Annotated in this window: 40 protein-coding genes and 4 pseudogenes (1 of these 44 cut by a window edge); 32 read left to right on the forward strand and 12 right to left on the reverse strand. The window is 60.1% G+C overall.

The features are described 5' to 3' along the window. On the forward strand, positions 1–170 hold the 3' end of the coding sequence (locus A6B35_RS30610; protein WP_006205514.1) for a 2-hydroxyacid dehydrogenase. Its footprint begins 757 nt before the window's first position; 170 of the gene's 927 nt are visible here — the last part of the coding sequence; its start codon lies beyond the left edge, outside the window; its stop codon occupies positions 168–170. A 16-nt stretch (positions 171–186) separates the two neighbouring features. On the opposite strand, the gene A6B35_RS35835 is transcribed toward A6B35_RS30610, so the two are convergent. Together A6B35_RS35835 and A6B35_RS30620 are read right to left on the reverse strand one after the other, a co-directional pair. Further along, positions 187–705, reverse strand: a complete 519-nt coding sequence (locus tag A6B35_RS35835; protein ID WP_006205513.1) for a helix-turn-helix domain-containing protein — start codon at positions 703–705, stop codon at positions 187–189. Between the two features lie 352 nt (positions 706–1,057). Further along, positions 1,058–1,735, reverse strand: coding sequence for a GntR family transcriptional regulator (locus A6B35_RS30620; protein ID WP_006205512.1), 678 nt, complete (start codon positions 1,733–1,735; stop codon positions 1,058–1,060). Positions 1,736–1,876: 141 nt separating this feature from the next. On the opposite strand from A6B35_RS30620, the gene A6B35_RS30625 reads away from it, so the two are divergent. The 8 genes from A6B35_RS30625 (at position 1,877) to A6B35_RS30660 (ending at position 10,689) form a co-directional block, all read left to right on the forward strand. Further along, entirely contained in the window at positions 1,877–2,464 is a 588-nt protein-coding gene (locus A6B35_RS30625) for an amino acid synthesis family protein (RefSeq protein ID WP_006205511.1), read from the forward strand. Beyond that, positions 2,457–4,244, forward strand: coding sequence for an alpha/beta fold hydrolase (locus A6B35_RS37260; RefSeq protein ID WP_006205510.1), 1,788 nt, complete (start codon positions 2,457–2,459; stop codon positions 4,242–4,244). The genes A6B35_RS30625 and A6B35_RS37260 overlap by 8 nt, the downstream gene beginning before the upstream one ends. A gap of 5 nt (positions 4,245–4,249) precedes the next feature. Beyond that, complete coding sequence (locus A6B35_RS30635; protein ID WP_006205509.1) at positions 4,250–5,308, forward strand: LLM class flavin-dependent oxidoreductase; 1,059 nt, start codon at positions 4,250–4,252, stop codon at positions 5,306–5,308. Beyond that, positions 5,305–6,783: an aldehyde dehydrogenase gene (locus A6B35_RS30640; protein WP_006205508.1), complete on the forward strand. Its 1,479-nt coding sequence runs from the start codon at positions 5,305–5,307 to the stop codon at positions 6,781–6,783. Before A6B35_RS30635 ends, A6B35_RS30640 begins: the two co-directional genes overlap by 4 nt. Before the next feature lie 82 nt (positions 6,784–6,865). Beyond that, complete coding sequence (locus A6B35_RS30645; protein WP_006205507.1) at positions 6,866–7,885, forward strand: ABC transporter substrate-binding protein; 1,020 nt, start codon at positions 6,866–6,868, stop codon at positions 7,883–7,885. A gap of 68 nt (positions 7,886–7,953) precedes the next feature. After that, positions 7,954–8,814: an ABC transporter permease gene (locus A6B35_RS30650; RefSeq protein WP_006205506.1), complete on the forward strand. Its 861-nt coding sequence runs from the start codon at positions 7,954–7,956 to the stop codon at positions 8,812–8,814. A 1-nt stretch (position 8,815) separates the two neighbouring features. Further along, positions 8,816–9,616, forward strand: coding sequence for an ABC transporter permease (locus A6B35_RS30655; protein ID WP_006205505.1), 801 nt, complete (start codon positions 8,816–8,818; stop codon positions 9,614–9,616). Then, positions 9,613–10,689, forward strand: a complete 1,077-nt coding sequence (locus A6B35_RS30660) for an ABC transporter ATP-binding protein (protein WP_006205504.1) — start codon at positions 9,613–9,615, stop codon at positions 10,687–10,689. Before A6B35_RS30655 ends, A6B35_RS30660 begins: the two co-directional genes overlap by 4 nt. A 122-nt stretch (positions 10,690–10,811) precedes the next feature. Here the strand turns inward: A6B35_RS30660 and A6B35_RS30665 are convergent, their stop codons facing one another. Together A6B35_RS30665 and A6B35_RS30670 are read right to left on the reverse strand one after the other, a co-directional pair. After that, the gene (locus A6B35_RS30665; protein WP_006205503.1) at positions 10,812–14,276 is read right to left on the reverse strand and encodes an AAA family ATPase; all 3,465 of its coding nucleotides are present in this window, start codon (positions 14,274–14,276) and stop codon (positions 10,812–10,814) included. Then, positions 14,273–15,532 carry a metallophosphoesterase family protein gene (locus A6B35_RS30670; protein WP_006205502.1) on the reverse strand — a complete coding sequence of 420 codons (1,260 nt, stop codon included), beginning with the start codon at positions 15,530–15,532 and terminating at the stop codon, positions 14,273–14,275. The genes A6B35_RS30665 and A6B35_RS30670 overlap by 4 nt, the downstream gene beginning before the upstream one ends. A 362-nt stretch (positions 15,533–15,894) precedes the next feature. On the opposite strand from A6B35_RS30670, the gene A6B35_RS30675 reads away from it, so the two are divergent. Together A6B35_RS30675 and A6B35_RS30680 are read left to right on the forward strand one after the other, a co-directional pair. Further along, positions 15,895–21,876, forward strand: coding sequence for a DUF3320 domain-containing protein (locus A6B35_RS30675; RefSeq protein ID WP_040583792.1), 5,982 nt, complete (start codon positions 15,895–15,897; stop codon positions 21,874–21,876). A gap of 30 nt (positions 21,877–21,906) precedes the next feature. Beyond that, positions 21,907–24,552, forward strand: coding sequence for an AAA family ATPase (locus tag A6B35_RS30680; protein WP_006205499.1), 2,646 nt, complete (start codon positions 21,907–21,909; stop codon positions 24,550–24,552). Positions 24,553–25,388: 836 nt separating this feature from the next. Here A6B35_RS30680 and A6B35_RS30685 read toward each other — a convergent pair. Then, positions 25,389–26,810 carry an aminotransferase-like domain-containing protein gene (locus A6B35_RS30685; protein ID WP_202799465.1) on the reverse strand — a complete coding sequence of 474 codons (1,422 nt, stop codon included), beginning with the start codon at positions 26,808–26,810 and terminating at the stop codon, positions 25,389–25,391. Here A6B35_RS30685 and A6B35_RS30690 point away from each other — a divergent pair. The 6 genes from A6B35_RS30690 (at position 26,800) to A6B35_RS30715 (ending at position 33,475) form a co-directional block, all read left to right on the forward strand. Continuing rightward, complete coding sequence (locus A6B35_RS30690) at positions 26,800–28,080, forward strand: MFS transporter (RefSeq protein ID WP_100084839.1); 1,281 nt, start codon at positions 26,800–26,802, stop codon at positions 28,078–28,080. The two genes, A6B35_RS30685 and A6B35_RS30690, sit on opposite strands and share 11 nt — an antisense overlap. A gap of 81 nt (positions 28,081–28,161) precedes the next feature. Next, complete coding sequence (locus A6B35_RS30695; protein WP_006205496.1) at positions 28,162–29,541, forward strand: lysine N(6)-hydroxylase/L-ornithine N(5)-oxygenase family protein; 1,380 nt, start codon at positions 28,162–28,164, stop codon at positions 29,539–29,541. 63 nt (positions 29,542–29,604) lie between these two features. After that, a complete protein-coding gene (locus A6B35_RS30700) occupies positions 29,605–30,384 on the forward strand; it encodes a phytanoyl-CoA dioxygenase family protein (RefSeq protein ID WP_006205495.1) in 780 nt (259 codons plus the stop codon). Between the two features lie 29 nt (positions 30,385–30,413). After that, positions 30,414–30,737: a cupin domain-containing protein gene (locus A6B35_RS30705; protein ID WP_244426059.1), complete on the forward strand. Its 324-nt coding sequence runs from the start codon at positions 30,414–30,416 to the stop codon at positions 30,735–30,737. 1 nt (position 30,738) lies between these two features. Next, positions 30,739–32,328 carry a class I tRNA ligase family protein gene (locus A6B35_RS30710; RefSeq protein ID WP_081482265.1) on the forward strand — a complete coding sequence of 530 codons (1,590 nt, stop codon included), beginning with the start codon at positions 30,739–30,741 and terminating at the stop codon, positions 32,326–32,328. Between the two features lie 19 nt (positions 32,329–32,347). Beyond that, positions 32,348–33,475, forward strand: coding sequence for an aminotransferase-like domain-containing protein (locus A6B35_RS30715; protein WP_006205489.1), 1,128 nt, complete (start codon positions 32,348–32,350; stop codon positions 33,473–33,475). Positions 33,476–33,740: 265 nt separating this feature from the next. On the opposite strand, the gene A6B35_RS35840 is transcribed toward A6B35_RS30715, so the two are convergent. Then, positions 33,741–33,917, reverse strand: a complete 177-nt coding sequence (locus A6B35_RS35840) for a hypothetical protein (RefSeq protein WP_006205487.1) — start codon at positions 33,915–33,917, stop codon at positions 33,741–33,743. Between the two features lie 216 nt (positions 33,918–34,133). On the opposite strand from A6B35_RS35840, the gene A6B35_RS35845 reads away from it, so the two are divergent. The 4 genes from A6B35_RS35845 (at position 34,134) to A6B35_RS30725 (ending at position 37,908) form a co-directional block, all read left to right on the forward strand. Then, on the forward strand, positions 34,134–34,295 hold the full coding sequence (locus A6B35_RS35845) for a hypothetical protein (protein WP_156788635.1): 162 nt from the start codon (positions 34,134–34,136) through the stop codon (positions 34,293–34,295). A 38-nt stretch (positions 34,296–34,333) separates the two neighbouring features. Continuing rightward, positions 34,334–34,501: a hypothetical protein gene (locus A6B35_RS35850; RefSeq protein ID WP_156788636.1), complete on the forward strand. Its 168-nt coding sequence runs from the start codon at positions 34,334–34,336 to the stop codon at positions 34,499–34,501. 118 nt (positions 34,502–34,619) lie between these two features. Beyond that, positions 34,620–35,705 carry an HlyD family secretion protein gene (locus A6B35_RS30720; RefSeq protein WP_006205486.1) on the forward strand — a complete coding sequence of 362 codons (1,086 nt, stop codon included), beginning with the start codon at positions 34,620–34,622 and terminating at the stop codon, positions 35,703–35,705. A 31-nt stretch (positions 35,706–35,736) separates the two neighbouring features. Further along, positions 35,737–37,908, forward strand: coding sequence for a peptidase domain-containing ABC transporter (locus A6B35_RS30725; RefSeq protein WP_006205484.1), 2,172 nt, complete (start codon positions 35,737–35,739; stop codon positions 37,906–37,908). Positions 37,909–38,209: 301 nt separating this feature from the next. Here A6B35_RS30725 and A6B35_RS30735 read toward each other — a convergent pair whose 3' ends face one another. Together A6B35_RS30735 and A6B35_RS36845 are read right to left on the reverse strand one after the other, a co-directional pair. Then, positions 38,210–39,640, reverse strand: a complete 1,431-nt coding sequence (locus tag A6B35_RS30735) for a gluzincin family metallopeptidase (protein WP_156788637.1) — start codon at positions 39,638–39,640, stop codon at positions 38,210–38,212. A gap of 199 nt (positions 39,641–39,839) precedes the next feature. Then, a pseudogene (locus A6B35_RS36845) lies at positions 39,840–40,058 on the reverse strand (ATP-binding cassette domain-containing protein); the annotation flags it as partial. Between the two features lie 42 nt (positions 40,059–40,100). On the opposite strand from A6B35_RS36845, the gene A6B35_RS35855 reads away from it, so the two are divergent. Both A6B35_RS35855 and A6B35_RS35860 read left to right on the forward strand, forming a co-directional pair. Beyond that, entirely contained in the window at positions 40,101–40,274 is a 174-nt protein-coding gene (locus A6B35_RS35855) for a hypothetical protein (protein ID WP_006205481.1), read from the forward strand. Positions 40,275–40,338: 64 nt separating this feature from the next. After that, positions 40,339–40,494 carry a hypothetical protein gene (locus A6B35_RS35860; protein ID WP_006205480.1) on the forward strand — a complete coding sequence of 52 codons (156 nt, stop codon included), beginning with the start codon at positions 40,339–40,341 and terminating at the stop codon, positions 40,492–40,494. Positions 40,495–41,096: 602 nt separating this feature from the next. Here the strand turns inward: A6B35_RS35860 and hemN are convergent. Continuing rightward, positions 41,097–42,428 (reverse strand): oxygen-independent coproporphyrinogen III oxidase, encoded by a 1,332-nt coding sequence (hemN, locus tag A6B35_RS30740; protein WP_065518348.1) that lies wholly within the window; start codon positions 42,426–42,428, stop codon positions 41,097–41,099. A gap of 205 nt (positions 42,429–42,633) precedes the next feature. Here hemN and A6B35_RS36850 point away from each other — a divergent pair. Continuing rightward, positions 42,634–42,834: pseudogene (locus A6B35_RS36850) on the forward strand (IS110 family transposase); the annotation flags it as partial. A gap of 1,132 nt (positions 42,835–43,966) precedes the next feature. Here the strand turns inward: A6B35_RS36850 and A6B35_RS30745 are convergent. Then, a pseudogene (locus tag A6B35_RS30745) lies at positions 43,967–44,241 on the reverse strand (TauD/TfdA dioxygenase family protein); the annotation flags it as partial. A 432-nt stretch (positions 44,242–44,673) separates the two neighbouring features. Further along, positions 44,674–44,994, reverse strand: coding sequence for a DUF4143 domain-containing protein (locus A6B35_RS30750; protein ID WP_006206534.1), 321 nt, complete (start codon positions 44,992–44,994; stop codon positions 44,674–44,676). An 822-nt stretch (positions 44,995–45,816) separates the two neighbouring features. Between A6B35_RS30750 and A6B35_RS30755 the strand changes: the two genes are divergently transcribed. Continuing rightward, the gene (locus tag A6B35_RS30755) at positions 45,817–46,977 is read left to right on the forward strand and encodes a porin (RefSeq protein ID WP_006206535.1); all 1,161 of its coding nucleotides are present in this window, start codon (positions 45,817–45,819) and stop codon (positions 46,975–46,977) included. A gap of 576 nt (positions 46,978–47,553) precedes the next feature. Here A6B35_RS30755 and A6B35_RS34900 read toward each other — a convergent pair. Beyond that, positions 47,554–47,679 (reverse strand): annotated as a pseudogene (locus A6B35_RS34900) (transposase domain-containing protein); the annotation flags it as partial. A gap of 204 nt (positions 47,680–47,883) precedes the next feature. Between A6B35_RS34900 and A6B35_RS36855 the strand changes: the two are divergent. The 7 genes from A6B35_RS36855 (at position 47,884) to A6B35_RS30795 (ending at position 56,138) form a co-directional block, all read left to right on the forward strand. Further along, complete coding sequence (locus A6B35_RS36855) at positions 47,884–51,960, forward strand: Ulp1 family isopeptidase (protein WP_244897185.1); 4,077 nt, start codon at positions 47,884–47,886, stop codon at positions 51,958–51,960. A gap of 352 nt (positions 51,961–52,312) precedes the next feature. Beyond that, positions 52,313–52,786 (forward strand): hypothetical protein, encoded by a 474-nt coding sequence (locus A6B35_RS30770; RefSeq protein ID WP_006205731.1) that lies wholly within the window; start codon positions 52,313–52,315, stop codon positions 52,784–52,786. Between the two features lie 348 nt (positions 52,787–53,134). Beyond that, entirely contained in the window at positions 53,135–53,362 is a 228-nt protein-coding gene (locus tag A6B35_RS34910; RefSeq protein WP_081482278.1) for a hypothetical protein, read from the forward strand. Between the two features lie 612 nt (positions 53,363–53,974). After that, positions 53,975–55,006, forward strand: coding sequence for a helix-turn-helix domain-containing protein (locus A6B35_RS30785; protein ID WP_006205729.1), 1,032 nt, complete (start codon positions 53,975–53,977; stop codon positions 55,004–55,006). Next, entirely contained in the window at positions 55,000–55,272 is a 273-nt protein-coding gene (locus A6B35_RS36860; RefSeq protein WP_202799469.1) for a hypothetical protein, read from the forward strand. The genes A6B35_RS30785 and A6B35_RS36860 overlap by 7 nt, the downstream gene beginning before the upstream one ends. 13 nt (positions 55,273–55,285) lie before the next feature. Next, entirely contained in the window at positions 55,286–55,747 is a 462-nt protein-coding gene (locus A6B35_RS36865) for a hypothetical protein (RefSeq protein WP_006205728.1), read from the forward strand. Positions 55,748–55,958: 211 nt separating this feature from the next. Further along, positions 55,959–56,138 carry a hypothetical protein gene (locus A6B35_RS30795; RefSeq protein ID WP_006205727.1) on the forward strand — a complete coding sequence of 60 codons (180 nt, stop codon included), beginning with the start codon at positions 55,959–55,961 and terminating at the stop codon, positions 56,136–56,138. Positions 56,139–57,671: the final 1,533 nt, after the last annotated feature.

The raw sequence follows: 57,671 nt of genomic DNA on the forward strand, positions 1-57,671 counted from the left end.
CGCTTCCTGCTGAACATCGCTTCTGGTCCCACCCCCACGTGTTCGTAACGCCTCATATGTCTGGCGCAACATTTGCGGCGAGTGCTGCAGCTGTAATCGCGAACAATGTGCGCCGTCTTGAGCGCGGGCTTGATGTCTTTCCGTTGTTCGACCGGGCAGCCGGCTATTGACGCTACCAGCATGACGCTACGCAAGCGTTCGAGAGGAGCCTGAGGGGGGTGTCACCGATGGTCGGTTTTGGCGTTGACACGCCGAGAAACCTCCTGCCGGCAAACTCCGGGCTTCATGAGGCGCTATCTGATGCGCCTCGCCGAAACACCTCGAAAAGTGGGAGGCGGATACGAAACCGCACGACACGGCAATTTCAAGGACCGGCATCGCTGACTGGGCAAGCAGGAGCCGCTGACGTTCATCGCCAGTTCGGACACGCCCAGCTACGGCAAGCTCCCCAACATTGACTGCGACAGGCTCACCGCAGTGACGTTTTACAAGCTCAACCAACATATCGAAGGCGGCCGTGCCGCCGGCACAGGCCCAGATATCGTTATCGACCTCATAGACGGTCGCCGCCGCCTCGACGCGCATGAAGCGCTCCTTGAAGGCCGGCAATGCCTCCCAATGGACGGCGCACTTGCGGTCAGACGTCACAATATCGACTGTTATTTCCGCCAGCTCAGCATTGCGACGGCCAAATTCGCTAGTCATTTATCGATCCCCGTGTAGATTAGACGATCCTTGTATTATGATTTTACGCCCAATCACGCTACTGGCTGGCGGTGAAGAGGATTGCGGCATGCCAGTGACAGATACATGAGCCGGCGCCGTTCGGCGTAGGGGTTGGGGTAAAGGCGCCGGCCAGGCGAAACCACACAGGTCCGCCGCTCGATATGCGTCGCCTGCCGTAGCTTGGCGCGATTCGCGGAGGTTACCCCAGCACAAGGCCGCCTAATCTACACGCCCGACACGATACCGAGCCCCTATGGCAAGGCCAGGATGGACAATAGGATGCCGCGCTGGCCAGTTACGGGGTAGAGCGCTGTAAAGACTGCGGCTGTCGCTAAGGGGGACCAAGGCGCAGCGTGTTACGTGCGATCTGCCAGGCGGATTCGACATGCCGCCGGGCTGCCGCCGCCGCCTCGTCCGGTTTGCGCGAGCGGATGGCATCCATGATTTCGGTCATCTCGGCGATCGCCGGCTCGCGCCGGTTCTCCGACGCGATGGTCATCGAGCGGAGCTGGTTGATGCGGACATTCAGACCCGTCACGATTTCCCAGGCAATGCGCTTGTCGGCCGCTTCGAACAGCGCTTCGTAGAACTTGGTCGTGGCCCGCATCACCTCGACCGGCGCGCGTGACGCCCACGCGTCAAGCAGGTTCGTCAAGGCGGCATCGAGCGAAGCGATCTGCGCGTCGGTGGCCGATAGTGCGCAGGTCCGCGCCGCGATGCCCTCCAGCAGCGCCCGCAATTCATAGATTTCGTCGGTACGGCCGAGATCCGGCTTGGCCACGGCAGGCCCATGGCCCGGTATCATCTGCACCAGGCCTTCCGCCTCCAGCTGCCGCAGAACCTCGCGCACGACGGAACGGCTCACCCCGAGCTGATCGCAAAGCGGCCGCTCGACCAGCCTTTCGCCGGGCTGGAAATGGAAGCCCATGATCGCCTCGCGCATGCGCTCCAGCGCCAGCGTCCTCAACGTCTTGGCGGAGCGGTCGATCCGCAGCGTATCGTCTGACATTTTTCTCGCCTTCCCTTGCGCCGCCACAAAACAGATTCCAAAGCCAATTGACAAGGTCCTTGGCGCTCCATAGCATGGTATACCATAAGATGATAGAATGATGACGGTGCCCACATAGTGCCGTCGCGACCGAGGATTTCCATGAAGCCGGCCATTCGAAAGACCGTCACCTACATCGAGAACACGCTTATCGAGGGCGGCAAGGCGGCGCCGAAACCGTTGCGCCTGATCGGCGTTGCCGCGGTGTTGACGAACCCCTGGGCCGGCCGAGGTTTCACCGAAGACCTGTCGCCGGAGATCCGCGCCTTTGCTCCCGTCCTCGGCGAATTGCTCACCCGCGAGATCATCGCCGTCGCCGGCTCGGGCGACGCGATAGAGGGCTATGGCAAGGCTGCGATCTGCGGGACTTCGGGCGAGATCGAGCACGCATCGGCGCTGATCCATACGCTGCACTTCGGCAACCACTACCGTCGCGCGGTCGGAGCCAAGACCTATCTCGCCTTCACCAACCTGCGCGGCGGACCGAACACGCCGATCATGATCCCGCTGATGGACAAGAACGACGAGGGCCGCCGCTCCCACTATCTGACCGTGCATTTCCAGATCGGCGACGCGCCCGCGCCCGACGAACTGGTGGTGGCGCTTGGCGCTTCGATCGGCGGCCGCCCGCACCACCGCATCGGCGACCGCTATCAGGACCTCAAGGAGGTCGGAGATCTGCATGGCTGACACCGCCGCCTCCGCATGGGTCCGCAACACGGCTCCGGACGGCACCGGCTTCATCCGCGCCGGGTCCGGCGCGCCGGTTCTGCTCATTCACGGCGTCGGCATGAACGCGACGATCTGGCAGGCTCAGATCGCGTCAATGAAAGACCGCCACGACCTGATCGCCATCGACATGCTCGGCCACGGCGTTTCACCTCTGCCACCGGAAAATGCCTCCCTGTCGGATTTCGCCGATCAGGCGGTGCGGCTGCTCGACCATCTCGGTCTCACTTCGGTATCGATTGTCGGCCATTCGATGGGCGCGCTGGTCGCCCTTGAAATCGCTCTTCGCGCGCCCTCGCGCGTCCACTCCATCGTCTGCCTCAACGCGGTCTTCCGCCGCCCCCCGGCCTTGGCGCGGGCCGTGCGCGAACGCGCGGCCGCGCTCGGCGCGCATGGCGATGCTTCGGCCGTCGCGGCAACGCTTGCCCGCTGGTTCGGCGATCCCCTGCCGGAGAGCCTTGCCGGCGCGGCCGCCACGGCGCGCGCCGCCCTTGAAGGCGTCGACGCGCAAGGCTACGCACGCACCTATCGCCTCTTTGCCCGTGCCGATGCCGACCATGCCGACGCGCTGGCCGGGCTCGCCGCACCAGCCTTGTTCATGACCGGGTCGCAGGACAGCAATTCGACGCCGGCCATGTCTGCAGCCATGGCGCGGCTTGCGCCGTACGGCCAATGCCTGGTGCTCAGCGGAGAAAGACACATGATGGCAATAGCTTCACCTGAAAAGGTGACGCAACACATCAGTGCCTTTCTCGACGCTGGGGAAGTCGAGAAGCCGCAGACCGATGCCGTGTTCGACAGCGGCGAATTCCGGCGCGCGCTCGGCTCCTTCCTGACCGGCGTCACCATCGTCACCACGATCGGGGCTGAAGGCGAACCGCGCGGCTTCACCGCCAACTCCTTCACCTCGGTCTCGCTCGAACCGCCGATGGTGCTTGTCTGCATCGCCAAGAAGGCGCTGGGGCACAGCGCCTTCTCGACATCGAAAGGCTTCGCCATCAACATCCTGTCGGAGAGCCAGAAGGCTCACTCCGGCATCTTTGCCTCCAAGGCCGCGGACAAGTTCGCATCCGTGGCCTGGCAGCCGGGCCAGACCGGCAATCCCCTGATCGACGGTTCGGTTGCGATGTTCGATTGCGCCATGCAGCAGCTGGTCGATGCCGGCGATCATTCGATCCTCATCGGCCGCGTCCGCGATTTCAGCCACAACGGAGCCCAGCCTCTCGGTTATTGCAGAGGCACCTATGTGACGCCCGGCCTCAGCCAGGAAGCACTGGCGGCAGTCCCCCCCGATACGGAAGTCGGCGCCATTCTCGAGAACGAGGGCCGTGTGCTGTTCTTCGAGACGGCCGATGGGTTTCATGAATTGCCGGCCGGGCGCGGACTGGGAACGCCGAAAGATGCGCGCAGCCTCAAAGGGCGCCTTGCCGCCAGGGCCATCGACGCCCAGCTCGGCTTCCTGTTCGCGGTGTGGGACGATGCCGGCGACCCCTCGCACACGCATGTCTACTATCGTGGAACGGTCGATGGCCCCTGTTCCGACGATCGCCGTGTACGGCTCGTCGACATCGAGCAGATCGCCGATCTCAAGATCGCCGACCCGGCGGTACGCTCGATGCTTGCCCGCTATGCCCGTGAACGCACACAAGATGCGTTCGGCGTCTATGTCGGCAACGAGGTCGAAGGTGAAGTCCGGCCGCTCGCCAAGCCCTCGCCAGTTCTTCTTTCCGGTCGCGGGTGAAGCTGATGAAATTTTCGCTTTTCGTCCACATGGAGCGCTCGGACCTGGCAAAGCCGCATTCCGAGCTTGTCGGCGAGCTGGAAGAACTGGTTGTGCAGGCTGAGGAGGCAGGGTTCGAAACGGCCTGGATCGGTGAGCATCACGGGATGGAATTCACCATCTCGCCCAACCCGTTCATCAACATCGCCTGGCTCGCCGCCAAGACCAGGCGGATCCGGCTCGGCACCGGAACCATCGTCGCGCCGTTCTGGCATCCGATCAAGCTTGCCGGCGAAGCGGCGATGGCCGACGTCATCACCGGCGGCCGTCTCGACATCGGCATTGCGCGCGGCGCCTACGCTTACGAATACCAGCGGCTTTTTCCGGGCATCGAGGCCTGGGGCGCCGGCCAGCGCATGCGCGAGATGGTGCCGGCGATCCGCGGCCTGTGGGACGGCGATTTCGAGCTCGCCGGCGAATTCTGGTCGTTTCCTTCGACCACCTCGTCGCCCAAGCCGCTGCAAAAGCCTTACCCGCCGATCTGGGTGGCGGCGCGCGACCCCAACTCGCACGACTTCGCGGTTTCCAACGCTTGCAACGTCCAGGTGACGCCGCTGGCCTCGGGCGATGGCGAAGTGGCCAGCCTGATGGAGCGCTTCAACACCGCTTGTGGTGCCCACCCCGACGTGGCACGGCCCGAAATCATGCTCCTGATGCACACATTCGTCGCCGAGGACGCAGCCGATGCCGACCGCCTCGCGCAGGATCTGTCGCAGTTCTACTGCCAGTTCGGCGCCTGGTTCCAGAACAAGAAGCCAGTGCGCCAGGGCATATTGGAAACGCTGACCGATGCCGAGATCGCGGCCATGCCGCAATATGCGCCGGACAAGATCAGGCAGAACCTCGTCATCGGCGAAGCCGATGAGGTGATCGCCAGGCTGAAGGCATATGAAGCGCTCGGCTACGACCAGTATTCGATCTGGATCGACAGCGGCCTTTCCCACCAGCGCAAGAAGAAGTCGCTGCAGCTCTTCATCGACAGGGTGATGCCGGCCTTCTGCGAGCCGAAAGCGGGATCGCGATGAGCATCGCCGAATTCAGGAACTACATAGACGGAAGCTTCGCCGAGGCTACCGCAACTTTCGACAGCATCGATCCCTCGACGGGCGCGACATGGGCGACGATGCCCGCTGCATCGTCTGATGACGTCGACCGCGCCGTCGAAGCCGCTCACCGGTCGCTGCGCTCCGGCCCGTGGGCAGCGATGACGGCAACGGCGCGCGGCAAGCTTCTGGTGCGGCTCGGCGATCTGGTGGTCGCCAATGCCGATCGGCTGGCGGACCTCGAGACGCGCGACACCGGCAAGATCATCCGAGAAACCCGCGCCCAGATCGCCTATGTCGGCGACTACTACCGTTACTATGGCGGGCTGGCCGACAAGCACGAAGGCTCGTTTGTTCCGATAGACAAGGCGGACATGGAGGTGACGATCCGGCCCGAGCCGATCGGCGTCGTCGCGGCGGTCGTCCCATGGAATTCGCAACTCTTCCTGTCCGCCGTCAAGCTCGGGCCGGCGCTGGCGGCCGGCTGCACCGTCGTCCTCAAGGCGTCCGAGGATGGCCCCGCCCCGCTGCTGGCCTTCGCCGAACTCGTCCATGAGGCCGGTTTTCCCGCCGGGACCGTGAACATCCTGGCCGGCTTCGGCCACGATTGCGGCCACCGCCTGACCAGCCACCCGCTCGTCGCCCGTGTCGCCTTCACCGGTGGTCCGGCAACCGCCCGGCAGATCGTCAGGAACACGGCTGACAATCTCGCCTACACGACGCTTGAGCTCGGCGGCAAAAGCCCGGTCGTGGTGTTTGCCGATGCCGACCTGGACAGCGCCGCCAACGCGGTCGTCGCCGGCATCTTCGCCGCCACCGGCCAGAGCTGCGTCGCCGGCTCACGCCTGCTGGTCGAGCGTTCGGTGAAGGACGAATTCCTCGCCCGGCTCAAGCACAAGGCCGAGGCGATCCGGATCGGCGATCCGCGGGATCCGGCAACCGAAATGGGGCCGCTGGCCACGTCGCGGCAGCGCGAATGGATTGAGAAGGTCGTTGCGGCAAGCCTTGCCGCGGGTGGGCGGCTGGTCACCGGCGGCGAAAGGCCCGCCGGTCACGCCGGCGGCCTCTATTACGCGCCGACGATCATCGATGCCAACGACAACACCGGCTTGCCGTGCGTGCGCGAGGAGCTGTTCGGTCCCGTGCTCTCAGTGATCGCCTTCGACGCGGAAGCCGAAGCCCTGGCGCTGGCCAACGACACGCCGTTCGGCCTGGCGTCAGGCGTGTTCACCACCAATCTCGCGAAAGCCCATCGCATGGCGCGCGGCATCCATGCCGGCGTGGTCTGGATCAACACCTATCGCGCCGTCTCGCCGCTGGTTCCGTTTGGCGGCTATGGCCAATCAGGCCTCGGCCGCGAAGGTGGCCTCGATGCGATCCGCGACTACACGCGTTCGAAGTCGGTGTGGATACGCATCTCGGATGACCCGTTTCCCGATCCTTTTGTCATGCGGTAGCCGCCGCGGACGGGGATTCGCGATCAAGGCGAAAACGCCGATCGCGAACAGCCAACAACGAAAACAAACAGAGGAGAACGACATGAAACAGATCATCACCGGCATCCTGGCCGGACTGCTCGCAACAACACTTCTGGCAACGACGGCCGCAAAGGCCGCGGACATGGTGTTCACCAGCTGGGGCGGGACGACCCAGGAAGCGCAGACCAAATCCTGGGCCGAACCGTTCACGGCCGCCTCCGGCATCAAGGTCATGCAGGACGGCCCGACCGACTACGGCAAGCTGAAGGCGATGGTCGACAGTGGCAGCGTCAACTGGGATGTCGTCGACGTCGAGATGGATTTCGCCATCAAGGCGGCCAAGGACGGCCTGCTCGAGCCGATCGACTTCACTGCCGTGCCGAAGGCCGACCTCGATCCGCGCTTCACCACCGATCATGCCGTCGGCAGTTTCTACTATTCCTTCGTGCTCGCCTGGAACAAGGGTGCCGTTTCGGGTGAACCGGCCGGCTGGGCCGACATGTTCGACCTGAAGAAATTCCCCGGCAAGCGGACCTTCTACAAATGGTCGGCGCCCGGTGTCATCGAGATCGCCTTGCTGGCCGATGGCGTTCCCGCCGACAAGCTCTATCCGCTCGATCTCGATCGCGCCTTCAAGAAGCTCGACACCATCAAGTCGGACATCGTCTGGTGGGGCGGCGGCGCGGAATCGCAGCAATTGATCGCGTCCGGCGAAGCGACGTTCGGCCAGTTGTGGAACGGCCGTGTCTTCGCGCTGGAGAAGGATGGCGCCGATGTCGGCGTCTCCTGGAACCAGAACCTGACCGCCGCCGACGTCCTGGTGGTGCCGAAGGGTGCCAAGAACAAGGACACGGCGATGAAATTCCTCGCCGCGGCGAGCAGCCCCGCCGGCCAGGCGAAATTTGCCGAGTCCAGTGGTTATGCGCCGATCAACACCAAGGCCAAGGCCGAGATGCCGGCCGATGCCGTCAAATCGCTGCCGGACGCCCATGTCGACGGGCAGATCAATCTCGACATGAACTACTGGGCCGCCAATCGCGACACCATCGCGGCGCGCTGGTATGCCTGGCAGGCGAAGTAAGCCCGCCCCTTGAACAGCAAGGGACGAGATGGCCCGCGCCGTCTCGTCCCATAGCCCGGATCGCTGCCATGTCGGTCGAAACACGTCGGAATCTTGGAACGGTGCGGCTGCCGGCAGGCTTCAATGGCCTGCTGCCGGCCCTGGTCCTGATCGTGCTGTTTTTCGTCGTCCCGGTCCTGGCCCTGCTTTTGCGCAGCGTCACGGAACCCGAGCCCGGCCTGCAGAACTACGCGGCCCTGCTCGGCGACGGCACCTATGCGCGGGTGTTCTTCAACACCTTTCTGGTCGCGTCGGTGGTCACGATCGTCACGGTCCTCGTCGCCTTTCCGGTTGCCTGGATGCTGGCGATCATGCCCTCGGCGCTGGCCTCGGTCGTCTTCGGCGTCATCATCCTGTCGATGTGGACCAATCTCCTGACCCGCACCTATGCCTGGATGGTGCTGCTGCAGCGCACCGGCGTCATCAACCGGACGCTGATTGCCGCAGGGGTCATCGACCAGCCGCTGCCGCTCATCAACAATCTCACCGGCGTCACCATCGGCATGGTCTACATCATGCTGCCCTTCATGATCCTGCCGCTGGTCGGCACGTTGCGGGCGATCGATCCGATGACGCTGCGCGCGGCGGCACTGTGCGGCGCAAGCCCTTTCCAGGCATTCCGCCGCATCCTTGTGCCGCTGTCGCTGCCCGGCGTCGCCGCAGGCGGCCTGATGGTCTTCGTCATGTCGCTCGGTTACTTCGTCACGCCGGCGCTGCTCGGCGGCACATCGAACATGATGCTTGCCGAAATGATCGCGCAGATGATCCAGTCGCTGCTCAACTGGGGGCTCGGCAGCGCCGCCGCCTTCATCCTGCTTGTCGTCACCATGGCGCTCTACGCGCTGCAGTTGCGTCTCGTCGGCGCCAGGCGCATGAGCGGAGGCCTCTGAGATGCTGCTCGACTATGACCGCATGGGCTGGCTGCGGGTTGCGCTGCTCGGCTTCACCGCGCTGGTCGCCGGCTTTCTTCTGTTGCCTGTCGTCTTCATCGTCCTGCTCTCCTTCGGTTCGTCCCGCTGGCTGGCCTTTCCGCCGCCCGGCTGGACGCTCAAATGGTACCAGGAGCTTTTTGCCGATCCGGCCTGGCTCGATGCGGCGCTGACCAGCGCCCGGATTGCCACCATGACGGCGATCCTGGCAGTAGCGATCGGCCTGCTCGCCTCCTTTGCCCTGGTCCGCGGACAGTTTGCCGGGCGCGAGATCCTGCGTGGCCTGCTGCTGACGCCGATGGTGCTGCCCGTCGTCGTGTTCGCCATTGCCATCTATGCCTTCTTCCTTCGCCTTGGTCTCGGCGGCACCACCATCGGCTTCGTCATCGCCCACACCGTACTGGCGCTGCCCTTCGCCATCATCCCGATCGCCACAGCACTTGAAGGCTTCGACAAGTCGATCGAGGACGCGGCAATCGTCTGCGGCGCGAGCCCGCTCGAGGCCAGGCTCAGGATCACCTTGCCGTCGATCCGGATCGGCATCTTCTCCGCCGCGATCTTTTCCTTCCTCGCCTCGTGGGACGAAGTCGTGGTGGCGATCTTCATGGCCAGCCCCAGCTTGCAGACCTTGCCCGTCAAGATATGGGGCAGTTTGCGGTCGGATTTGAGCCCGGTGATCGCCGCCGCCTCCAGTCTGCTCGTCGGGCTGACGCTTGCCCTGATGGTGGTGACGGCGCTGCTGCAGCGAAAGGTCCGCACATGACCCAGCCCTTCCTATCCATCCGCAATCTGCGCAAGGCGTTCGGGACAATCACCGCCGTACATGACGTCACCCTGGAGATACCCAGGGGCGAGTTCCTGACCTTCCTCGGGCCTTCGGGTTCGGGAAAATCGACGACGCTCTACGCGATCGCCGGCTTCCAGGACCCGAGTTCCGGCGATGTGCTGCTGCAAGGAAAGTCACTGCTTTCAGTGCCCTCGCACAAGCGCAACATCGGCATGGTCTTCCAGCGCTACACGCTGTTTCCGCATCTGACGGTGGCCGAGAACGTCGCGTTTCCGCTACGGGTTCGCCGCCGGCCGAAGGCCGAGGTGAAGAAGAAGGTCGCCGACATGCTGGCGCTGGTGCGGCTCGAAAGCTTCGCCACGCGCTTGCCGGGCGCGCTGTCGGGCGGCCAGCAGCAGCGCGTCGCACTGGCCAGGGCGCTGGCCTACGATCCGCCGATCCTTTTGATGGACGAACCACTGTCGGCGCTCGACAAGAAGTTGCGCGAGGAAATCCAGGGCGAGATCCGCCGCATCCATCGCGAGACCGGCGTCACCATCCTCTACGTCACCCACGACCAGGAGGAAGCGCTGCATCTGTCGGACCGGATCGCCCTGTTCCGGGACGGTCGCATTGAGCAGACCGGCAGCGGCGAAGACCTTTATCTGAGGCCGGCGACCGATTTCGTCGCCGGCTTCATCGGCAATTCGAATTTTCTTGCCGCCGAACATCTCGACACCACCGACGGCACGGCAACGATCCGGCTGGCCGACGGCTCTGTCATCTCCGGCGTCAGAGCCAACGGCACGTTTGGCAACGGCCAGAAAACCAGGCTGATGATCCGGCCGGAGGCGTTTGGCATGGAACGGAGCCCGGCGAGCGCAGAGCTCAACGTCGAGATTGTCGATGTCGCCTTCTATGGCGAACGGCGGCGCATCGTCGCGCGCACCGCCGCCGGCGAGGGGGTCGACATCAGGCCGACCTCGGCCGCCATGCCGTCGCAGGATGTGTCGCCCTGCAGCTGGCAGGTGTTTTTCGACCCGGCGGCGGCGTTTCTGTTTCCCGCCTGAGTTTTGCGAGCGAGTTGAGGAACATTCCCCGCAGGTGTCTGATTCAAATTGCCCATGACATGGGCGTGGACGCTTGGATCGAGTCCAAGGCGATCGTTTGCACCAACGCAAAGCGTGCACACCTATCCGAGCTCATGGATCGTCACGCTGGGAATAACGGCCTTGGCGATCTCGCACAGGTGTTGGTGATGCGTGAGGTAGATCACCTGGCCCGCACATGCCATCTGACCAAACAGCTTGAAAACCTCCTCGGATCGGACGTGGTCGAAGGTCTCCATGATATCATCGGCGATAAAGGGCACAGAAGGTCTAAGCCGCGCAAACTCGTAGTAGCCTGCGAGCCTCAGGGCGAGGTAGAGCTGAAACCGAGCGCCCTTCGACAGGGCGTCTGCGACCTTGGACTGCCCGTCGCGTTGCATGGCGATGAGGACTTCACCACCTTTAGCCGGTTGGGTCGCCAAGCCCGTGTATTGACAGCGTGTGATGAGCGCGAAGGCATCCGATGCCCGCACCATCATCCCGGAACGATGTTGCTCACGATAGACCCTCAGGGCGTTTGAGGCCGACATTGCTCCCAATTTCAGCTCGATATACCGAACCGCCTTCTCCTCGATTTCCAGAAGCACGGTGCGACGCTCCGCGTCTATTCGGGCAACCGCGCTGTCGCCGCCAATGGCATCCAGCTTGTCGGCCGCGCGGGTCCGCCGGATGAGCTGGTGCTGTATCAGTTCGTCAAGATCGCCAAGCCGCCGCTCGCTGTCGGCCTTCTCGATCGCAAGGATATGCGAATCGAGGCCATCCAGGATCGAATGGGCCTGCTCGATCGTGTCCACCGTGAGTTCAGCCAACAGCTGTTCCTCGAGATCGGTGACGGTGGCACGCAAGCGGTCCCTTTCCTTGAGCAGCTCGTCGCGCTCAACGACTTGCGCCAAGGTGGCCACGCCGAAGGCGCCCAAAACATCTCGCTTGCGTCGTTCATGAACCGCGACTTCCAGATCGAGAGCGTCACGAACATCTTGCAGGCGCTGCAGGTCATTGAGGAGACTCAGCTTTGCCTCACGGGCGCGATCGGCGCGCTCCAGGCGCTCGGCAAGCCTGATGGCCAACTGTTCCGGGTCCTCGTCGTTCGCCGGTTCAGCCATTAGTGCCGCGGCAGCGGTAATCTCCTCGATGAAAATGCTTCTGTCTGCCTCCATCTTCGCAATACGCAGCCGCATGGCGTCCCGGTCCTGAATAGCCTTTGACAGCTCAGCCAACTGATCGAGTACGCCGCCGACGCCAGGCACGGAAATCCCTCTTTCCAGCCAGGTTCCCTTGAGTGCTTCGGTGACGTCGGCCACCCATTCCTCCTCGCGCCTTTCCGCCACCTCCAGGGCGCGTCGCCTGACTGCCAGTTCTTCCTCCCTCGCGCTTACGGTCCTCACCGCCTCCGCGCGTTCGGCGTCCACCTTGGCTTGCCTGTCGAGAAACCGTTCCGCGACGGCCACCATGACTTCCAGCCTCTCGTTCGGCTGTATCCCGACGCTTTCGAGGGCCGCGCTCACCTCAAGGCGTATGAGATTCCCGTCGTCAGTTGCCCGCTCAAGCTTCTTGCGCGCGACCAGGATCTCGTCCCAGGCCGAGAGTGCATCGGCGCGGGCGGAACTACGCTCCTCGATCAGCCCGATCAAAAGCTCAAGCGAGGGTTCCTGGCATGCGCCAAGCAAGTCTGTCGCTGCGGCGATGATTTCCGAGACTGCCGCTTCCCCACTGGAGGCGAACTGCCCTAGTTGATCAGCCGTGCGCGTGATGACAGCGGCGCTCTCAGCAAGGCTACGTTGTGTTGTTCGGATTTCAGCGAGTTCGCGCGCATGGACCAGACGTATCGCTGCAACACCGTCGTCACGAGCCAACGCCGCCTCGAAAATGTCTGCCGTCTCGGCGAGCAGCTTTTCTCGATGTCCTTTCCAAGCCTCGTCCCTCTTGCGTCGGACAGCCATTGCCGCTTCATCATCCGCCACATCGACCGAGGACCGGATGGTTTCCAATCGTGCCAGCAGCGAAGCATGCGTTTGTTCCTGCTCCGCCAGACGTTGGGAAAGGATGGCTTTGTTCCTCTGGTGCTCTGCCGAAAGTGTCTTCCAGGCCGCGATCTTGCTGGCGCTCGGAACTGACATCGCACAGAGCGTCTCGGCGTTCCCCTCCCACGGCTTCAGTCGCCGGATCGCCGCCTGCCAACGATTTTGACTTGCGTCTTCCGCCTCACAAGCCGCCTTAATCTCGCTCAGATGCCCGCTTCCTCTCGCCTTGGACAGCGCCGACGTCAGCCTTGCCCGGGCAGGCTCAGGCACAGCCCGTTCTTCACCGACCCGTTGCCTTGCCGTGTGAAGCGCATCCAGGGCTGCCGCGGATTCATCGCGGGCGACGCGGACGCTGGTGGTTATTCCTGATCGCTGTTCGAGCATATTGCGAACAGACCCGACAATGGCAGCGGGCAGGAGAAGCGAGGCCGGCTCCTGTTCCGTGGATTTCCCCAGAGCGGCAAGGCAATTCGCCACGGCGTTGTCGAGGATTTGAAGCTCCATCCTGCGGGTAGGCAGGTCCAGGCCAGCAGACACATATCGTGCCTTGCGATCGGCCAGTGCGCGAACCTGTTCGGAGATTGCGAGGATCGCCTCATCCACGGCGATCGCCGCGATCCTCGCCCTTAGTCTCTCCATTTCGTCGTCGTTTGCCAATTGGCGCGTTCGCAGGCTGGCGTCCTGATCGATCATTTCGGCGACACTCCCCGTCCAGGTCCGGGGCGGCGAAGCCAGGTCAGGCAATTCGGCAAGCCGAGCGGCCCTCCGCTGCGTATCGGCCGCGAGGGGAGCCGCGCGCAGATACTTCGCGATTGTCTCCAGTCGAGCCAACAGCACCGATCGTTCGGCTACGCTTCGATCGTATTTTTCCGCGGCCTCGACACGTTCCGCCTCCAAGGTTTCGAAAGTGGAGGCCAACGTGTCGATTTCATCCTTGCGGGATTTCAGTTCGGCAAACCGCTTTTTGAGCAGCGCAAGTTCGGTTCCGTGTGCCTGCTTGCGATAGAGGCTGTCTGCTTCCGCCTCGAGCGCGCTCAGGATGTCACTTGCGTGCCCCAGTCCGGCGCTGGCCGCAAAAAGCAGCTTGCCGAGGTCTCCGCGCGATTCCAGGATCGATTTTCCGCCTGCTTCCAGCGTCTCGTCGTCCAGTGAGAACATGGTGCTGTAGGCCTCGCGCGACAGGCCTGCCAGATGTGCCGATATCGCCACTTCACTTGCCGGCTGGCCGGCCGCATCGTGCAGCGAGTTGCTGCGTTGTTTCGTACGCGAGAAGGTCCGTTCTTCGCCGGCGAGTTCGAGCACGCCGCCGACGCGCATGGCGCTATACTCATGCAGGAAATTGTAGCGGCTGCGTTCCTCAATGCCAAACAGCAGGTCCAGATAACCGGAAAGTGCCGTCGATTTTCCAGCCTCGTTCAAGCCGAACACAATGTGCAGATCGGGTCCGGACTCCGGCTTTGGCCCGAAGTCGAGCGCCCTGTCGGTAAACTTCCCGTAGCGAATGAGGTCGAGGCGCCGTAGTCTCATTGCTGCCCGCCTGCCTTGAGGCGGGCCGTGACCAGACCGGCACCACGGGCGAGAGCCCCGTCGAGGAACACGTCCAGCGCGGCTTCGTCCTTTCCGGCAAAGTCGCGCGCGTCCGGCGGAAGATCCGCGATGGTTTTCAAAACCAGGGCTTTGGCTTCCGCTCGGAAAGCTTCCGACCTGGCAACGGTGTGCATGGATTGCGCGAGCTCCAGAACCGGATCGGCGACGCCGTCGGATGCCTCACTGTTAGGCGTTGACAGGTCCAGCTCGAGCTTCTCGATCCACGCATCACCCACCTGGTCGGCAGCCTGTTCAGCCTCCCCGAGCAGCAGATCCCTGTCGCGGATTATTTTCCAGGACAGCGGCGACGTACCGGTCAGGCCGAGGCGGACCACAGCATGGCGGGATCGAACGGCGGCCCGGGTTTGCTCCAGCGCGGACCGGATCCGTCCGACGGCCTCGGGCCATTCCAGCGTCCCGGTTAGATCAACATTCATCCGCTCGAATTGCGCGACACTGGTCAGCCTCTCTTCAATCGTGACGGTCCGGTCATCGCTTATCGTTACCAGGCTGACGGATTTCTCTCCAGCCTCATTGATGTCCCTGCCTTGTGGCATTCCCGGCATCACCACCGTGCTCGCGCCGGGATGGACTTTCCGAACATGAATGTGCCCCAGCGCCCAATAGTCGAAACCGTGGCCGTGCAAGTCGGCAACGCTGCAGGGGGCGTAGACGTCATGACCGGGGGATCCTGCCAGACTGGTGTGCATGATCCCGACATTGACCGCCCCTTCGCGGGGAGCCGTATATTTGGGCAGCAGGCACTCTGGCGCCTTTGGGTTTGCGAAGCTCAAGCCATGGACCATGACGTCCAGACCTCCGGCTGATTGCAGCACCGGTTGGGCACGGCCACCGAAGATCGTCACGGTATCGGGAAACACGAGCTGTTTCGTAATCCGCGACATGGCGTCGTGATTTCCTCGGATCATGAAGACCCTGACACCGGCCTGGTGGAGCCGGGTAATCTGCAACGCCAGAAAGCGTGCCGTTTTCATCGACGTCTGATCGCCGTCGTAAAGATCGCCGGCAATGACGAGGGCATCGACACGCTCGGCAAGGCAAAGGTCGACGATGGAGACAAACGCCTGACGACTGGCGTCTCCCACCAGTTCGGCAAGATCGGGGTTTCGCATCGCCAGCGAGCGCAGCGGCGAGTCGAGATGGATATCGGCCGTATGGATGAAGCGAAATGCCACTGGGCGATCTCCGGTCCCGAACAAGGGATGTGGTTCGACGAGAATTCTTCGGCACCCGGTCTCAGCGGGCTGAGTTCAGGCGACTCTTCATTCAGGCGTTGCTGGCCCGGCTTCGCTACCCCTCATACCCGGTTAGCAAAGCTCAACGGCATTCGGCAACTCTCTTTATGGCCCTGGAACGGCGTGATCGGGCCTTGATGAGTTTCGCCGGGAAATGCTGCGGTCAGCTCACTCCAAAAATTATCTGTACTCTAAACTATCGGACTGAGAGCTTCTTGTTCTGATAAGACATCCAAAAACACGACAAGAGCCTTCTTCAAAGGACAAAAAGCCGCTATTCTCTCAAGGGGGGTGCTGCATCAATGGAATCACACGATAGTTCTCAGTACGCAACAATTGACAGTGCCGCATCCGATATTTCTGCTGCGCCCTGCATCGTTGCCGATGTCGCTCCCAGCTTTACGTATGGGTCCTATCAGAATGCGATACCGGTCATCCGCTCGATACGAATTGAGAACAACTCGACCTTTCATTTTGAAAACTGCCGCGTTGAGTTGACATCGTCACCGTCGTTCCTGCGGCCGAAGACATGGACGGTCGATCGGCTCATCCCTGGTGACAGCCTTCAGTTAAGCGACCGCAAGGTTGAGCTCGATGCCGGTTATCTCGCCGGCTTGAACGAGGCCGAACGCGGTGAGATCACGCTTCGCCTCAGCTCGGGGGGAAAGATTCTCGATGAAAGACGTCTGACAGTCAGACTGCTCGCTCGCGACGAGTGGGGTGGCGTCGCGGACATGGCTCAACTGCTGCCGGCATTCGCCATGCCGAATGATCCGGGCGTGGCGCAGATTCTGCGGGCCGCAGCGGAACGTCTTGCCGCACATGGTCACCCGAGTAGCTTGGACGGATATCAGTCCCAAAGTCCCCAGCGGACATACATGCTGACGGCGGCCATCTATTCGGCGATCGCCGGCATGGGATTGCACTATGCGGAGCCGCCGGCCAGCTTTGAGAGTCGCGGCCAGAAGATCAGGCGTCCGACGACGATCGCGCAGGAGTGCCTCGCGACTTGCCTCGACACCACCCTCCTGTTTGCCGCTGCCCTGGAGGCCGCCGGCTTGCACCCGGTCGTCTTGATGTTCGATGGGCATGCAGCGGTCGGCGTCTGGCTGGCCAAGAGAACCTTCGGCAATGCCATCGAGACGGATCAGATGGAGGTCCGCAAGGCATTGGCGTCCCGCGAATTCATCGCTTTCGAGACAACTGGCGTCACCCATCGACCTGCGCTCACGCTCGACGGCGCGCAAAGTGCGTTGAGCAACCGTCTGGCGGAGGACCAGGCACACGTCTTCGTGGCGGCTATAGACATACGCCGCTCTCGCAGCGGCGGCATAACGCCGCTCGCTTCACACGAGCCGATCCGTCGCAATGTCGTCGAGGATGAGGCCGAGGTCGCCGCCGTTCTACCACTTCCCCCTGCCCCGGCCATTGGCGAACTGCCAGCCGAGACTATCGAGGTAAAGCCGACCAGTGCCGCTGGCCGTATCGAGCGCTGGCAGAAAAAGCTGCTCGACCTGACGCTGCGAAACCGGCTCCTCAATCTCCCGGATTCGAAGAAGACGATCCCGTTTCTGTGCACCGATGTGGCCTATCTGGAGGATCGGCTGGCAAACGGTGTCGCTATCCGTCTCATATCCCTGCCCGAACAGAATCCGTTGGGTGAGCGCGACGAGGTGCTTTACCGCGACGTTCACGGACGCGACCTTCAGCGCGGTTTCGCGGCGGAGGCTCTGCTCAGGGACGAGCTGCCCTCGACGCTGGACGCCCGTCAGTTGGACGCCAGGCTGATCGACCTGCATCGACAGGTCCGTAACGATTTCGCCGAGGGAGGGGCAAATACCTTATTCCTCGCCGTGGGCTTCCTGCGCTGGAAAAAGAAGCCGGACGATGAACGCAGCTATCGGGCACCACTGCTTCTTGTGCCGGCACGGCTTGAGCGCCGCAGTGCGACTTCGCGCTTCACGATCCGCTTCCATGAGGACGAGCCCCGTTTCAACGCAACGCTTCTTCAATTTCTGGAGCGGGACTTTGATCTGCGCCTTCCGCAGTTTGGCGGCGATCTGCCGCTGGACGACAATGGCATTGATGTGCCGCGGGTCCTCACCATGATGCGCCAGGCGGTGCGTGACGTTCCCGGGATGGAGGTGGTCGACGAAACCGCGCTATCAACCTTTTCCTTCGCAAAATTCCTCATGTGGAAGGATCTGGTCGAGCGTACCGAGGCGCTGCGCCAAAACAGGGTCGTGCGCCACCTCATCGACACACCGGAGCAGGCCTTTCAGGCAGCAGATGGACAGTCGCCGTTTCGAGAAGAAAGTGACTTGGATCGCGCCTATGCGCCCTCAAGCATCATAAGCCTTCTGCCGTTGGATTCATCGCAGACGGCCGCAAGTCTCGCGGCTGCCGAGGGCCATGACTTCGTCATCGTGGGCCCCCCGGGAACGGGCAAGAGCCAGACCATCGCAAACATGATCGCCAACTGCCTGGGTGTGGGCAAGACCGTCCTTTTCGTGGCCGAGAAGACGGCCGCTCTCGACGTCGTCTATCGCCGGCTGCGGGAACATGGCCTGGGAAATCACTGTATCGAGCTGCATTCGAACAAGGCCGACCGCAGGCATTTTCTCGCGCAGTTGAAATCGTCCTGGGAGCATGGTGGGCGGGCGGACGCGTCCGAATGGGTCGCCATCAATGAGAGGCTGCGGGTGAGGCGCGACGAATTGAATGCCTATGTCGAGGCGCTTCACCAACGCTACGCAAATGGCTGGACACCCTATCTGGCATTGGGGATCGCCCTTAGATCGGCAGATGAGCCTGCGCCTGTGCTCACATGGCAGGCGCGCGATACGCACGACGCGCAAACACTCTTTGATCTGGAAGAGCTTGCCGCAGAAGTCGGCCTTGTCTTTGCTTCGGTCGACCGCGAGCCGGCACTCGACCTGATCGATGTTGGCGAGTGGAGCATCGGTTGGCAAGAAAACCTGCTTTCCGCGGCGAAATCGCTTCAGACTGCAATCGAACTTTTGATGAGCTCGATCAGGGACTACCTCGCCAGTCTGGGCCTCGGCGCCAAAGAGCCGGTGTCGCACGCAGTACTCAATTGCCTTGCAAGCCTGGCGGAGGTCCTGAGCCAAAGCCGAGGTCGCGACATCTCAATTGCCTTCGACCGGGACTTCGCTCAGTGCAGGACCGCCCTCGTGGATCTGGGACGTTCGATCGAAACCTATCGCGACGCTGAGCGCGGCCTTGCCGCTACCTATGGCGTTGATCGGGTTCGCGAGCTGGATCCCGACGGTCTGGACCGCCAATGGCGCGAAGCGAAGGCATCGTTCTGGCCGAACTCCATGCTTGGCAGGCGCAAGGTCCAGAAGCTTCTGCAGGGTTATGCCGACCTTGGCACCGCAGACCCCGGCCGCGACCTGTCGCCGCTGCAGCGCATGAAGCAGGCTCTCTTCGCCATCGACCAAAACCTGTTGGCTGGGAAGCCGCTACGGCTCGAGGGCCTGGCCACGGATGTCAAGGCAGTGACGGACATCCTGGAACTCGCCCAACGCCTTCGCGGTGCCCTGCGTATTCCCGGGTGCTCACAAGAGGAAATACGATCCGTGTTGCGTTCTGTTGCGCCGAGCCTTCGCGGCACGCTGGAAAATGACAGGGTACGCCAGGCAGGAGACCGGCTTCTCGCTGCCACGAAAAGTCTCGAGGTCGCGCGTCGGGTGTTCGGTGAGATTGCCGGGCGCGACACTCCCGACAGCGGTGACGGCGCCAGTCTTGCTGCACTCAAGACGAAGCTCGGTGCTCTGATAGGCGCGCGAAATCTGTTGCGCGACTGGTCGGCATGGTGTGGGGCCCGGAGCAGGGCAATCCGCCACAACCTTGCCCCTCTGGTCGAGCAGATCGAGACGGGAGCAATCCGCCCCGAGCATGCGCGTTCGGCGTTTCGGGTAGGCTATGCGCGATGGTGGCTCCCGAAGGTCCTTGATGAAGACCTTGTCTTGCGAAACTTCCGCAGGTTTCAACACGAGAACGCCATCAAGGAGTTCCGTGAGATCGACGATCTGGTGCGGTCGCACGCCACGCAGCGTGTCATCAGTTCGATCGCGCATGGCCTGCCGGCAGTCCAGGGTGTCTCTCGCAACTCGGAACTGGGCCTGCTGCGCCACCAGATGGAGCTTCAGCGGCCGAGCCAGTCGATCCGAGACATGATCGGCAAGATGCCGGAGTGCTTTTCCAAGCTTGCGCCCTGCATGTTGATGTCGCCGCTCTCCATTGCCCAGTATCTTCCTTCGAACCAGGCTCTGTTTGACGTGGTGATCTTCGACGAGGCTTCGCAGATTACCACTTGGGACGCGGTCGGCGCCATTGCCAGGGCGCGTCAGACAATCATCGTGGGCGATCCCAAGCAGCTGCCACCGACCAATTTCTTCGGACGCAACGAGGATGAGCAGGAGGTCGCCGACCACGAGAAGGACCTGGAAAGCATCCTGGACGAGGCAAGGGCGTCCGGCATTCCGGTGCGCGACCTGAGGTGGCATTACCGCAGCCGAAGCGAATCCCTGATCGCTTTCTCGAACCATCACTACTATCAGAACCGGCTGGTGACATTTCCGTCGCCAGCGGTCGAGGATCGCGCGGTGCGCCTGCGAAAGGTGCCGAATGGCATCTATGACCGTGGCAAGAGCCGTACGAACCGGATCGAGGCGGAAGCTGTGACGGCTGAAGCGGTCGCGCGGCTGAAGAGCTGGCTAAAACTCCCCGAAATCGGCCGGCCGACGCTTGGCGTGATTACCTTCAATGCCCAGCAACAGTCCTTGATCCTGGATCTGCTTGACGCAGCGCGTCGTGATCACCCGGAGCTCGAATGGTTCTTCGCCGAAGATCGCGTCGAGCCAACGATCGTCAAGAATCTCGAGAACGTGCAAGGCGACGAGAGGGATATCATCCTGTTCTCGATCACATTCTGGAAAGATGCCTCCGGAAAGCCCCCACCAATGGATTTCGGGGCACTGAACCGCGATGGGGGTGAGCGTCGCCTCAACGTCGCCGTGACGCGCGCGCGTCAGGAACTCATCGTCTTCTCCGGTTTCACGGCAGACCAGATCGACCCGGCCAGAAGCAAGGCGCTCGGCGTTCAGCATCTCAAGACGTACCTTGATTATGCCGAGAGAGGCGCTATCGCGCTGCCGGCCCAGGACATTGGCTCTGTCGGAGGTTTCGATTCTCCCTTCGAGGAAGCCGTGGCCACGCAGTTGGAACGAAGAGGATGGGTTGTCGTCCCGCAAGTCGGGATTTCCGGCTTCCGCATCGATCTCGCGATCCAGAACCCGGATTTGGCTGGCGCCTACCTTGCTGGGGTGGAATGCGATGGTGCGACCTATCACCGGTCGTCAACGGCAAGAGATCGCGACAAGATTCGCGAACAAGTGCTGAAGGGGCTGGGCTGGAACATCCTGCGCGTCTGGTCAACGGATTGGTGGTTCGACGCCAACGGATGCGCCGAACGGTTGCACACCAGCCTGGAAACCCTGCTGGAGGAGGGCCGGGCGAAACGCGCGACCGAAGAACCGAAGACTGAGTCTCACTGGGACATGGGGCGCCAGGTCAACCCGATCGACGAGAGTGCCGAGTACCGCTCGACCCCGATCGAGGAGCCTCCACCGCCGCCGACGGTTGCCGAAACCGAACTCGTATCGGTGAACATTCCCGCGGCTTCCAGCCACTCTGAGGGAACCCCACCATCAACGACGACCGGCCAGCATGCCATCGGCGCCGCGGAAGGGCGTTACGCAGTGGCCGATCTCACCGGTTTCCGCGCAGACCCCGAACAGTTCTTCGAATTTGGCTACCGAGCCACGCTGCATGGCATGATAGAAACCGTCATCGAAACTGAAAGTCCATTGCGAACAGATGTCCTCGCCCAACGGATTGCTCGGGTCCATGGTTGGCTCCGCACCGGTGGACGCATCCGCGAGAGGATCGACCTTCATTTGCGGGATCTGGGCAGGACACAAGAGTCGAGCGGCGAGTTCATCTGGAAAAAGGGCAAGGTCTTGGACCTCCTGCCATATCGTCAACCGGTCGATGAGGAAGCGCGACGTTCGATTGCCGATATACCGCTGGCTGAACTTGCCTCGATGGTGATTGGCAACCCCGATCTTCTGGACATGCACGATCCCGCACGCGATCTAGCTCGTCTGCTTGGGGTAGAACGTCTTGCGGCGATCTCACGTGCACGCTTGGACGAGGCAATCGCCAGGGCCAAGCAGCATATCGTTCAGAGCGAATAGGAATGAGCAAACGATGTTATCGGGGGAAGTATGATGGCGGGGGCGCCGATTGATGACGTTATGGAATGGTCGCAGACGCTCTCATCTTGGAAGCAGGATGCCCTTCGCCGACTGGCGATCAGCAATGAGCTTATAGATGCTGACATTGACGCTCTGCTGGCTATGGTCAAGTCCGCGGCCGGCTTCAAACTCGCGGCTGGGCCGCAACCTGCCATACCGTTCACGAAAGCTCATTTTGGAAACGGGGAGCATCAGCCGATCGTCTTGACGCGCATCGCCAATGTCGAGAACGTGAATCGGCTGGTGCCCAAGGCATCTCTCGCCTTCTGCCCCAAGGCTCTGACGATCGTCTATGGCCGAAACGGAAGCGGCAAGAGCGGTTTCGTAAGGATCCTGCGCACAGCTTGTCGTACGCGCGTTGAGAATCCGGTCAAGCTCAAGGTTCTTGCTGACGTCTATGGCGGCACGCCCGGTCCGCAGACGGCCGAAATCGTGGTCAATGCCGGCGATGGTGAGGTGGTAATTCCTTGGTCGCCCGGTAAGGCGGCATCGCCGCAGCTCATGCAGGTTGCGGTCTTCGATACGGCATCCGCACAACTTTACGTCGATGGCGGAAATCAAATCCGCTTTCTACCCTTCGGACTGGCCCTTCCGCATCGGCTGAACGCCATCTGCATCACCCTGAAGGAGAAACTGGAGGCAGAACGGGCGGTAGCAGTCGGCAACAAGGTAGGCCTGACCTCGATCGTTTTCGCCGCTCAGCGCAATTGTAAGGCTCAGCTCTTTGACAAGCAGCTGAACAAGTTGACAACCGACGCCCAGATTGAGTCAGCAACGTCGTTCAGCAATGCCGATGAGCAGCGTATCGAAGAACTCACCGCTGCCCTTTCCGCAGGTGCTGCCGCCGCCGCTGACGTCAATGCGCTTTCGAAATGGACAGACGCCCTCCTGCTCGAATCCGAGGCCGTTGGATCGGCATTCACGGATGACGCGTTGGAAAAACTTCGAAAACTCCGCTCAACAGCAGCTGCGGCACGCCAGGCGGCCACGGTGGCCGCCGGCGCGTTGTTCACCGACGAGCCCCTGTTAGGTGTCGGTGGTGATGCCTGGCGGTCGCTTTGGGCTGCGGCGCGCGACTACTCGGTGACGGAAGCCTACAAAGAGAAGACGTTCCCGGTTCTGATGGCAGATGGTGGGGCCGCGGCATGCGTGTTGTGCCAGCAGTCGCTTTTGCCGGAAGGTGCTGCTCGCATGCAGCGATTTCAGAAGTACATGGACGACATCCTTGATGCCGCGGCCAGGAAGGCGGAGCAAGCGGTCGAAGATGCACTGAGAGGTGTTCACGAGCTGATATGTCTTCGCGCCTCTGACTTTGCCGACCGCATCGAACAGGTCCGAAAGCGCGATGAGGCGCTGGCTGATGCGCTCGCGAACCTCCGGACATCAGCGGTTATACGGCGGGAAGAAGCGCTCGCGAAACAGGGGGGCGAAGAAAACGGGATGGTTCCTCCCCTCGTCGTGCCGATCGACGATCTGAAGGTTTTCGCGCTCAGACTGAAAGCCGAAAAGGATGGGCTGGCGCAGGCTGGCAATAGCGAAGAGCGGGCCAAGCTCGTGGCCGAGAAAGCAGAGCTCGAGGATCGGAAACTCTTGGCGGCCAATAAGTTGCTGCTCACCACCCGGCGGAACTTGCTCGTCGTTGATGATGGCTACACGAAGGCTCTCGCCAACGTTCAGACCCGGGGGATTACGCAGCGCGCGAATGAGCTTGTGGACGCTCATCTGACCACTGCGGTTGTCACACGCTTTGATGCCGAACGCGCACGCTTCGATATCATGCATCTCAACGTCGGTTTGGCACGCAAGAGCGGTCAGACCAAGGCGGAATTCGAGGTTGATCCCAGGACCAAGCTGACCAAGGTGACGTCGGAAATCCTGAGCGAGGGTGAGCAGCGTGCATTGGCTCTTGCTGGGTTCCTCACCGAAGTCGCCTTGACCGACGGTTCAGGACCGATTGTGATAGACGATCCCGTGTCGTCCCTCGATCGCGACAGAAGCGCCAAGGTGGCCGAGCGGATCGCGGAGGAGGCATCTCGGCGACAGGTAGTCGTGTTTACACACGATATTGTCTTCTTTAACGAGCTGTCCCGCGCCGCTGACGAAGTGGGCATCGAGCCTGTGACGGTGGCACTGTTCAGCGACAAGTCTGCCGCTGGCAAAGTGGACACGGCAGGGATGCCGTGGAAGGGGCAAAACGTCGCCAAGCGCATCAGCCGATTGAAAAATGACGCCGCACCACTGCCCAAGCTGCATGCTGCGAGCCCGGCGGAATATGAATATCAGGTGAAGAACCTCTATGGCCGACTGCGCGACACTTATGAGCGCGTGGTGGAGGAAGTGATCTTCCGGGATATCGTGCGACGTGGAACTGATGTCATCCAGACCCAGTTGTTGCGCTACGTTCGCTTTCCTGACGCATTGGCAATCCGATTCCACGAGGGCATGACCCGCGCAAACACTCACAGCCATGACAATCCAGCGGCCGACACGGTAGCCGTTCCGCTTCCCAACGAATTCACCGAGCATATTTCTGAGCTCGAAGCCCTGATTGTTGATCTCAAGGCTGAGAGCGAGGCTGCAGAAGCAGATCGTCCGCAGATGAAACCTAAGAAGTAACGGCCTGCGCTGACGGGGTTCGAACTTGGACTCCGTCACTTCTCAGCGACAATCAACCCCATCGCGTTGCGCTCATGGTGCTTGGGGGAGACTTCTGCCCGCGCGCTGAATTTTCCGCGCTGGGCGCGGATTTTTCGACACGACTTATCCACGCCGAACAGATCATTACATAGGTCACGATCAAGGCTAACCTACTCTCTGCCGGGCGTGTTGTGTTTTCGACGGACGAAGCAGAGCAAGCGTTGGGTGTTACGCACGGCGGTGTCCTCAATCCCCCGAGCGCCTGCAGCGCCGCAAACATCTGCTCAGCCCCAGACAGGATTATACGCGATCTCGCGCAGGCTCCGCTCAGGCAGGTCCCTTCCCTCCACTCCCTCGTCTCCTTCGACGCCTCCACGGGTGCGATGAACCAGTCCGACTCCCGACCTCAGCTCGGACGCAGCTCTGGCATTCCGGCTATCGACCTGGCGGAGCGGCATCGTCTCGCGTACCGACGATGCCTTCGTGACCAAGGAACACAACGGTGGCCTCCGCGAACATCCACCTTTCGAGGCTCATTCCCGCACCCGGCATGGCTCCTGTCTACACTTCAGACTGCGTGTTGCCGCGACGCCCTCACCGGCTTTGGCCGGCTGGGACTTGCCCCCAGAAGCAATATCAGCTCTTTGCCTGACGTACTCCCAGGTTGCGGGGTAGCTTGGCGGCATTGGTCGCCGTGCCTTCCGGGATAGGCCGGGCTGATCGGCGCGCCGGCACTCCGGCCGGTGGAGAAGCTGGGTGAAAGGCTGTTTGGTGCGAGAAGGGCGAAGCCCTCGATTCCCCCTATCGTCGGCATACTAGATTTGCGGCTTAATAACCTGCCCTATCCGTCTTATCCCCTCACGAAGGGAGGTGGGGACACTTGCGTATGTCAGCCGTAGGAACGAACCTTCAGGGTCGGCAGGAAACCATGCCCGACCGGCGCTGACGACGACGCCCTGCCGAGCCATTTCCGTCGCGAGCTCAATATCCGAGATGTGATCAGGCAGCCGCAGCCATAAATGCATGCCTCCAGTGGGTATCTGGAACGCAACGCAATTTCCCAGTTCCACGTGCAAAGCGCCGACAAGCGCGTCACGCCGCTCGATCAGAGCAGCGCGAACTGCACTAAGATGACGTTTCCAGCCTGGCGCGGAGACAACGGCCAAAGCTGCTGCCTGCAACGGACCAGAAACGAAAAAGTCGTCGCTGCCGCGAGCGGATCTCAACCGCGCCAGCGCCGCCCCGCGCGCCATGACGGCCGCGACCCTCAACCCAGGCGCAGCCGATTTGGCGAGAGAGCGGACATAGACAACATGACCATTCCGGTCGCCCGCCGCCAGCGGCGCTGGCGCGATACCTGTGAGGTGGAGATCGCGCGCCCAGTCATCCTCTACGATAAAGGCCCTCGCCTTTGCCGCAATGTCGAGGACAACGGCGCGCCGCTCAGTGGACATGACGATACCGGACGGATTGGAGAAGGTCGGCTGACTATAGAAAACACGCGCTCCCGTTTGCCGGAAGGCGTCCGCCAGCAATTCCGGCCGAACCCCGTGTTCGTCCATTGCCACGGGGACCAGTAAAAGGCCCGCCGCACGGGCAGCCGAAATGGCACCCGTGTAGGTCGGCGTCTCGACAAGAATCGGACGTCCGGGAGGCACCAGCGCCCGAAAAATGGAGGCAATGGCGGCCTGCCCACCGCCATATATGATGACATCGTGGGGGGAGAACACTGCGCCATTTCCGATCTCGCGCGCGAACCACGTTCGCAAAGGTTCCAAGCCCTCGATCGGCAAGCGGTCCCAAAGCTCGGACCGTCCGGCAGCTTGGCGGAGCGCAGTCGCCAGGAGCCCTGACGCCTGAAGGTCGGGCGGCAGATAGCCCATGCTGAGGATGAGGCTGTCAGCCGGGGGCACTCTCAACAACTTGCCCAGGAAGCCGCTATCTCCGCGTGCGGCCCCAAGCGGTGCCGACTGCCACGAAAAATCGGACCCTTCGGATGCACTTTCCGGCGCTTCGCGAACAAAGGTTCCCTGGCCCGGGCGGGGCTCGATGAGGCCTTCACCGACGAGTTGGGCGAAGGCCCGCTCGACCGTCGCCGGGCTGACATGGTGCTCCTTGATCAGCGTCCGCACGGAAGGCAGGCGCGTACCCGGGCGAGCCAAGGCCACCGCATCACGTAGGGATTGAATAACGGAAAGGAGTCTGTTATCTATTTTCATGAGACGTATGGATAACATTACTCGTGAAAAGACGGAAACGCTTTCGACATTAAAGCCCGTCACAGCCGACACGACCCAAAGCCTGCTCGACAGATTGCCGGCCAGCGTCTTTGCCCCCTATCTCGTCACCGCCGTCGCACTTGCCATGGCCTACGGCTCAAGCTTTCTGCTGGCTGATAGCCTGCGCTCGGCTGGGTTTCAAGCATCGACGGCTGGGGCCGTAGTCAGCACAGGCACCGTAGCAACCCTCATAGGTTCCCTGTTCGCAGGACGGTTGGCCGAACGTACGGGCATATTGCCGTTGGTCGCGGTCTCCGCCCTGGTCATGGCGGCCGCCATGGGATGCTTCGCTCTGATCGGAACAGGCGGCCTGCTGCTCGCCTATGCTGGCGGCCTCTTGCTCGGCCTCGGCTGGGCGATCTTCTACATGCTGGCACCGATCCAACTCATCCACTGTCTCAAGCCTTCCGCACGCCTGGAAGCACTGACCCTCTTGTCGGGATCGCAGATGGTCGGCGTCGGCGGATCAGCGCCGCTTGGCCACTTGATCGCCGACCATCTTGGCGGCCCCAGCACTGCTTATGCATTTTATGCCGTCTTCTGCGCGATGGCTGCAGCCTTCGCCATTCTCATACAGAGGCGCTTGAGGGATCAGCCGCAACTGCCGATGGTAGCCGTGGCGTTATCCGTTCGGGCGACCCTGTCCATTCTGCGCGCGAAAACGGTCTTGCCAGTCATTATGATGAGCCTCGCCGCCTGCACATTCGCCGGCCTATCCACGTTTCAGAGCCTTTATGCCGGATCGCGCGGACTAACCCCGGATATCTTCTTCCTGACGTTCACCGTAACGACGGTGGCTTTGCGTTTTTCGGTCGCGTCGATGATTGGGAAACTCCCGCTCGAGCGTCTCGCGCTTGCCTTGTTTGTCACGACGCTTATCGGGATTGGGTTTCTGGTGGTGAACGCGGGAAGCCCGGTCTTGTATGTCCTTGCGACCGTTTTCTTTGCGACAGGCTATGGTCTCACCTATTCGACATTAAATGCGATGGTCGTGAACCTGGCGGGCGAGCGGGGCCTATCGATTCCGGTGGCCTCCCAGGTGTTCACGCTCGGACACTTCGTCGGCGCGTTCGGCTTCCCGTTCTTCGCGGGGAGTTTGATCGCTGCCTATAGCTTCGACGCCGCACTGATGGTGATGGCGGGGCTGGTGGTTACCAACATCGCAATTGCTAGCCGGATACCGTGGAGGCCAAGGATGGAAACCGAGACCATTTCGCGATTCCCCTGAGCTTTCCAGCCATCCCGGCAGTGCACAAACGCACGATACTAAAGAGCGATGAAGAAACTCGATCGTTGAAAGGCGTAATGCATGGAAATGCTCGATCTCATCGGTATCGGCGTCGGTCCGTTCAATCTCAGTCTGGCCGCACTGGCGCAGCCCACGCCACTACGCACTATGTTCTTCGAGAAGGAAGCTGGCTTCACGTGGCACCCCGGGTTGTTGCTTCCCAATAGCCGTCTGCAGGTATCTCCTCTGAAAGACTGCGTAACGCTTGCAGATCCCACCAGCCCATATTCGTTTCTCAATTATCTTTCGGTGCACGGACGGCTTTACAGCTTTATTAACCGGCGGCAAACGACTACGTCGCGCAGCGAGTTCACGCAGTATTATCAGTGGGTGGCACGGCAGTTACCCAATCTCAGGTTTGGCGAAGAGGTCACTGACATCGCCAACATCGAGAAAGGTTACCGCGTGACGACGACCAAGGACCGTTATCTTGCACGCGCAGTTGCGATTGGCGTCGGGATAGTTCCAAAAATCCCAGAATGCGCCAGGCCCTGGCTCGGCAAGGATGTCTACCATGTGGCGAACTATCTGCACCGGTTACCTATCGGTATCGGTGAACGCGTCATGGTCGTCGGTGGCGGTCAGAGCGGGGCGGAGATCATCGAACATCTGCTCGGCAATCCAGCCATCGGCAAGATCACGTGGGTAACGTCGCGTGCGAATCTGTTCACGATGGATGATAGCGCCTTCGTAAACGAATCGTACATGCCGTCCTACAGCCTGCGCTTTCATGCGTTGCCGTTGAAAGAGCGCCGCAGCATCGTCGAAAACGAGAAGCTAACCAGCGATGGCATCTCGTCGGAGCTGAGCAACTGCATCTACAAGATGGTCTATGAACGCAGCGCAAGCGGCAATATCGACGATATCATCCAACTTCTGCCCGCTGTCGTTATGGAAGACCTCTTTCCCGAAGACCTCTCTCCCAATGTGCAATGCTGGCATGCGCTGCTCGCTTCACACAACACAGGCCAGCGGCGCGCCGTGGCGGTTGATCGCATCATCCTCGCCACCGGATTCCAGCCGCGCACTTTGCCTTTTATCGACACGCTGCTGGCCTCTGCCTGCATGGAAGATGGCCTGCCGGTCGTGAGAGACGACTACGCCGTTAAATTTAAGGATAATATCTCTGGCAGCGTCTACTTGCAGAACAGGACTCTCGTCCAGAACGGTTTGCAGAGTGTAAATTTATCGCTGGTTGCTTTTCGAAACAGTCGCATCATTAACAGTATCCTTGGTCAAGAATACTACACATACGTACCGGATCGACATTTCCTTAAGAGCCTGGGCGATCTTTCTGACGAGGAAGCGCAACAGAATCGCACAATTCCACCGCAACGGAATTCATCTGCGCCCGACAGCGTCGCTCCCCGTGCCAGCGTTGCCATTTCAGAGGACCCATAACCTGACCGGCGCTGGAATTAGATTATTCAAGAATATGGTTCTTTCAAATAGGAGGTTCTTCGTATGATAAGTGAAGCAAAAAAAACAAAGTGGCAGGACGATGGATATGTCACGATCGAGAGATTCTTTGATCCTATTGCTATGGAGCGTATCGCTAGTCTTGTGGAAGAAGTCTCCCATTGGGATGTCAGCGACGACAAATGGCTTATGTGGTTTGAGAAGACGACAGACAATAGAAAGATTGTTTCTAAGGTCGAAAACTTTCTCGATTTCAACGATCAGCTACGCGATTTGCTCCTTGCAGATCAGCGTATCAAGTCGGTCGTCGAGACGCTGTTGGAGGAAGATGCACGCAGGCTCAAAGAGTTGCTGATTTTCAAGTATCCCGACAGCGGTGGCTATCGCCCCCATCAGGACATTTACCACATCCCGCACAAGCTGCCTGATCGGATGGTTCATGCAATAGCTGCGATCGGTATCGACGATTCTGGCCCGGACAATGGCGGCCTTTTCTTCAGCCCTGGCAACCACAAGAAAGGGGTATTCCCCATGGATGCCGGTGGTGTGATCGACCCTGAAGTGGCCGAAACGTTCTCATGGGAACCAGTGTCGTGGAAGGCTGGTGACGTCTTCATCTTCGACGACTACGCGCCGCACTACTCGCTACCGAACAAGAGTGACCGTTCCCGGCGAGTAATCTACCTGGTATTCCAGCGAGCATCAACAGGTGGACCGACGCGCGCCGAATATAACGCACTTAAGCGCGCCTATAATCCGCCCGAGAACAAAGTGTCGGACCTCGATAACCTTAAGCTTCCAAACGGCATTTTTTATCGTGAGTGAACTCGCAGAGCGGAGGCGAGACATTGTACATGAAAAAAATTGATCGCTCAGTAATGCGCCCGGAATATGGCGTTCTGGTGTGCCGCTTACTGGAGCATCTTCCGAAGCCCGTTGCGACGGGCTTCGGGACGTCGATTGTGGAGGTAGTGCCGGGCGGGGCGGTAGACCTTCATTCGCACCACGAGCATGAACTGTGGGTACTGATTTCGGGCAGCGGCCTCTTCGAAGCGGATGGACAAACCACGCCAGTCACGGGGACCATGCTGTTCTACATAGCGCCGCATCAGATGCATGCCATCAGAAATACCGACCCCGAAATCAGCCTGAACTTCCTTTCGATGTGGTGGGATTGAAGTGAGCGAGAATCGACAAACCTATTTCGTATGCCCCGCCCCGCCGTGCCCAAACGGTAAATTACATCTTGGCCATATTGGCGGCGTGTACCTTCTTGCCGACATTTTCGTGCGTTACCAGCGCATGATCGGCCATGTGGCCTATCATGTAACCGGCGCGGACGAGCATGGCACCTACACGCTGGTGAAGGCTCGCAAGCTTGGCAGGTCGGTCGATGATGTCGCACAAATGCACATCGACGAAATCCTGCAATGTCTGAGGGCAGTGCATATTGCTCCGGACGTATTTGTCCGGACTTCAAGTGAAGAGCACAAACGACGTAGCCTTGCGATCTACAAGCAGCTCGATGCGGCAGGCTATATCGAGCTGCGGGACGCCGAGCAACTCTATTGCGAGTCGTGTGATGAGTTTGCAGCGGACTCGCTTGCCGTCGGCAAGTGCCCGGCCTGCAACGCCGCGGCCGACAGCAACCTTTGTGAAAACTGCGGCCTTGCAATCCAGCACAGTCTGCTCCGCGATGCGGTGCACACACCGTGCGGCCATGCCCTGACGCTACGTCCGATCCGCCAGGCGCATTTCAACTTCGAGCGGCTTGCCCCGACGCTGGATCGCGCTATCGAAGGCAGTGGATGGCCAGACACCATCAAACACAAGGAAATCGAGTGGCTTCGGACCGAATTGCGGGCCTTGCCTATGTCGCGCCATTTCGACTGCGGAGTGACCCTGGTCGCCCCGGCAGAAGTGGCAGGCCAGACCTTACTGACTTGGTTTGAAGGATTATGGTGCTTCGATACGGGCATAGAACGCATCTGCAAGCAGAATGGCGCCGACTATGATGACACCATGCGCAGCCCTGACACGAAACTCCTGTTCTTCATGGGGCAGGACAACCGCTTTTATTACACAATCGGTGTTACCGCCAGCTTGCTCGCAAGAGGATATGCAATTCCACACAATCATGCGATTCAAGATTATTATAAGCTCGAAGGAGCAAAGTTTTCCACAGGTCGTGACCACGCCATGTGGGCCGACGAGGTGGCGAGAGATATCGATCCGAGCGTGCTGCGCTACTATTTAGCGCGCATTGCCAAAGCATTTGGCAGCGACGACAACGATTTTCAAATCGAAGGGCTGGTGCGGGCGGCAGCTCGGATCCATCTCTTCGAGACCGCTTTGCGCAAACATGCTGGATCCAACGCAAAGCTGACGGTGGACACCCTGAAGCCTGAGCGAGTGCTTGATATTGAACACTATTGCCAAGCCATGCATGAGGCGCGCGTGTGGGCTGCACTCGATGCTATAGATGCTTTCTTTGAAGGCGGGGGCCTTGCAAGGAGCGAGGCCGGGGCTAGCGCCACGGAAATTTCGGTCTTCCTGAGCATGCTACACCCCGTGGTGCCGGTGCTCGCGGCGCGTTACGGCGCGTTCTTTTTTGGCGCCGGATGGCGACCTGGGCTCGATAACTGTGCAGTCTGGCCAAGTGCAGACACGTTGTCAGTGATGGATGCCCCCCTGTTCGGCGAACCCATTCCTGACGCGTTCATTGCTGCTTATGAACAGCGCTTCAGAGCGGCTCCTGCCACCACCTAGCCTCTTCCCTGGAGCAAAGATGTCGATACGCAGCCGGATTTCCACTGCATATAGCGCTTTCGATTATTCATCGACCAAGCAATCGATCAATTTTGCGTACGGGCTTCCCGATCCGAAAATGTTCGAGAAACTGCGGTGGCCAGAGGCAATCTCGACACACACCGGTGTCAGCTTCTCCGATCTGCTGCAATACACCGATGGCAGCGGCCTCCCGCAATTGCGGGAGAAATTGGCCCACCAGCATGCAGTCGCGCGCGACAACGTCCTTATCACCAATGGCGCATCGCAGGCACTACAGCTGATCGCGGATGCAGTGCTCGACCCTGGCGATGTAGTGCTGACCGAAGACCCGTCGTATCTTGGCGCACTACGGATATTTTCGATTGCTGGTGCCACGATGGTTCAATTAGGTATGGATAAGGATGGTGTTGATCTCGGTCAACTGGAAGAGGCTTTGCGCACGACTGGGCGGGTCAGGCTGTTCTACACCGCGCCAGTTTTCCACAATCCGACCGGACGCCGTTTTTCAGTGCACCGTATGGGCCAAGTAGCAACCCTGCTGGCAAGGTATGGCGTGCTCATGGTGCAGGATCTCGTCTATGCAGATCTACCATATGACGACCCACAACCTGCAATCATTGCATCGGGAGAGCATGTGATCAATGTATACAGTATCTCAAAGATCGCCGGACCCGGGCTGCGGGTGGGCTGGGTTGTGGCGGAAGCGCAGATGATAGCGCAGTTGACGCGCCTTAAATGTGACGGCGGCGTCAGCCCCGTAGCGAGCAATGTCGCTCTTGCGTTGTTGGGGACACCGGAATTAAAGGTACATATTGCCGGACTTCGGCAACATTACCGTCACAAGCGAGACAGCATGCACGCCCTCCTGCAGAACTGTACGTTTTGCGAACCATCATACGAGGTGCCTCTGGGGGGATTTTCGTTCTGGGTACGGCTAGCTGGCGCTGTAGCCCCTGCAGCTTTGTTGGAGTCCGTCAGGCAGAAGTATGACGTGCATTTGGTAGAAGGATACCGTCATGGTCCTACTTCCCGGCAGCACGTCAGACTCTGCTTCAGCTATATGCCGATGGAAAAAGTGCAGTCTGGCCTGCGCGACATTGAGGCAGCCTATAAAGGCCTCTTGTAGGCCCGTGTAGCCAATTGAGCTATAATCGTGCCCGCGCTTGCGAATTGTAGTCTGGGAAAAACAAGGCGGCGTCCCCGGCGGGTCGGGAGGGGTCACGAATGCCGGGCGGCCATAACGACAGATCATGGGCCGATATCGGCCTTGGAGAAAGTGTACTCGCCGCCCTTGTAGACGACCGCCGGCGTGTCGTGGCCGCGGGGTGTTCCGACTCGACTCGCGTTCGCCAAACTCAAGCAGCGCTGGCTCGCGACATTCTACTCACCAGCTACTGCACCCACCAGCCGCGCAGCAGTGTAAGGCTCACCATGCCTGCAAGTGCGCAGTCGCCATGCTCGACATACTTCAGCCCGCCGCGATCCTGCTCGTAGATCGCGCCTACGACAGCAACGTCATTCGCCACCTGGCGGCGCAACCAGGCGCGTGAATACGCTTGCGTTGGCACAGTGCTGTCGGGTTTGTCGCATCCTCGACACGGTGTGTTCATCCGGTGCCCTGCCGCACTCCCAGCTAAGCTGCTGAATAGAATGCGAAACAGTTTGCCTGAGGCGCTTCCTGCGCGGTTGGCACGACTCTTGATGTTCTCGTTGTGCGGCGGCACACGCGCCGACCGGAAGCACTGATTGATCCTCGTATTTGATCTCTAGGAAAGGAGACCACAATGAAGACGGACATGTCAGCCTATGGCGTGAACGAACTGGCACCTGAAGAAGCATCTGCAATTTCGGGAGGGGTATTCTGGGCACTCGCTTTCGTGGTTTTCGGGGTCGTGGGCCTTGCAGCTGTAAGTATAGCGGCAAACGCGGTCGGTGGGCGTCGCTGATTATTCCTCGTATTTGATCTGTTGGAAAGGAGACCACAATGAAAACCGATATGTCAGCTTATGGCGTGAACGAACTGGCACCTGAAGAAGCATCTGCAATTTCGGGAGGGCTATTCTGGCAGATAGTTTGGTCAGCTTCTGCGCTACTCGCTTTTGCAGCTGCAACTATAGCGGAAGGGGCAGTACGCGGGAGGAACCGCGGTTAGAAAATGAGTGCGCAAGCTAGCTTTTCTTCATACTGAACACAGATCGGCAGTTCCCCTTCCTCCTGAAATTGCCCGCTACACTGTAGAGAGCATTCTCTCCCGACGATCAGGACGATCTTTGATCATCTATTGGATGATTGTGCTCTCTGTGGTTGCGACATTGGGGTCGCTACCACTCATCACCGTAACGGTCTCTGCCCAAAGTGCCGGTATCATTCGCCCCACGATCGAGAAGACGCCCCTGATCGCACCTGTCTCCGGACGAATTTCCCGTATCCTTGCCGTTGAGAACGATCCCGTTGCTCAGGGGCAGGAGATCCTCAGCCTCGATGATGAGGTGGTCGAGGAAAAGCTCCTGGCGCTTACTGGCGACATCCGCGCTAAAAGCGATCTTGCCCGTGACCTCGAAACCCTGATCTCCTCCGGCACACAGGCCAAGGACCCGATCCGCCTCCTGACCGAGTTCGCCACGGCGGAGCGGGCACATTTTCTCAACCTGCTGCGGGAGAACCAATATGCCCGCAGTAATGCGGCAGCGGAACTCGACCGCGCTAAGCAACTGCTCTCCGCTGCCGCAACGCCCGCAAAGGTGGTTGACGAGAAGGCTTTCGCCCTCCAGAGCATTGAGATTCAGGGCGAGATCCTCGCCCGGCGCAAATCCGCCGAATGGAACCAGCAGCTCTTCGATATTTGCCTACGCCTCAAGGAACTCACGGCCACCTTGCATCAGCTCGAGAACGAACGGGATCTGACCCGCATTCGAGCCCCCGTGTCAGGCGCTATTGAGGAATTCTCCGGCCTCACCCCCGGTAGCTACATCCAGGCGGGGCAAACCGTCGCTTGGGTCTCGCCGGACGGCGGACTGGTGGCGGAAATCTACGTTTCCCCCAACGACATCGGCTTCGTGCGGCCGGGCCAGTCGGTGCGGCTCCAAGTGGATGCCTTCAACTACAATCAATGGGGTGTCATTGATGCGACAGTGCTCGACGTGGCGCAGGACTTCACCCTCCATGACAGGAGCCCGGTCTTCAAGGTCCGCTGCGCGCTCTCTCGCAGCTATCTCGTTCTCAAGAACGGGGTCACCGGTCACCTGAAGAAAGGCATGACCGTGCGGGCCCGCTTCCTCGTGGCCGACCGCACTCTCCTGCAACTCCTCTACAATGAGATCGACGATTGGCTCGATCCGCTTCTGGCGGGCCGCTAATCCTTCATTTTTCCAACGCCAGCGAGCCGCCATGTCGAGCAAGGTCATCAAGTTCAAGCAGCGCGACATCACCGATTGCGGGGCCGCCAGCCTTGCCTCTGTCGCGGCCTTCTATGGCCACCAGCAGCCATTGTCGCGCATCCGCCAGTATGCCTCGACCGACCGCTCCGGGACCACCGTGCTGGGCCTCACCGAAGCGGCCCGGAAGCTGGGGTTCGTTGCCAAGGGGGTGAAGGGCGGCTTCGACAGCCTATACAAAATCCCCAAACCCGCTATTGCGCACGTCGTCGTCAAGGAGGTCCTTCACCACTTCGTCGTCATCCAGTCGATCGACGCGAGGTGGATCACCGTCATGGACCCAGCCTATGGCGAAATCCGCAAGATGCCACACGAGGAATTCAAGACGCAATGGACTGGCGTCCTGGTGCTCTTGGTTCCGGCAGACACCTTCAAGCGCGGCGAAGAGACCACCTCGCCCCTCGCCCGCCTCGCCAGTGTGCTTGCGCCACACAGGGCGGTGATGGCGCAGGCTCTCGTCGGGGCACTGGTGACGACAATCCTCGGCCTCTCGACGGCTATCTACGTCCAGAAGGTCGTCGATCATGTGATCACAGCGGGCAACCGCAACCTCCTCAACCTGATGAGCGTCGCTATGGTGCTGATCCTGGTGGCGCAGATCCTGATCAATCTCCTCAGAAACCGGCTCGTCCTGCAAACGGGGCAGAAGATCGATGTCTACTTGATCCTCGGCTACTACAATCACATCCTAAGCCTGCCCCAGAAATTCTTCGACAGCATGCGCATGGGCGAAATCGTCTCCCGCATGAACGACGCGGTGAAGATCAGGAGCTTCCTGAACGACGTGTCGATCAACATGTTCGTCGACGTGCTGGTGATACTGTTTTCGTTCGGGCTGATGTGCATCTACTCGTGGAAGATCGCCTTGGTCGTGGCGATCTCCATCCCGTTGTACCTCTTCGTCTATTGGACCATCAACCGGCTGAATAGGAAGCGCCAGCGCGCCATTATGGAGAATGCCGCCGATCTGGAGGCGCAACTGGTGGAATCACTTGGAGCTGTCTCCACGATCAAGACCTCCGGCATGGAGAGCTTCGCCAACTTCAAAATGGAGACCCGCTTCGTCAAGATGCTGCACTCCGTCTACAGCTCCGGCCTCATCTCGATCTTCGGAGATAATGCCTCGACTTTCGTCTCGACCATATTCACCATCGTGCTGATGTGGTTCGGAACGACGCTTGTCCTCGATCAGACCGTAACGCCCGGCGAATTGCTGTCCTGCTATACGTTGCTTGGCTATGTCACCCGACCGGTTGCCAGCCTGATCCAAACCAACCGGATCGTTCAGGATGCCTTTATCGCGGCGGATCGCCTGTTCGAGATCTTGGACCTGGAGTCGGCAAGCGGCGGAGGCATCGATGCCACCAAGTCCGACCTTGGCAATGTCTGTTTGGAAAACGTGACGTTCCGCCATGGAGCGCAGCCGCATCTTTTCGAGGATCTCAGCGTCACCTTCCGTCGGGGCGAGATGACGGCCGTCGTAGGGGAAAGTGGCTCCGGCAAGAGTACCCTTGCGGCGCTGCTGCAGAATGTCTACCCGCTTGAGGGTGGACGCATCCGGATCGGCCCCTATGCCCTCCAGGACCTCTCGACCGAATCGCTGCTCAAGGTTGTCGCAGCGGTACCGCAATCGATCGACGTGTTCTCGGGCTCGGTGATCGAGAACATCGCCCTTGGCGAGTTCGAGCCGGACATGGAGAAGATCCTGCAAATCTGCGATCAAATAGGGCTACGGGAGTTAGCTGAGCGCTGGCCCGGTGGCTTCCAGGCCTATCTTGGCGAGAACGGCCTACGCCTCTCCGGCGGCGAGAAGCAACGTCTTGCATTGGCTCGGGCTCTCTACCGGGATCCAGAGATCCTGATCCTCGACGAGGCGACCTCCTCTCTTGACTCGATCGCCGAAGCGTTTGTCCTGGGGGTCGTTGAAGATCTGCGTCGGGCCGGTAAGACCATCGTGGTCATCGCTCATCGACTCAGCACCATTCGTGGGGCCGACAAGATCGTGGTCTTGGAAAAGGGGCGGGTTGTTGCGGAGGGAAGGCATGCTGATCTGCTGACAGCTGAAGGCGCTTACGCTCGCCTGTGGCGGGCGCAAACCGGATCCTGCGCAGCAGTCGGTCGTTGAGGTCAGCTTTGCCGATCGTTGACATAGAGTCTTCCAGGACGATGTGGTGGGCGGGTCTAGAATGCGCTGAACCTGGCACGCTTTACGATCGGCAGCCCATTCTCTGTCTTACCGACAATTAGATGCGTGGCCCCAGGAGGCAAAGAGCCGTCGGGATTGGCCTCCACGGCTTCGCCCCGTTCGATCAAACCTCGTACGAACGCCGCTTTCTCGGCGTCGTCCGGGACGATTAGATCGGCCTCCCTTTTAGATGGCACCTTCGCTCTCTCAATCAACTTCCACTATCATATTGTCCAGCTTATCATTGGCATCTACAGCCGCAATCGAATAGCAGCCTGTCCAAGCGCGCGCCGCCGGGGGTCATCACCAGCCGATGTGACTTTAGGTTATGTCCGTGATCCAGCCGAGCCTCAGGCAAGACCACCTTGCCATAATCCACGCGACCTCGGCAAAACAGATCGTCGACGAACATCTGAGCCGCGGTCGCTGCGCCCAGAGGCTGTACCGATGACAAGTCGCCGGCCGCGCTTAATGCGACGAAATGGCAACTCTGAGATGGCGTCTTGACGAAGAGCACCCCGCTGATGCCGTAGTCGTCTGCGGGCAACGCTGTCTCGGCCAGGTCTTCCTGTGCGGCAGTGGGGGCAGCCACGGCAGCTCGCGCCGGCGGCACATAGGCAATACTCGCTGCGGAGTGCAGAGAGAGGATCAAACGACGCACGTAAATTGCCTTGATGATCGGCGGGTATCTGGCATCCACCGAGACAGCTGCGATCACCATATTCGCGGCCACTTGGGCGTACCAGTTGGACACCACCGGCGAAGCTTTGATCGCAGTTATGAGAATGCCAGCCAGATCGCTTGCAACTGATAGCAATTCAGCCTCCGTCGGCATCGCCGGATTTTGCGCCTTGGCGGAAAGAGCCGTACCGAGCGACTCGAAGAACGCGCCTGTAAAAACTCGCGAGAACGAGTGCGGCTCGGAGGAAAGGTGTGCTGCCGGAGCGGAATTGGGGAGCGTGCTCGGATCTTGGTACGCAAAGGAATTCACTGCGTTGCGCAGGCAGTCCGCATCTACAGCGTCCGGATGCCGCGCGCGGATGGCCGCTCCGAGCTGCTCAGCGAGGCGAGAAAGCCGTGAGTTCCTGTACAGGCGGCCGCCTGTATCCTCCAGTATGCTGGTGCGGAGCGACGGTAGCTGGATGGCCGACAAGATGGCGCTGATGTCCGCGAAAGATTCATGGAATGCCGCGACTTCCTGGCTGCCTACGTCCCACAACTCCGGCTTGAAGGAGTCCAACACCGCGTGTCCCATCTCGTGGCAAACCACATCGGGGCTCTCTCCCGAATAGACGGTGCCCGTTGGAGAGTGGCCGTGGAAGAAGTTAAGCGCCGTGCGATCATAATAGGCGTTGAGATCGACTCCTTCGTCGAGGATGACCTTCAGCGTCGCACCGACCTGCCACTTCGTCAGCGGAACGCGCGCCGACCAGAAGTCTGCGCCCCGTCGCAACGCTTCGGCTGCAGTCCAATACCTGAAATCGGCCGCTCCGGGAGGATATACGCTTGGCTTTGGAGCAGGCTTGGGAAACCCAAAGGCAAGAGGCTTCCTGGAAAGGTCTGGAATGGGTCGGCTAACCAGTACCCCCGTTCCAGGATCGTCCTCCCATACGGAAACCGAATTGCTTCCCTCCGGCTTGGCCGTCTTCATCGAACCTTTCGCCTTCGCCACTGCCTCCTCCTCTTTGGTTTCGATTGAATGGAACTTCGATCTGCTCGCCGCAGCGGTGGTAAATTGGTGCTGTCCGCCGTCGTGTGTCGGAGAGCCGTTCCACGTCGCAATTAGGAGGCAAAGCGGACACGCTCTGGCAGCAATTTGGCCACAAGACGCGATGGAGCATCAACCGTGCCGCGCCGCCTCGATCGGCGGCGAAGGCGACGTTGCGGAGCACTGTCAGCCAGAGCAGCAGGCGGGGTTCCTGGAAGATCACCGCGCGTTCGGCAGACCCCATGCACCGGTTTGCCGTCGATGGCGCCACGGCCGCTGTCGGCGGTCTCCAGTCCGACAAGAATGCGCGACAGCATGTTCTTGCCCGAGCCGCCGGCGCCGTGATGACCAGGCATTCGCCCGACCGGACGTCGAGGGGTAGCGGCGACGCATCGAAGGACTTTGTCTACACTAGCGGCACGGTGTGCTGGTCTCGCGGCTCGGCTACAATTTCTGGAACACGCCGCGCTACCGCATCGGTGCTCTTGTCGGCTACAATTTCTGGAGCAAGAGCTACGACGCCGTCGGTTGCGCGCAGCGGATTTGCGTACCAGCCATCCCAACCAACGTCGGTATCATCAGCCAGGACAACGATTGACATCGCTGCGACTCGGCCTGGCCGGCAGACGCAACTCACCGAACGACTCAGCCTCTCTGGCGACGTGGCGTTTCGGTTCACGCGGCTTGACGGCAAGGATCGCCACCATCTGCGCCCCGGGATCAACCCGCTTCCCGACGACGGCGACGGGCATGGCGTCCAGCTCGAGGCGGTCTTGAACTACAAGGTCACGAATTTGTTCAAGATCGGCCGCTGCTAATGCGCGGCATCTACTGGCACCGCGCATTTCGAGGAGACGCCGCTCGGGGGGAGGCCGAAGGAACTGCATTGGGAGGCTGAGCGGTATGGCGTGTCCGTGCAGGCAAGCCTCAAGTTCAACTGAGAAAGCACCGCCAGCACCAAGTTGCCGTTGGACAATCCACAGTGTTGTGAGAAGCCGCATGCTCATACTCTCCTCAACTGCACCAAGACGGCTGAGGCTCGCGAATGGGGACGGCAGCTGTGGCAGCTCGCACACGAGGCGTACGCCCTTAAAGCGCAATCACCGTAGTTGGATGGAGGAGGTCTAGCACGCGGTCGCGGCTGCCATTCCTTGCACAGATGGAACTGTTCGGGGCGTGGGCGGAGCAGCGGTCTCGGCCTATCGCGGTCGCACAGGGTGCGCTCGCCCTCACGGTCCGACTGAATGTCTGCCCCCGGCTGTATGGGCTCGATTTCCAGATTCGCGCGCGAAATCGGCGGGAGGCGGAACGCCCCGTTTAGCTGAAGTCGCCCTGGTCTTACCTTCTGCAACGGCCAACGCCGAGGTATCGTTCGCCCTGCAGAATGGCCCGGAGACCTGTCCGACCATAGGGCGCGCCGTTACGGGACAATCCGGTCGAGAAAAGAATCGAATGCAGCAGCAACAGAGCGAACAACAAATCGATGCTCCGGCCGCACGCGGATAAAGCCCTTCTCGATGTCCACTATCCCGTCTTCGGCCAGCATAGCCAAGCCTTTAGCTGAATCGAGCAAACGGATCGTATCAGATCCGTGGGCGGCACAGATTGCAGGCACATCGGCCTCGAGATCGCACATTAGTCGCTCAATGATTGCAGCGCGCACGCGGTCGTCGTCGCTAAGGCGGCAGCCCTTTGACGTCGCCAGACGGCCAGCTGCGACGTGTCCGATATAGGACTCCCGTGTAACCTCATTCTGGACGTACCCCTCGCCGACACGGCCGATAGCCGACGCGCCGAAACCGATCAGGGTTTTGCAGGTGTCGCCCGAGTAGCCCAGCGAGTTGCGCCGCAGGCGACCGGTTTTCTGGGCCAGCGCGAGCTCGTCATCCGGCAAGGCGAAATGGTCAAGCCCGATCTCTCGGTAGCCGGCGGCAATCAGCGTCACGGCCACGGCCGCCTCCTGTTCGGCGCGGGCAGCGCTGCCCGGAAGAGATGCGTCCTCGATGAGGCGCTGATTCTTTATGAAGGACGGAATGTGCGAGTAACCGAACACCGCGAGCCGGCTGGGGCGCATGGCGACCGCCGTCCTCGCGGTCTCGACGCAAGACTGCACCGTTTGATGCGGGAGACCGAAGATGAGGTCGAAGTTGATGCGGCTTATTCCGTTGCGACGCAGCATTTCGACGGCGGCCACCGTCTGTGCTTCACTCTGGACCCGGTTGATCGCTTTTTGAACAATGGGGTCGAAGCTCTGCACGCCGAGGCTCGCGCGGCTGACGCCGGCTGCTCCTAAGGCATCGGCCATCTCGGCCGTGAGCGTGCGTGGGTCAATCTCGACGGCGACCGTAGCTGTTTTCGTGAGCGCAAAGCGGTGGCGCAGGAATCCCATCAGAGCGAGGAAATCAGCTGGCCCGATGAGAGTCGGCGTTCCGCCGCCGAAATGAACGTCGCTCACAGGCAGCGCCTGCGGCGCTCGTTCTGAGACCAAACGGATCTCGTCAAGCAGCACCGCCAGATAGTTGTGGATCGGTGCATTATGGCGGGTGATGGTGGTGGGGAAGCCGCAATACCAGCACATTGATCGGCAGAACGGAACATGGAAATAGAGTGACACCGGATCGTCAGCCGGCAGGTTCCTGAGCCATTCCTCATAAGCCTCGGCTCCAACCGCCCCAGAGAACTCCGACACAGTCGGATAGATGGTGTACCAAGGCAGGCGGGCCTCGCGATATTTTGTCAGTGAGGTTTGCAACAGGTACCGTTCCTATGCTGATAACTGTCATCCCTACCACCGCGCTCGCCTGTGTCTTTGCGCTATGTCAGTCCGTTCCGTCTTCACAAAACCTGTATTTCGCAGCAATGTTTTAGCTGGATGATGATGGTATGAGCCCCTCGCCGTCAGCGATAAGCGCACCATCACCTTCCCACAGACACCGCCCCGCACACCGTTTGGTTCTATAAGCTTCCCTTCAGCCTATGAAGCACTTGTCGGAATCGATGTTGCGAAGCAGAGGAATGCCGTGGCGATTGCGGAAGCCGGCCGGGAAGGAGAGGTTCGCTACTTCGGTGAGGTCGATGCATCGGACACAAGCATGCGCCGCGTTATCCAACGGATCGCCGCCAAGTTCGATCGGATCTACCTCTGCTACGAGGTGGGCTCGCACCTGCGGCCCTATGCCGCCACGCTAACAGCAACACACGGCTGCGCAACTCGACCGGCCCCGACGATCGCCTGTTGCCCAATCCGCCCTCAGACGCGCAATTCTCAACCGAGGACTCGGGCGTCAGCCGGTGCCAAAGCTGGTCACAGCATTTGTCCGAGTCCGATTGACGACAATCTGTGTTCAGATCCAGACATCCCAGGGGTTAGGATCAAGCGGGCCAGGGGGCGACTCCTCCGATTTGTGGTCGCTGCTCACAACCGTTTGGTGGCACGCCAATTGCATATTCATAGCCATGATACGTGTTCCGACATGGCCCGTCGCGCAGTATTTAGCCCAGGAGTTCACATGACATTCGTCCGAACGCAATACAGGCTGCGCATCCCATGGGACGCCCCAGCTCGGTTGGATCTCGCTGCGATCGGCAGACAGGATTGCCATCCCGAAGACCGCTTTCAGCCTGTTGTCAGCTAGCTGCCATAAGGGTTCTCGTAAAACAAACATTCAGGAGAACTTATGACATAACACCAGATCCTCTTCAAATCCGTGATGATCCAAAAGGAAAACGAAACATGCCTACCTCAGAAAAAGACGCTGTGGGGCGCTCGAGGCTCCAGAAATTGCGGTCTCGCTGGCCACGAACGATCCTTGCTGCCACGGCGTTGGCCATTGTAATGACCGCTCCAGCTCCAGCCGTCACCCTAGACGTTGACAAGCACTACTCCGACCAAAGCTGGGGTGTTGAAAGCTGGAAAAGCTGGAGTTGTATACTTCGGCTCCTTTGCATTAGCGATCCACAGGTGAAATGATCGCTGTCGCAGGGGAAATGGGCAGCGCGGCACAAGACGGTCGTTCGCGTCGCTCAAATACATAAATAATTCCATGTTTCAGGCGCCGAGTTGCAGGCGGGCGACATGGTGGGGCGGCGAGGGACCTGTACCGCAGCAGCGTGGCCATGAGCAGCGACCCGTGCCATGCGCCACGCTGCAGGACCTCGATTTCGGACCAAGCCTCAAGTCAGCAACTCGCCTTGCTTCTCGGAAAGCATAAGGCTTTGTGGGGCGGATAAGCAGCGCGATATGGCCGCAGCGATCACGAAGCTTCATGATCTTTTCCCCTGTTCAGACGGTCAGGCTGCCTTCGCCGCCGGCTTGGCTGCCTTGACATGGGTTATACTGCGGCGACCTCGACGCCGACCGGAACGTCACCGTCAACCGTGGCGCGACGCACGACCCGGTGCTGGTCGCCATAGTCGTTAACCGCATGATGCTGGGTAGCACGGTTGTCCCAGATAGCGACGTCGCCTACTTGCCAGCGCCACCGCACGGTATTTTCCGGGGCAGTGACGTAGGACTGGAACACCTCGTAGAGTTTGGCGGAATCGCTCTTGGAAAAGCCTACTAGCCCGAAAAATTCTGGGTGGTTGGTGGATGTGGCGCAAGCCGTTGAAATGACGTAGGATTTGGTTGCTAAAGCCGATCCGAATCATTTCCCGGAGACCACACCCGCCAACCACCTTGAATTTTTCGGGTTAGGTAGCAAACGCCACTAGATCCCTGGAACGCCGTTCGAAAGGTAAACCTGAAGAAGGACCAATTTAGTTGCTGCCTTAGGGGCCGTTCGAAGTACCGGATTCTGCTCTACCCGGGAATGACCACAGCATTGAGGCCGGCAGCGCTATCTTTCGGGGTCCGAAAGATAACACGTGCTCTCCGAGATAAACGACGAAGCCGGCCCCGCGGTAACCCTTGCCTGGTCCATCCGACAGAAACCAATCAATGTGCCGGAAGTCATCGCGGCCGATTTTCGACGATGCCTTCATCTCGAAGAGGGCGATTAGCCGTCCAGGGGCTTCAACGAGTATGTCAATCTCGCGGATGCCGGAGCGCCAATGCCATAGCGACAACGATTGGACTGGAACGGCAATGACTTTTCTAGTTCGGTGAAGATGAACCTCTCGAACAAAGCGCCAAAGGCCGATGGATCGCCGTCGATGCCGAAACTGTCAGACCCCTCTCCTCGAAGCGCGGTGGCCAGTCCAGTGTCCATGAAGTGAAGCTTCGGCGCCTTGATCTCGCGTTTCGCCCTCGCCGAGGACCATGCGCCGAGACGCAAAACGATGCCAAGACGCGTGAGCGCGTCGAGGTAATCGCTCACAGCCTATGCCTGGTCGAGGAGATGCTGTTGGCCGCGGCAAACCGCCGGGTAGTCGCAAGTCGAGAATCGCCCGCACAGGGGACAACGATCGACCGAATTGGCATGTGCTGCAGCAAAAAGGAATGGGCCATGCACGAGCTTCCGATCCATTGACGGCTTACAACGGTTCGTGTCGATCTTTTCAGCCTTGCGAGTTCATTTGTCTGGACTGATTGGCAAGCTGGTGCACCTCGCCCCGACAGAGGTGTGGCCCTGCGCCCTTAGGATGACGCTTACTGACCGGGCCATGCATGCCGGCCTCGCTCGTGACCATCATGTCGCATCAGTGGGGCATCTCGCCTGACGCACCAGAGGCGCCACTGAATGATGTCTCAATGTCGAGGCTCCAACAAACAGAAGCTGTCGTCATTGAACGAAACTGTCGCTTATCGAACGGACGAACCATATTCGAGACGTTTGCTTTCGTTCTCAGCCCTGACCCTCAAGGCAAAAAAGAAGCAAGCGCTATCCAAGGTCCGCCGGCAAACTTGAGTGTCAGCGCGCAGCTACGTTGTCAGGATGGCACGTCACTTGCACGGTCAAATCTAGAAACCGTGACGGTCTGCTCACAACCAGCGGAGAAAACAACATGAAATAACAGCCTATTGCGCAAGGATATGGCTTCGATTCATCACATTTTTTCTTGAACCACCATCATGACAGGTGGGGAACACGGCGAAAAGCGCAGCTCGATCCGCACCGTTATCGATCCTGGGATCGTGGGACAGGGAAGGATTCGTGTTCGACGTCCTTCCCTTTTTAATCTTTGAACGGAGATCAAGAATGAACATTAGGAGCCTTCTCCTCGGCTCGGTTGGGGCCATGATCGCCGTTTCCGACGCTCGCGCCGACGCCATCGTCGTCGCCGAGCCAGAGGTCGCTGAATACATCAAGATCTGCGACGTCTACGGCTCGGGCTACTTCTACATCCCCGGCACCGAGACCTGCCTGCGCACCGGCGGCTATGTCCGTTACGACATCGGCCTCGGCGATGTCGGATCCTATGACCACGCAAGAACCTCGGCCGTCGGGGCCGGCGAGGATCAGGGCACATGGCAAAACAACACGCGCTTCACATTCCAAACTTGGACCGGCCAGGAGACCGAACTCGGCACGTTGAAGACCTATACCGAAACCCGCATGAACTTCGGTAACCACAACCCTTCGGGTCCGGACAATCCTCATGACCATGCCTTCAACGGAGGCATCACCTTGACTTACGCCTGGATTCAGCTCGGTGGCCTCCGAGTTGGCAAGGACTGGTCGGCCTTCGACATGTTTATTGGCTGCGCGGGCGACGTGTTCGATCAGATGCTTGTTCCGTACGGCGCCTTCGATACCAATGTGGTTCAGTACTATTTTGACGCGGGCAATGGCTTTTCGGCCGTGATTTCCCTCGAGGAAGGCTCGGGCGCGGTCGGCACCATCGACGGCTACGTTCCGCACGTAGTCGGCGGCGTGAAAAACACACAACACTGGGGCGCGATCACCGGCGTTGTCGCTTACGATAGCAACTACGACTCTGTGGCCAGCAAGGTCCGTGTCGACGTCAATGTCACCCACGAACTGTCGCTGTTCGGAATGTTCGGCTACGGCTCCAATGGCAAGCTCAACGATGACTCCACTAACGCAAGCGACGCTCATGGTCGCGGCTTCTACAAACATTGGGGCGGCAACTGGGCATTCTGGGCTGGCGCCAAATACAAATACAACGAGACAACTTCGTTCAACGTTCAGCTCTCGGGCGACCAACTCAAGAACTATGGTTTCGCTACGAACGTCGCCTATACGGTCGTTCCAGGTTTCACGATCACAGCCGAAGTCGACTTTGACCACTACGGCGACTTCCCCCTCGCGATGGTCGACCCTTCCAACGTGAACTGGACTAACGCCGACAAAAAGAACAGCGTCGGCGGCATCCTCCGTTTCGAACGCTCATTCTGACGGGATTGACCTTGCATCGCGGTGGCAATTGAGCGGACCAATCCCGCAACACTCTAAGAGAACAACGCATGGAAGCGCGGCGAGACTGGAAGCCTCGACCTCAGGCCGCTCCATGTTCGAGATCTGGTCCTCGACGATTGTGCAGGCCACATTCATCGCTCGGACGTTCACAGCCAGGGCACGCGTGAGCTTGTTTCGGTCGTGCAAGGAAGCATCAAGGTCCCCGTCGGCTCAGAGACAATGACATTGCACGCAGGCAAAGCTGCGGCATCGTTGCCAATCTAACCGCACTCCTATGCCGCGGACGATTAGCCTATTTCGTTTCGCTGGCAGTGCTCAAACTCGGAGACTCGTCCAGGATGATCGGCACCGGGTTGCCATGAGCGACTGCCCAGACAAAGTGGCGCCGAGCGCCTTGACGGGATGGGCGTTCAAACCGCCGATCCGGGCTTTGGTCGCGCGGTGACCGTCGATCACGGTGACCATTTCCGCAATCGCGCGACAGCGGTGTGAGAAGGCACTCGACGTGACCCATCGTGCCCATCGTTCCACACTGACAGGCGCGTTCGGCAGCCTACGCTTCCATTCCCAGGGCAGTAGTTCGTGCAGACGCGAGGCGGGAAGATCGGCTATGCGGGCCAGGACGTCGGCAAGCCAGGCTTTCGGGTCGACGTCGTTGAGGCCTGCCGTGGTGATGAGGGTATTCGAGCGCATCAAGCAGCATGGACAGCGCCTGCATCTGCAACGCGATGCCGAACGGCAACCTGGTTGTAGAATCCCCATGGCCTCGGGTGAGCAGCCCACACCGGATCGCAGACTGTTCTCTTCGAGCGTTCGTGAGACGCTTTGCAGACGGCGAGGATTGTCAGCTTCTCGAAAGCTTGCCCGAGTAGTTTTGAGCCTCAGGTGACCTATAAGCGTGAGACCAACTTGGACCTACCTAACTTCAATCCAACGGATCCGGCTTGGCGGGAGACGTTCGACGCCATGCAACGGCAGCAGGCGGCACACGCCGGGCACAATGGCTTTGAGCAGCACTTGCTGCGCGAGGCGCGCCGAGCCGATGCCGCGCCCGTCGCAGGGGTCCATGCGCCTCGGGACCGCTGTTATCCTCGTCTGTCTGATAAAGACCGGAGCCTCATCGACGCGGCGGTCAAAGCCGGGGTTGCGCGCCGGGATCTGAAAGGGCAAACGGCCAAGAGTTATGCAGCGACCCTTCGCAGATTAGCGGATGATCTCGGGTCGCAAGGCAAGACGCTTTCTGCGCTCGATCACCAATCCTTGATTGCTTACGCTAAAAGTTTCTTTGCCCATGACGGGACAATGGTGGCCGCGTTGACGGTGCTTCGTAAGCACCGCGACCCCGGCGCTCCTGCTGGCGGACGTCTGCGCAATGAACCCCCTGTGGAAGACAAGAACCTCATCGAGGGGGCTGTAAAGGCGGCGGCGGCGCGCCGGGGATGGCTACCGAGCACGGCCCGGCAGTGTGATAGGACTCTTCGCAGATTGGCGAAATCTCTCGGCCCTGGCCAAACGATTACTGCACTCGATCACAATTCCTTGGTCGCACATGTCAAGTCATTCGGGGACCGGGATAAGGAGGCAATGAGAGCCGCGCTGACGGTGCTTCGTGAATATCGTGAGCCCGGTACTTTAGCTGATCGCAGGCCTCCCCATAATGGTCCCTCCATGGAAGGCGGGCGCCTCATCGATGATGTGGCTCGTGTCGGCGGACGCCCAGAGACGACACCCGCCACCGGGTTGAATATCATTCGTGATTGCCGCAGCAGCATCTGGGAGGGTCCTTTCGGGGCGGACGGCTCTCGGCAGGCGGAGGAACAGGCCGTCCAGTCGCCAGTGCTGTCTGTCAATCCAGAGGAGCTTCGGCGACTGTTGGACGATCAACCCGACCGCTCGCGGTCAAGTTTCAATTCAGCGGAGCTTTGGGAGGGGGTGGATCAAGCTGGTCAGCTGCCAGCCGACAGTTGGGGCACGGCGAACTTTTGGCAAGGTGTGCCCTCACCTCCCTATTCGCCGGCAGGCGCTGTTGATCAGCCAAGCCCAGCCGTCCCCTCGCCGGGGCTGGCTGTCAATCCAGAGGAGGTTCTGCGGGGGGCGGATCAGCCGGAGCAGTTGAGACCAGCGAAGAGGCAGAGGACGCTGAGCAATCCCCAAGGGGATGCCATTGAGCGGCAACTGAGCGCGATCGGCAATTCAGGCGGTCGCGTGCTGCAGGCCCCTATCCATCAACTGGCTTCGTCGTCAAGGGAAGCGCAGCCCATAATGCAGGGGAGCGGGCAAGATTACATACCAGCGCCGCACACCGGAGGTGGTGGGGCGATCTTAGGCGCCTCGGCGCTGCAGCCGGATCGTTCAACAACGGTTTGCGTAGGTGGCGACAAGCGTCCTCTTTATTCCGAAGATGCGTCCCTCATGGAGGGTCTCAGGGCGGCACTCATCGCCCGTGGGGCCAAGGACAGCACCGTCACGCTCCATGTGAATTGTCTTCTCAACTTCAGCCGTTGGCTCGTTGAAAACGACAAGCAGGGCATTGCTCCTCGGCTTCAGGACAAGTCGCTGGACGACGACGTCAAGGAGCTCGAAAGAAACGGGGGGTCGTCGTCCATCGTTCCGGCTCTCAAGTATCTGAAGACATACCAGGCGGGCGCACTCGCGCCAACGATAGGACGTACTGTCCCGACTCCTTATCCCGACGACGCGGCCCTCATCAAAGAGTACAAATCAGCAGCGCCTTCGAGCGGGCTCAGTCCATATACCGCCATGAACTACGCAAGTGCCCTTAGCAGTTTCGGTCACTACCTGCGTCAAAACAACATGCCGGGCATTGCTGCTCGGCTTCATGACAAGTCGCTGGATGAAGATGTCATTCGCTATCCCAGTACCGACAAACGGGCCGGAATCGCACTGGCTCACCTTCGCAAGTCACTGCCGCGCAGCGAAGCGTTGGAACCTGAGCGCCAGATTGCCACCGTGCCGCGCGCTGTCGGATCTCCAGTGGCCCTCCCCGGGGAAGGTTACGATCAGGATCAACTTTGGGAGATGCTGGAAGAAGCTGGCCTACCGTCTTCCCTCGCGCCAACCGCGCGCCATTCCCAGGCCCCGGATTTCGGAGAGGCCGTTCGTCACTTGAACTGGCGCCACGCCCACCAGCGCGCGCCAGACGAGTTGATCGCTGCGCTGGACAGGAGCAACCTCATGCCGAACCAGGAGGTTCAACTGACCAGCTTTTTGATTGATGGCGAGCGCTACACGGCGGGTTGGTTGCCGCTAGGGGGTAGGCCGAGAACCCCACTCAATCCGCGAGGCGTTGCCATTCGCCTCAGATATCGACCGGAAGCCGCTCCGCTGCCCAACTCGCAGCCGGGGAATCCCACCTGGCCACAGCTGTTCGACCGGACGATGGAGCCACCCAGGGCGGTTTCCGCAAGGGCTGAGGGGGCGGCAGGACTGAATGACGTTCAGCTCGTCCATCACGCTGAAGTTGGACCGATGAGTGAAGCTGCGTCAGCGGCCACGCCGAGGGCTCCGTCGGACATCTACGGCGGCCTGGACTCTCTGGTTCATTTGCCGGTCACTCCGCAGGAGCTGCGGGATGATGCCCACTATGCGCCGGGGCTCCCGCGCCTACCATCCGACGTTCAGCTCGTCCATCACGCCGAAGTCAGGCCGATGAGTGAAGCTGCGTCCGTGGCCACGCCGAGGGCTCAATCGGACATCTACGGCGGCCTTGACTCTCTGGTTCATTTGCCGGTCACTCCGCAGGAGCTGCGGGATGATGCCCACTATGCGCCGGCGCTCCCGCGCCTACCATCCGACGTTCAGCTCGTCCATCACGCCGAAGTCGGGCCGATGAGTGAAGCTGCGTCAGCGGCCACGCCGAGGGCTCAGTCGGACATCTACGGCGGCCTGGACTCTCTGGTTCATTTGCCGGTCACTCCGCAGGAGCTGCGGGATGATGCCCACTATGCGCCGGGGCTCCCGCGCCCACCATCCGACGTTCAGCTCGTCCATGGGCCGATGAGTGAAGCTGCGTCAGCGGCAACGCCGAGGGCTCCGTCGGACATCTACGGCGGCCTTGACTCGCTGGTTCATTTGCCGGTCACTCCGCAGGAGCTGCGGGATGACGCTCATTATGCGCCGGAGCTCCCGCCCCTACCATCCGACGTTCAGCTCGTCCATCACGCCGAAGTCGGGCCGATGAGTGAAGCTGCGTCAGTGGCAACGCCAAGGGCTCAATCGGACATCTACGGCGGCCTTGACTCGCTGGTTCATTTGCCGGTCACTCCGCAGGAGCTGCGGGATGATGCTCATTATGCGCCGGAGCTCCCGCGCCCACCGTCCGACGCTCAGGTCGGAGCTTTGCATCCGACAGCCTCGCTCCATGATGGCGGCTGGCTGGAGCTCGGCGCCAGTGAGTGGCTGGCCGACAAGCATATCTTGGCGGATTACGCGCTCCTGGCACAGGATCTGCAGAGGGACAATCCTGATCTCGCCGCGCGGACGCGGCTCGTGGATCCCCTCGTAGCCCTTTATCATCTGCGCTTGGGCGCCGAGATCCTCGCGCTACGCGCATTCCAGCGCATAGTCCATGATCAGAATGGTGACGATACAGCTGACTTCCTGTTTGTGCCAGTAAGCAATGCCCAACCTGATCGCCCCGGCGACCACTGGTCGCTGTTGCTCGTCGACCGCCGTGTGCGGGAAAGCCCTGTCGCCTATCACTACGACTCCGCCCGCGGCTACAATGACCAGCCCGCAGCAGAGTTCGCAGCAAGGCTGGGTGCTCGCCTCGAGCCAGCCCGCATGGCCCAGCAGCCGAACAGCTATGATTGCGGCGTCTTTATGGTCGACGGCACGCGGGCTCTGGTTAGACGATTGGCGCAAGGATACCAGCCAGCCGTGCTGCACCTCGACAATCTCGTCGCCGACCGGCAGGCACTCCAGAACCGACTCAGGGGCTGACGTCGGTTTCTGCCCATGGATATGGCCGGAGGAAGCGACCAGTTATCGAAAGCCGACGGGGTCAGACATGCTGGCACGGCCGATGGCCGCAGGCATCTCTGGGAGATCGCGGCGTAGTCGTCTTATGTCGAATTGGGTGAACGGCACCAAAGGCCCCAAGCTGTGGGATATTTGACAATGTCCGACATGGGACACGCCACCCAGAGTTAACCCATTGTTCCAGAATAATAGTTTTGATTGGCGTGAGACTTGCTGATCGACAGTCGCTCTCGCGCGAACCAAGGGTCCGTGATGCTCCAGCGGAAGGGTCAAGCTCTGCCCCCGTTATTCAAAACAAACTGGAGTGCCAAAAATGGCCGTGCCGATTCAGCAATTGACGAATCACGTCGATGACAGTGTTGGGCCAAAATACCAGCCGCCTTGGGAATTCCTGCCCACCGACACGAATACAGGCGTGGGAGGGAAGTACATCTACATCGGTTATATTCTTGGCGACAGCAATCCTGTGACATCGATCAACTTCGTTGCATACAATGAACAGCAATCGAATCCGCCTTCTGGTTGGCAATGGACGGGCCAAGACCTCAAACAAGGAGCAGGCGGGAAGTACATTTACATGGTCTGGAAAATCGGCGAAACAGGCAATAAGCCTATCACGGCCCTCCAACTGCTTGTAACCAATCAGTCCACTCCGCCAGCTATCACCGGATATACGTCAATCAATCAAGACCTGAATCAAGGCGCTGGCGGGCCTTACATTTGGCCGTATTACAGCACGACAATCTCGATGCAAAAGAAGGTAGAAGCCATCCTTACAAAGACATAGACGAGCTGCGATCGGGCGCGGATCCGAACTACTTGTAATCCTCCTCAAAGAATACAACGCACGCAAAAAGCGTCGTGCAGGTCCGCCCCCGCCGTGGTGGAGGCGTCGAACGTCTCGATGACCGCAGCCTCCTGTTTCGTGAACGGCGAACCTGTGCCGCGCTTCCTCGCAGACGGGACCACAGGCATCCGTGGCCACCTACATCGGGATGTCAAGACTGCACCAAGCCGTCACCCGACAACTTTTTTTAATGACAATCCCTTTCGGCGGGGTCATTTTCGCGTGTCGGCGGGTTTCCTCGTCGCCGCCCTCTGTGTCGTTCAAGATCTCAGCCCGCGGGAGGCCCAGATGATCGATCGTCCCAACCTTGACCCAGCCCTCTATCCGAGTGATTTGCAAAGCCTCAAGTCGGTTTTCGACCAGCTTTGCCAAGAGAGCCATATCCAGCCAGGGTCACCGGAAGCCGAGAACATTGCCTCTGAGCTGGTTCGACTTTTCCAGGACGGAATTAGCGACGAGACCTGCCTGCTCAGCGCAGCTCGGACGCGGCATCAGGATTTGCGGCGGGCGGGCTGACCTTCCCCACAGTCTCGCGCTTAATAATAGGTCCAAAACGGCTCGTCGCGCGACGGCAAACTGTCGGTGATCTTCGGGAATTCAGGCGCCGGGAAGAGCGCGACCATCGACGGCCCACACTATGTGCTTCGGACGCGCGGCGACGAGTTAACCGTGCGGTCTGCATCTGTTCCCAGCCGACCGCGCGGCAGGGATTGAGAGCGGCGAATTTAACGCTAGGTATTTCGGCGATGCATTGCTCGAGACGCTCCAGGCGGAACTTAGCATTGCGAAGCTCATGTCCGGCTTCGAAACGTCGATGGCGTCCCTGAGGTGTGGTTGCGGCGCGCGCTCATGTGAAACCGCCAATCTCCTGTATTTGCACCGCTGAGCCTCCAGTCGTTCGCCATCGCGGAACGCTTGGCGGATTATAACGCCCCGCCATGCCCGACATCCAACCCTCGAAGGCCATCTGACCTTCGCGCTCAAGTACGAGGGGCTCGACCTTGCCGCCCTCAAGCGACTGTTCCAGGTCATCATTGGCGATGAGAACCAGTTGCCGACGATCTGGACAGGGACAGACGTAGAAAGCCACCGCCGTATCTAACATTGCATGTACATTTAACAGAATTGATGTTAAATATGGGCATGGTGTTAGAAACAATCCCTGCAGCACGGTTGAAAGCGCTCGCTCAGGCGGCAGAAGTGTATGTCCAGCACGCCTTCGGGCGGCGGCTCGAACTCACGCCTATAGTGCCAGCAAACGTCCCGCACTTCGTGCTTGACCGCTACATGTTGTGGGAAGGGTTGCTGGACGGTCGAACTTTGGTTCTCATGGCTATTCGCGAACCCCGGCAAGGCCCTACTACGGATTATCTCAAGCACCGCGATCTGGTCCGCCGCCAACTTGGCGTCGATCTCATTCTGCTGCTACTTGACCATGTGCCGAACGCCATCCGACGCCAGATGGTGGAGCGGCAGATCGGCTTCATCGCGCCGGGTGCGCAGCTTTATGTCCCGGAAGCCTTGCTAGACCTGCGCGAGCGCGCGCCGACGGCCGCGATCCCTGCCTCTGACCAGATCAGCCCTACCACGCAATTGGTGCTCCTCGCGGTCCTGCAGGGTGTCGCCCTTGAGGATGAACACCTCACCGACCTTGCCGAGCGACTGCATGTGTCGATCATGAGCATAAGCCGAACACTAGATGAGCTTGAGGCACTCCAACTTGCAAAGGCTCGCCATGTCGGCCGACAACGGCGTCTTCACATGCTCCTGGGTGGTCACGAACTATGGGAGGCAATCCAAGAGCGATTGCAGTCCCCAGTGCGCAAGGTTCGCCTTGTTAGCGGCCGGATAGAAAACCATATCGCACCGCTCGCCGGCGAGAGCGCGCTTGCCCACTACACCATGCTGGCGGCCCCTCGGGTCGAGACGCGCGCCGTTCTGTCGATGCATTGGATGCGCCTCAAGGAGAGGCTCGCACTCAGCCCAGCCGCGGCGTTTGATGACGACCGAATAGAAATTCAGACCTGGACCTACGACCCGCAGATCCTCGCGCGGGACAATGTCATAGATCGGCTGTCCCTGTATCTCAGTGTTCGGGGGAGCCCGGACGAACGTGTTGTGCAAACGGCGGAACAATTATTGGAGACGTTTGAATGGTGACCGGGGTAGACCGCTTCCGCGCGCATTTCGCAGGCCATGAACATCAATATGTGCTGATCGGTGGTGCCGCCTGCGAGCTTATCATGAACGAGGTCGGCCTAGACTTCCGTGCCACCAAGGATCTTGACATCGTTCTAATCGTCGAAGGCGCTGGACGCTGCCTTCGCGGAGCGCTTCTGGGCCTTTGTCGAGCAGGGCGGGTACGAGATCAGGGAGCAAAGCCAGGGCGAGAAAGTCCTCTACCGTTTCCAGAAGCCGAAGGCTGAAGATTTCCCCGCCATGCTGGAGCTGTTCTCGCGGTCGCCCGAAGGGCTGACGCTTGCCGAGGACTCGCATCTTACGCCGCTTCCGATCGACGACGCGGCCGCGAGCCTGTCCGCGATCCTACTCGACGAGGACTATTACGCCTTCCTCAAGTCGATGGTGCGCGAGGCCGGCGGCATCCCGGTACTCAACGAGGTAGCGATCATCCCGTTCAAAGCACGGGCGTGGCTCGATCTCAGCTCGGAGCGCAATGCGGGCGGCAAGGTTGACGAGAAGAACATCAAAAAACATCGCAACGACGTGGCACGGCTGCTGCAAGTCTTGAGCCCGGACGCCAGTTATCCGCTGCCCGAGACCGTTGCGAACGCCATGCGGGCATTCGTCGAACTGGCGACCACGGAGATCGATTATAACCCCGAACAGTTTAAGGTGAATATGACGCGAGAGGATGTCGCAGACCGGCTCCGTGCTGCCTAGCAGCTCTGATAGCATCCTGCGGTCAGCGGCTATCGACCTGTAGCGTATCTACTTCGCTCCACGTGAGCCAACGTCGTTCAGGATGGCTCAAAATTGGAAGGCCGCAACGCCGCAAACCGGCCATCCTTGGCCGAAGGCACGACGAACGTTCGTGTACGCGCCTTTGACAGCTTGCCTTCGGCTACTACGACGAGGAGCTCTCAACGCGTGCTTGGTCCGCTCCGACCGATACGTCCAATTCCGGTTTGCGCTCGATTTCCCGCAGCCCTACGGTCGAGCGCTCAAAGAAGGACAGAAGGCACAAGCAGAGCTGATCGCGGTCATGCCGCGCGCCGGCGGCAATTTCATCCACGCGGATCGATTGCTGGAAGAACTAGGCGCGTCTTCCTGATCGGGGATGTCAAGTAGCGCCAGAAGCTGTCATTGCGTTCTGCGGTCGACTGGGAACTATGGCTGGTTTTCTGGACGTGGGTGAAAGCAATACTTCTCAACATCGAGGTACGAGACGAAGGCAAGTGATATCGAAAGAATAGCGTCTATGCCGCTCGAAAGAAGCTACTTCCGTTGTCGTAGCTTTCCGCTTGGCCGGGCCGGGTCAAGGACTGAAGCACGTCTCGCACTTCGGTGACGGTCTGTTCTGGTGATGAGAACGTCGCGGCGATTTCCGCCACCGAAATAGGTGCCTTCGCGCGACCCATGATATCCAGCACGATCTGAGCTTGCTCCAGCCATGCGGCGGGGAACGCTGTCTTTCTGCTCTTCGCTTTGGTGGAGAGGATCGCTTGTCCGCGATCGCCATGCCGAAGAACTGCTCCGGCTTCACCGAGATGTCCGCCACACGGACAGCCGATGGCAAACGGCTTGCACCAACCTTCCTAGGTCGGCTATGCGTGTGGCCGTCCACACTGATCGAAATACTCGATTCCGAAGGGGAGCGAGGATCGTTGAAGCGGGCCGAGAGGGACCTTCACGCTGCATGAGGCAGTGACTTTTCACACTGAATGGCGGGCCAAAGCATTCCGTTCCTGACATGCTGGCGCTTCCATCTCGATGCATGCATCTGGCGAGTATTGTTTTCGGCTTCCGCTGAACCGCGGTGTTGCCCCCTCTCCTGGGGGCTCGATGCTGGCGCACCTGAAACCAAAATGACATTGGAGCCCTGCGAACATTCGCGCTTGGCTGTGTCGACCGTTTCGACGAGTAGGGCCGAGTTCCCGGCAGGACGTGTTTTCGTGACTTTTCGACATTCTCCTGACGACGAGCAAATTGCGTACCAAAGAAAAATCGTTTCAGAACATGGCCCGGGGCGAACCAGCCATGTCGATGTCCGACAAATTCGTACAATGCCACGCGACATTTACTCGCGCCCGGAATGCCAGAATGGAAAGCCATCCAATTCGCGAGAATAGCGATGCGATATCCTTTCCAATACGCGAACTGGGGAAGATTCAAAAACGGCGCTTCTGGGAGCGTTGATCCGGCAGAGTGGCAAGGAGATGCCCTACGGCACCAGGTACACCTTTTAGGCGCGCACATCGAAGCATTCCTGCAAGCCACGTTGCGGGCCGGTTCAATTGCCGACTCCTAGGCAAAATTTCCGGCATTGGCGCTGTCGCCACATGCCCTGTCGGGTTTGTCGCGCCTGCTACATAGTGGCGGTTGGCCCAATTTCGTCCGCGCTCTGGCTTAACTATCTGATCTTAATATCAAAACTTACCCAGGGCTATTTTTGCGAAGGTGGTACGATTTTTGATGCGCTCGTCGTGCGTCAACAAGTCGGATCCGCGTCGTTATAGCTAAACCGATGCCGGGCATCCCGCAGACGGCGGCGGAGCAGGTAGAGAACATTTCGCTTTGAGAACACGCGACCGCGGATGCCCCGCCTCACAGACGATCGGTGGCGCAAAACCTCAACAATAGGAAT

Source organism: Mesorhizobium amorphae CCNWGS0123 (genome assembly GCF_001686985.1).
Lineage (GTDB): Bacteria > Pseudomonadota > Alphaproteobacteria > Rhizobiales > Rhizobiaceae > Mesorhizobium > Mesorhizobium amorphae.

Coding starts and splice junctions, on each gene's coding strand:
- A6B35_RS35835 (WP_006205513.1), bottom strand. CDS start 705: ATGACTAGCGAATTTGGCCGTCGCAATGCTGAGCTGGCGGAAATAACA.
- A6B35_RS30680 (WP_006205499.1), top strand. CDS start 21,907: ATGATGGCGGGGGCGCCGATTGATGACGTTATGGAATGGTCGCAGACG.
- A6B35_RS30685 (WP_202799465.1), bottom strand. CDS start 26,810: ATGTTATCCATACGTCTCATGAAAATAGATAACAGACTCCTTTCCGTT.
- A6B35_RS37260 (WP_006205510.1), top strand. CDS start 2,457: ATGGCTGACACCGCCGCCTCCGCATGGGTCCGCAACACGGCTCCGGAC.
- A6B35_RS30645 (WP_006205507.1), top strand. CDS start 6,866: ATGAAACAGATCATCACCGGCATCCTGGCCGGACTGCTCGCAACAACA.
- A6B35_RS35845 (WP_156788635.1), top strand. CDS start 34,134: ATGAAGACGGACATGTCAGCCTATGGCGTGAACGAACTGGCACCTGAA.
- A6B35_RS34910 (WP_081482278.1), top strand. CDS start 53,135: ATGATCGATCGTCCCAACCTTGACCCAGCCCTCTATCCGAGTGATTTG.
- A6B35_RS30700 (WP_006205495.1), top strand. CDS start 29,605: ATGATAAGTGAAGCAAAAAAAACAAAGTGGCAGGACGATGGATATGTC.
- A6B35_RS30690 (WP_100084839.1), top strand. CDS start 26,800: ATGGATAACATTACTCGTGAAAAGACGGAAACGCTTTCGACATTAAAG.
- A6B35_RS30695 (WP_006205496.1), top strand. CDS start 28,162: ATGGAAATGCTCGATCTCATCGGTATCGGCGTCGGTCCGTTCAATCTC.
- A6B35_RS30675 (WP_040583792.1), top strand. CDS start 15,895: ATGGAATCACACGATAGTTCTCAGTACGCAACAATTGACAGTGCCGCA.
- A6B35_RS30620 (WP_006205512.1), bottom strand. CDS start 1,735: ATGTCAGACGATACGCTGCGGATCGACCGCTCCGCCAAGACGTTGAGG.
- A6B35_RS36860 (WP_202799469.1), top strand. CDS start 55,000: ATGGTGACCGGGGTAGACCGCTTCCGCGCGCATTTCGCAGGCCATGAA.
- A6B35_RS30770 (WP_006205731.1), top strand. CDS start 52,313: ATGGCCGTGCCGATTCAGCAATTGACGAATCACGTCGATGACAGTGTT.
- A6B35_RS30655 (WP_006205505.1), top strand. CDS start 8,816: ATGCTGCTCGACTATGACCGCATGGGCTGGCTGCGGGTTGCGCTGCTC.
- A6B35_RS30755 (WP_006206535.1), top strand. CDS start 45,817: ATGAACATTAGGAGCCTTCTCCTCGGCTCGGTTGGGGCCATGATCGCC.
- A6B35_RS30725 (WP_006205484.1), top strand. CDS start 35,737: ATGTCGAGCAAGGTCATCAAGTTCAAGCAGCGCGACATCACCGATTGC.
- A6B35_RS30635 (WP_006205509.1), top strand. CDS start 4,250: ATGAAATTTTCGCTTTTCGTCCACATGGAGCGCTCGGACCTGGCAAAG.
- A6B35_RS30715 (WP_006205489.1), top strand. CDS start 32,348: ATGTCGATACGCAGCCGGATTTCCACTGCATATAGCGCTTTCGATTAT.
- A6B35_RS30650 (WP_006205506.1), top strand. CDS start 7,954: ATGTCGGTCGAAACACGTCGGAATCTTGGAACGGTGCGGCTGCCGGCA.
- A6B35_RS30785 (WP_006205729.1), top strand. CDS start 53,975: ATGTTAAATATGGGCATGGTGTTAGAAACAATCCCTGCAGCACGGTTG.
- A6B35_RS30625 (WP_006205511.1), top strand. CDS start 1,877: ATGAAGCCGGCCATTCGAAAGACCGTCACCTACATCGAGAACACGCTT.
- A6B35_RS30665 (WP_006205503.1), bottom strand. CDS start 14,276: ATGAGACTACGGCGCCTCGACCTCATTCGCTACGGGAAGTTTACCGAC.
- A6B35_RS36865 (WP_006205728.1), top strand. CDS start 55,286: ATGCTGGAGCTGTTCTCGCGGTCGCCCGAAGGGCTGACGCTTGCCGAG.
- A6B35_RS35850 (WP_156788636.1), top strand. CDS start 34,334: ATGAAAACCGATATGTCAGCTTATGGCGTGAACGAACTGGCACCTGAA.
- A6B35_RS30640 (WP_006205508.1), top strand. CDS start 5,305: ATGAGCATCGCCGAATTCAGGAACTACATAGACGGAAGCTTCGCCGAG.
- A6B35_RS30660 (WP_006205504.1), top strand. CDS start 9,613: ATGACCCAGCCCTTCCTATCCATCCGCAATCTGCGCAAGGCGTTCGGG.
- A6B35_RS30705 (WP_244426059.1), top strand. CDS start 30,414: ATGAAAAAAATTGATCGCTCAGTAATGCGCCCGGAATATGGCGTTCTG.